Source organism: Parapedobacter tibetensis (assembly GCF_024704835.1).
GTDB classification, from domain to species: domain Bacteria; phylum Bacteroidota; class Bacteroidia; order Sphingobacteriales; family Sphingobacteriaceae; genus Parapedobacter; species Parapedobacter tibetensis.
The window spans coordinates 342928-399025 of the sequence record NZ_JAMXBE010000003.1 but is presented as its reverse complement, the minus strand read 5'-3'; the positions used below and the strand labels follow the sequence as shown (position 1 = coordinate 399025).

The 56098-nt window shown below is 46.5% G+C and carries 63 protein-coding genes (2 of these 63 running past the window's edge); 38 read left to right on the top strand and 25 right to left on the bottom strand.

Annotated features, from left to right (window positions below; genetic code table 11):
- From NF543_RS06785 to NF543_RS06750, 8 genes are all read left to right on the top strand, one after another.
- Positions 1-395, top strand: partial view of an SAM-dependent methyltransferase gene (locus NF543_RS06785; protein ID WP_257667357.1) — the 3' portion only. 313 nt of this gene lie to the left of the window's left edge; 395 of the gene's 708 nt are visible here — the last part of the coding sequence; its start codon lies beyond the left edge, outside the window; its stop codon occupies positions 393-395.
- Positions 396-397: 2 nt separating this feature from the next.
- Entirely contained in the window at positions 398-2014 is a 1617-nt protein-coding gene (locus NF543_RS06780; protein WP_257667356.1) for an FAD-dependent oxidoreductase, read from the top strand.
- A gap of 24 nt (positions 2015-2038) precedes the next feature.
- Positions 2039-2170 (top strand): hypothetical protein, encoded by a 132-nt coding sequence (locus NF543_RS06775; RefSeq protein ID WP_257667355.1) that lies wholly within the window; start codon positions 2039-2041, stop codon positions 2168-2170.
- Positions 2171-2237: 67 nt separating this feature from the next.
- Complete coding sequence (locus NF543_RS06770) at positions 2238-2711, top strand: GNAT family N-acetyltransferase (RefSeq protein ID WP_257667354.1); 474 nt, start codon at positions 2238-2240, stop codon at positions 2709-2711.
- Between the two features lie 155 nt (positions 2712-2866).
- Positions 2867-3328 carry a hypothetical protein gene (locus tag NF543_RS06765; protein WP_257667353.1) on the top strand — a complete coding sequence of 154 codons (462 nt, stop codon included), beginning with the start codon at positions 2867-2869 and terminating at the stop codon, positions 3326-3328.
- Between the two features lie 2 nt (positions 3329-3330).
- On the top strand, positions 3331-4428 hold the full coding sequence (locus NF543_RS06760; RefSeq protein WP_257667352.1) for a Nif3-like dinuclear metal center hexameric protein: 1098 nt from the start codon (positions 3331-3333) through the stop codon (positions 4426-4428).
- The gene (locus NF543_RS06755; RefSeq protein WP_257667351.1) at positions 4429-5181 is read left to right on the top strand and encodes a zinc ribbon domain-containing protein; all 753 of its coding nucleotides are present in this window, start codon (positions 4429-4431) and stop codon (positions 5179-5181) included.
- A gap of 819 nt (positions 5182-6000) precedes the next feature.
- The gene (locus NF543_RS06750) at positions 6001-9282 is read left to right on the top strand and encodes a S41 family peptidase (protein WP_257667350.1); all 3282 of its coding nucleotides are present in this window, start codon (positions 6001-6003) and stop codon (positions 9280-9282) included.
- A 69-nt stretch (positions 9283-9351) separates the two neighbouring features.
- Here NF543_RS06750 and NF543_RS06745 read toward each other — a convergent pair whose 3' ends face one another.
- Positions 9352-10683 (bottom strand): aspartyl protease family protein, encoded by a 1332-nt coding sequence (locus NF543_RS06745; RefSeq protein WP_257667349.1) that lies wholly within the window; start codon positions 10681-10683, stop codon positions 9352-9354.
- A 104-nt stretch (positions 10684-10787) separates the two neighbouring features.
- Here NF543_RS06745 and NF543_RS06740 point away from each other — a divergent pair, with 104 nt between their 5' ends.
- From NF543_RS06740 to NF543_RS06725, 4 genes are read left to right on the top strand one after another with little or no spacing between them, the layout of a single operon-like run.
- Entirely contained in the window at positions 10788-11747 is a 960-nt protein-coding gene (locus NF543_RS06740) for a CPBP family intramembrane glutamic endopeptidase (protein ID WP_257667348.1), read from the top strand.
- Complete coding sequence (locus NF543_RS06735; RefSeq protein WP_257667347.1) at positions 11728-11946, top strand: putative signal transducing protein; 219 nt, start codon at positions 11728-11730, stop codon at positions 11944-11946. Before NF543_RS06740 ends, NF543_RS06735 begins: the two co-directional genes overlap by 20 nt.
- A 6-nt stretch (positions 11947-11952) precedes the next feature.
- A complete protein-coding gene (locus NF543_RS06730) occupies positions 11953-12753 on the top strand; it encodes a phosphatidate cytidylyltransferase (protein ID WP_257667346.1) in 801 nt (266 codons plus the stop codon).
- 59 nt (positions 12754-12812) lie between these two features.
- Positions 12813-13487, top strand: a complete 675-nt coding sequence (locus NF543_RS06725) for a DUF2461 domain-containing protein (protein WP_257667345.1) — start codon at positions 12813-12815, stop codon at positions 13485-13487.
- Positions 13488-13519: 32 nt separating this feature from the next.
- Here the strand turns inward: NF543_RS06725 and NF543_RS06720 are convergent, their stop codons facing one another.
- Positions 13520-14719, bottom strand: a complete 1200-nt coding sequence (locus NF543_RS06720) for an anhydro-N-acetylmuramic acid kinase (protein ID WP_257667344.1) — start codon at positions 14717-14719, stop codon at positions 13520-13522.
- 193 nt (positions 14720-14912) lie between these two features.
- Between NF543_RS06720 and gcvH the strand changes: the two genes are divergently transcribed.
- Together gcvH and NF543_RS06710 are read left to right on the top strand one after the other, a co-directional pair.
- The gene (gene gcvH / locus NF543_RS06715; RefSeq protein ID WP_257667343.1) at positions 14913-15293 is read left to right on the top strand and encodes a glycine cleavage system protein GcvH; all 381 of its coding nucleotides are present in this window, start codon (positions 14913-14915) and stop codon (positions 15291-15293) included.
- Positions 15294-15396: 103 nt separating this feature from the next.
- Positions 15397-15807: a VanZ family protein gene (locus NF543_RS06710; RefSeq protein ID WP_257667342.1), complete on the top strand. Its 411-nt coding sequence runs from the start codon at positions 15397-15399 to the stop codon at positions 15805-15807.
- 147 nt (positions 15808-15954) lie between these two features.
- Here the strand turns inward: NF543_RS06710 and NF543_RS06705 are convergent, their stop codons facing one another.
- Complete coding sequence (locus NF543_RS06705; protein ID WP_257667341.1) at positions 15955-16650, bottom strand: ComF family protein; 696 nt, start codon at positions 16648-16650, stop codon at positions 15955-15957.
- Positions 16651-16656: 6 nt separating this feature from the next.
- Positions 16657-17718 carry a dual-specificity RNA methyltransferase RlmN gene (gene rlmN / locus NF543_RS06700; protein WP_257667463.1) on the bottom strand — a complete coding sequence of 354 codons (1062 nt, stop codon included), beginning with the start codon at positions 17716-17718 and terminating at the stop codon, positions 16657-16659.
- Positions 17719-17975: 257 nt separating this feature from the next.
- On the opposite strand from rlmN, the gene NF543_RS06695 reads away from it, so the two are divergent.
- Complete coding sequence (locus NF543_RS06695) at positions 17976-19151, top strand: amidohydrolase family protein (RefSeq protein ID WP_257667340.1); 1176 nt, start codon at positions 17976-17978, stop codon at positions 19149-19151.
- A gap of 45 nt (positions 19152-19196) precedes the next feature.
- Positions 19197-19610: a (deoxy)nucleoside triphosphate pyrophosphohydrolase gene (locus NF543_RS06690; RefSeq protein ID WP_257667339.1), complete on the top strand. Its 414-nt coding sequence runs from the start codon at positions 19197-19199 to the stop codon at positions 19608-19610.
- Here the strand turns inward: NF543_RS06690 and NF543_RS06685 are convergent.
- On the bottom strand, positions 19602-20063 hold the full coding sequence (locus tag NF543_RS06685) for a phosphatase PAP2 family protein (protein WP_257957448.1): 462 nt from the start codon (positions 20061-20063) through the stop codon (positions 19602-19604). The two genes, NF543_RS06690 and NF543_RS06685, sit on opposite strands and share 9 nt — an antisense overlap.
- A 535-nt stretch (positions 20064-20598) precedes the next feature.
- Here NF543_RS06685 and NF543_RS06680 point away from each other — a divergent pair.
- Both NF543_RS06680 and NF543_RS06675 read left to right on the top strand, forming a co-directional pair.
- Positions 20599-20979 (top strand): SRPBCC domain-containing protein, encoded by a 381-nt coding sequence (locus NF543_RS06680; protein WP_257667337.1) that lies wholly within the window; start codon positions 20599-20601, stop codon positions 20977-20979.
- Between the two features lie 74 nt (positions 20980-21053).
- Positions 21054-21776: an SDR family NAD(P)-dependent oxidoreductase gene (locus tag NF543_RS06675; RefSeq protein ID WP_257667336.1), complete on the top strand. Its 723-nt coding sequence runs from the start codon at positions 21054-21056 to the stop codon at positions 21774-21776.
- Here the strand turns inward: NF543_RS06675 and NF543_RS06670 are convergent.
- Positions 21759-22607, bottom strand: a complete 849-nt coding sequence (locus NF543_RS06670) for an NYN domain-containing protein (protein WP_257667335.1) — start codon at positions 22605-22607, stop codon at positions 21759-21761. The two genes, NF543_RS06675 and NF543_RS06670, sit on opposite strands and share 18 nt — an antisense overlap.
- Before the next feature lie 188 nt (positions 22608-22795).
- On the opposite strand from NF543_RS06670, the gene NF543_RS06665 reads away from it, so the two are divergent.
- From NF543_RS06665 to NF543_RS06645, 5 genes are read left to right on the top strand one after another with little or no spacing between them, the layout of a single operon-like run.
- Positions 22796-23425 carry an RNA polymerase sigma factor gene (locus tag NF543_RS06665; RefSeq protein WP_257667334.1) on the top strand — a complete coding sequence of 210 codons (630 nt, stop codon included), beginning with the start codon at positions 22796-22798 and terminating at the stop codon, positions 23423-23425.
- On the top strand, positions 23418-24200 hold the full coding sequence (locus NF543_RS06660; protein ID WP_257667333.1) for a HEAT repeat domain-containing protein: 783 nt from the start codon (positions 23418-23420) through the stop codon (positions 24198-24200). The genes NF543_RS06665 and NF543_RS06660 overlap by 8 nt, the downstream gene beginning before the upstream one ends.
- 32 nt (positions 24201-24232) lie before the next feature.
- Positions 24233-25162: a DUF4097 family beta strand repeat-containing protein gene (locus tag NF543_RS06655; RefSeq protein ID WP_257667332.1), complete on the top strand. Its 930-nt coding sequence runs from the start codon at positions 24233-24235 to the stop codon at positions 25160-25162.
- Between the two features lie 44 nt (positions 25163-25206).
- Entirely contained in the window at positions 25207-25572 is a 366-nt protein-coding gene (locus NF543_RS06650) for a hypothetical protein (protein ID WP_257667331.1), read from the top strand.
- Complete coding sequence (locus NF543_RS06645; protein WP_257667330.1) at positions 25514-25813, top strand: hypothetical protein; 300 nt, start codon at positions 25514-25516, stop codon at positions 25811-25813. The genes NF543_RS06650 and NF543_RS06645 overlap by 59 nt, the downstream gene beginning before the upstream one ends.
- Before the next feature lie 16 nt (positions 25814-25829).
- On the opposite strand, the gene NF543_RS06640 is transcribed toward NF543_RS06645, so the two are convergent.
- A complete protein-coding gene (locus NF543_RS06640) occupies positions 25830-26285 on the bottom strand; it encodes a YdeI/OmpD-associated family protein (RefSeq protein ID WP_257667329.1) in 456 nt (151 codons plus the stop codon).
- A 244-nt stretch (positions 26286-26529) separates the two neighbouring features.
- On the opposite strand from NF543_RS06640, the gene NF543_RS06635 reads away from it, so the two are divergent.
- Positions 26530-27444: a DMT family transporter gene (locus tag NF543_RS06635; RefSeq protein ID WP_257667328.1), complete on the top strand. Its 915-nt coding sequence runs from the start codon at positions 26530-26532 to the stop codon at positions 27442-27444.
- Between the two features lie 34 nt (positions 27445-27478).
- On the opposite strand, the gene NF543_RS06630 is transcribed toward NF543_RS06635, so the two are convergent.
- The 3 genes from NF543_RS06630 to NF543_RS06620 form a co-directional block, all read right to left on the bottom strand.
- Positions 27479-28183 carry a DUF6624 domain-containing protein gene (locus NF543_RS06630; RefSeq protein ID WP_257667327.1) on the bottom strand — a complete coding sequence of 235 codons (705 nt, stop codon included), beginning with the start codon at positions 28181-28183 and terminating at the stop codon, positions 27479-27481.
- A gap of 207 nt (positions 28184-28390) precedes the next feature.
- Positions 28391-28612, bottom strand: coding sequence for a hypothetical protein (locus NF543_RS06625; protein ID WP_257667326.1), 222 nt, complete (start codon positions 28610-28612; stop codon positions 28391-28393).
- Between the two features lie 119 nt (positions 28613-28731).
- A complete protein-coding gene (locus NF543_RS06620) occupies positions 28732-29166 on the bottom strand; it encodes an RDD family protein (RefSeq protein ID WP_257667325.1) in 435 nt (144 codons plus the stop codon).
- A gap of 386 nt (positions 29167-29552) precedes the next feature.
- Between NF543_RS06620 and NF543_RS06615 the strand changes: the two genes are divergently transcribed.
- From NF543_RS06615 to NF543_RS06570, 10 genes are all read left to right on the top strand, one after another.
- Entirely contained in the window at positions 29553-30173 is a 621-nt protein-coding gene (locus NF543_RS06615) for an RNA polymerase sigma factor (RefSeq protein ID WP_257667324.1), read from the top strand.
- A 136-nt stretch (positions 30174-30309) separates the two neighbouring features.
- Positions 30310-31470 carry a FecR family protein gene (locus tag NF543_RS06610; protein ID WP_257667323.1) on the top strand — a complete coding sequence of 387 codons (1161 nt, stop codon included), beginning with the start codon at positions 30310-30312 and terminating at the stop codon, positions 31468-31470.
- A gap of 83 nt (positions 31471-31553) precedes the next feature.
- On the top strand, positions 31554-34886 hold the full coding sequence (locus tag NF543_RS06605) for a SusC/RagA family TonB-linked outer membrane protein (RefSeq protein WP_257667322.1): 3333 nt from the start codon (positions 31554-31556) through the stop codon (positions 34884-34886).
- A gap of 17 nt (positions 34887-34903) precedes the next feature.
- The gene (locus tag NF543_RS06600; protein WP_257667321.1) at positions 34904-36316 is read left to right on the top strand and encodes a RagB/SusD family nutrient uptake outer membrane protein; all 1413 of its coding nucleotides are present in this window, start codon (positions 34904-34906) and stop codon (positions 36314-36316) included.
- Positions 36317-36327: 11 nt separating this feature from the next.
- Positions 36328-37035: a DUF4843 domain-containing protein gene (locus tag NF543_RS06595; RefSeq protein WP_257667320.1), complete on the top strand. Its 708-nt coding sequence runs from the start codon at positions 36328-36330 to the stop codon at positions 37033-37035.
- 35 nt (positions 37036-37070) lie between these two features.
- Positions 37071-38600 (top strand): PKD-like family lipoprotein, encoded by a 1530-nt coding sequence (locus NF543_RS06590; RefSeq protein WP_257667319.1) that lies wholly within the window; start codon positions 37071-37073, stop codon positions 38598-38600.
- A 44-nt stretch (positions 38601-38644) separates the two neighbouring features.
- On the top strand, positions 38645-39577 hold the full coding sequence (locus NF543_RS06585; RefSeq protein WP_257667318.1) for an ABC transporter ATP-binding protein: 933 nt from the start codon (positions 38645-38647) through the stop codon (positions 39575-39577).
- 8 nt (positions 39578-39585) lie between these two features.
- Entirely contained in the window at positions 39586-41904 is a 2319-nt protein-coding gene (locus NF543_RS06580; RefSeq protein ID WP_257667317.1) for a Gldg family protein, read from the top strand.
- An 8-nt stretch (positions 41905-41912) separates the two neighbouring features.
- The gene (locus tag NF543_RS06575) at positions 41913-43247 is read left to right on the top strand and encodes a MutS-related protein (protein WP_257667316.1); all 1335 of its coding nucleotides are present in this window, start codon (positions 41913-41915) and stop codon (positions 43245-43247) included.
- Positions 43247-44578 carry a MutS-related protein gene (locus NF543_RS06570; protein ID WP_257667315.1) on the top strand — a complete coding sequence of 444 codons (1332 nt, stop codon included), beginning with the start codon at positions 43247-43249 and terminating at the stop codon, positions 44576-44578. Before NF543_RS06575 ends, NF543_RS06570 begins: the two co-directional genes overlap by 1 nt.
- A gap of 58 nt (positions 44579-44636) precedes the next feature.
- Here the strand turns inward: NF543_RS06570 and NF543_RS06565 are convergent, their stop codons facing one another.
- Together NF543_RS06565 and NF543_RS06560 are read right to left on the bottom strand one after the other, a co-directional pair.
- On the bottom strand, positions 44637-45470 hold the full coding sequence (locus NF543_RS06565; protein WP_257667314.1) for a hypothetical protein: 834 nt from the start codon (positions 45468-45470) through the stop codon (positions 44637-44639).
- A 42-nt stretch (positions 45471-45512) separates the two neighbouring features.
- The gene (locus NF543_RS06560) at positions 45513-45722 is read right to left on the bottom strand and encodes a hypothetical protein (protein WP_257667313.1); all 210 of its coding nucleotides are present in this window, start codon (positions 45720-45722) and stop codon (positions 45513-45515) included.
- A gap of 155 nt (positions 45723-45877) precedes the next feature.
- Between NF543_RS06560 and NF543_RS06555 the strand changes: the two genes are divergently transcribed.
- Positions 45878-46240: a hypothetical protein gene (locus NF543_RS06555; protein WP_257667312.1), complete on the top strand. Its 363-nt coding sequence runs from the start codon at positions 45878-45880 to the stop codon at positions 46238-46240.
- A 144-nt stretch (positions 46241-46384) separates the two neighbouring features.
- Here NF543_RS06555 and NF543_RS06550 read toward each other — a convergent pair whose 3' ends face one another.
- The 5 genes from NF543_RS06550 to NF543_RS06535 all read right to left on the bottom strand — a co-directional run bounded on the left by NF543_RS06550 (position 46385) and on the right by NF543_RS06535 (position 49030).
- Positions 46385-46606: a PLDc N-terminal domain-containing protein gene (locus NF543_RS06550; RefSeq protein ID WP_257667311.1), complete on the bottom strand. Its 222-nt coding sequence runs from the start codon at positions 46604-46606 to the stop codon at positions 46385-46387.
- Between the two features lie 66 nt (positions 46607-46672).
- Positions 46673-46900 carry a PLDc N-terminal domain-containing protein gene (locus NF543_RS25485; RefSeq protein ID WP_373274994.1) on the bottom strand — a complete coding sequence of 76 codons (228 nt, stop codon included), beginning with the start codon at positions 46898-46900 and terminating at the stop codon, positions 46673-46675.
- Positions 46901-47019: 119 nt separating this feature from the next.
- Entirely contained in the window at positions 47020-47190 is a 171-nt protein-coding gene (locus NF543_RS06545) for a hypothetical protein (RefSeq protein ID WP_257667310.1), read from the bottom strand.
- Between the two features lie 24 nt (positions 47191-47214).
- Positions 47215-47841: a porin family protein gene (locus NF543_RS06540; protein WP_257667309.1), complete on the bottom strand. Its 627-nt coding sequence runs from the start codon at positions 47839-47841 to the stop codon at positions 47215-47217.
- Between the two features lie 250 nt (positions 47842-48091).
- A complete protein-coding gene (locus NF543_RS06535) occupies positions 48092-49030 on the bottom strand; it encodes an alpha/beta fold hydrolase (protein ID WP_257667308.1) in 939 nt (312 codons plus the stop codon).
- A gap of 107 nt (positions 49031-49137) precedes the next feature.
- Here NF543_RS06535 and NF543_RS06530 point away from each other — a divergent pair, with 107 nt between their 5' ends.
- Entirely contained in the window at positions 49138-49482 is a 345-nt protein-coding gene (locus NF543_RS06530; RefSeq protein ID WP_257667307.1) for a phosphatidate cytidylyltransferase, read from the top strand.
- Here the strand turns inward: NF543_RS06530 and NF543_RS06525 are convergent.
- The 7 genes from NF543_RS06525 to NF543_RS06500 form a co-directional block, all read right to left on the bottom strand.
- Positions 49396-50532, bottom strand: coding sequence for a TlpA family protein disulfide reductase (locus NF543_RS06525; protein ID WP_257667306.1), 1137 nt, complete (start codon positions 50530-50532; stop codon positions 49396-49398). The two genes, NF543_RS06530 and NF543_RS06525, sit on opposite strands and share 87 nt — an antisense overlap.
- A gap of 518 nt (positions 50533-51050) precedes the next feature.
- The gene (locus NF543_RS06520; RefSeq protein WP_257667305.1) at positions 51051-51683 is read right to left on the bottom strand and encodes a hypothetical protein; all 633 of its coding nucleotides are present in this window, start codon (positions 51681-51683) and stop codon (positions 51051-51053) included.
- A gap of 10 nt (positions 51684-51693) precedes the next feature.
- Complete coding sequence (locus NF543_RS06515) at positions 51694-51864, bottom strand: hypothetical protein (protein ID WP_257667304.1); 171 nt, start codon at positions 51862-51864, stop codon at positions 51694-51696.
- Between the two features lie 31 nt (positions 51865-51895).
- Positions 51896-52147: an STAS-like domain-containing protein gene (locus tag NF543_RS06510; RefSeq protein ID WP_257667303.1), complete on the bottom strand. Its 252-nt coding sequence runs from the start codon at positions 52145-52147 to the stop codon at positions 51896-51898.
- Between the two features lie 16 nt (positions 52148-52163).
- Positions 52164-52433, bottom strand: a complete 270-nt coding sequence (locus tag NF543_RS06505; RefSeq protein ID WP_257667302.1) for a hypothetical protein — start codon at positions 52431-52433, stop codon at positions 52164-52166.
- Positions 52430-52654 carry a KilA-N domain-containing protein gene (locus NF543_RS25480; RefSeq protein WP_373274996.1) on the bottom strand — a complete coding sequence of 75 codons (225 nt, stop codon included), beginning with the start codon at positions 52652-52654 and terminating at the stop codon, positions 52430-52432. The genes NF543_RS06505 and NF543_RS25480 overlap by 4 nt, the downstream gene beginning before the upstream one ends.
- Positions 52655-52796: 142 nt before the next feature.
- Positions 52797-53054 (bottom strand): PDDEXK nuclease domain-containing protein, encoded by a 258-nt coding sequence (locus NF543_RS06500; RefSeq protein ID WP_257667301.1) that lies wholly within the window; start codon positions 53052-53054, stop codon positions 52797-52799.
- Between the two features lie 46 nt (positions 53055-53100).
- Here NF543_RS06500 and NF543_RS06495 point away from each other — a divergent pair, with 46 nt between their 5' ends.
- Positions 53101-53550, top strand: a complete 450-nt coding sequence (locus NF543_RS06495) for a very short patch repair endonuclease (RefSeq protein ID WP_257667300.1) — start codon at positions 53101-53103, stop codon at positions 53548-53550.
- 10 nt (positions 53551-53560) lie between these two features.
- Here NF543_RS06495 and NF543_RS06490 read toward each other — a convergent pair whose 3' ends face one another.
- Entirely contained in the window at positions 53561-53842 is a 282-nt protein-coding gene (locus tag NF543_RS06490) for a hypothetical protein (RefSeq protein ID WP_257667299.1), read from the bottom strand.
- 358 nt (positions 53843-54200) lie between these two features.
- Here NF543_RS06490 and NF543_RS06485 point away from each other — a divergent pair, with 358 nt between their 5' ends.
- A protein-coding gene (locus NF543_RS06485) for a DNA cytosine methyltransferase (protein ID WP_257667298.1) crosses the window boundary here: on the top strand, positions 54201-56098 show its 5' portion. 310 nt of this gene lie beyond the right edge of the window; the window shows 1898 of its 2208 coding nt (coding positions 1-1898); its start codon is at positions 54201-54203; its stop codon lies off the right edge, out of view.

Genomic DNA, 56098 nt, shown 5'->3' with positions numbered 1-56098 from the left:
ATATCGTGGCCGAAGCGCACCATAGGGGAATCCGGGTAGCACCATTGGTTGGGCCCAGTTCCATTCTATTGGCTTTGATGGCTTCCGGATTCAATGGACAAAGTTTCGTCTTCCATGGGTACCTGCCCATAGAGAAAGGCGCGCGGGCCAAAAAAATCAAAGATCTGGAACAGGTCGCTCATCGGGAGAAGCAGACTCAGCTCTTCATTGAAACCCCATTCCGCAACAACCAATTGTTAACCGAAATACTGCGCATAGGCAAACCACAGACCAACCTCTGCGTTGCTTGCAACCTAACGGCGGCAGACGAACAGATCATTAGCCAGCCCCTACATATATGGAAAAAGGGAAATTACGACTTCCATAAAAAACCAGCGATTTTCCTTATTTTCTGATCTTGGAAATCCGAAAACATACTGATGTCCTCATTGTAGGTGCCGGCCCATCAGGCTTGATGATGGCTGCCCAAATGCTTCGGTTTGGTATCCAACCGATGATCATTGATGCTAAGCGAGGGCCCGACAGAAAATCGAAAGCTATTGCTGTGCATGCCCGCTCGTTAGAGTTGTTTAGGCAGATCGGTTTGGCAGACAAATTGCTTGCCCGAGGGTTGCACTGTTATGTGGCGCGGGTAAAGGGCCGTAAGTACATGTTGGGCAAAGTGGATTTTTCGCAAATAAAAGCGTCTGGCACAGCGTTCCCTTTTATCCATCTCGTTGGCCAAGACAACACGGAGAAAATATTGATTGACCGATTGACGAAAGAAACCTGCCCGGTGATTTGGGAAACGCGGTTAATATCGCTCAGACAAGATGACAAGAAGGCGATAGTAGAACTGATTCATAATGACACGATTCAAAAATGGATGTGTAAATGGGTTATCGGAGCTGACGGTGCAGACAGCGATGTGCGAAAACTTTTGGGAATACCGTTTGAGGGGAAAAAATATAGGGGACGGTTTTTTTTTGCCGATGTACAGGTTAAGGGAGCGCAGAATCACAATATTCACTTTTTTTTGCCGAAAAAGAGTTTTTTGGGCGTTCTGCCGTTCAGCATAAAAGGGCGTTACAGGCTTGTGGGATTGCTGCCCGATGAATGGTCGGAGAAGCAGGATATCCAATATGCCGACATCAAAGCCACGATTGATAAGGCCTTTGGATTTGAGCTTCCGGTAAGCCAGTGCTCTTGGATAAGCACCTTTATCCTACAAAGACGATTGGCCGAGCAGTTTATGCGTCAACGCAGCTTTTTGATTGGTGATGCCGCGCATGTCCATTCGCCTGTTGGCGGTCAAGGGATGAATACCGGACTGCAGGATGCCGCAAACCTCGCATGGAAATTGGCCGGTGTGGTGAGCGGCCGGATGAAACCGCAAGTATTACAGACCTATCAACAAGAGCGGAAACCTGTGGCAGAGCAAGCGATTCGTCTTTCGGACCGTGTTTTTAGCCTCACAATAGGTATGGGCTCATGGCTATACCCCGTGCGGGATTTCCTGTTGGCAAAGGGGCTTAACTATATGGGCAAAACACCCCAAAGACTTGGCAATATGTTTAGTAAAATGGCACAATTAAGCATTAATTATCGCCAAACGGCGCTTGCTGTGCACCATGCCACCAACCGAAAGATACGGGCCGGGGATCGTGTTCCATTTATGCATGTCTATGATGAAAAGGCAAAGATTGAGACAGACTTACACCGATGGTGTGAAAAAGCGGGGTTTATACTTCTGCTATTGGGCACGATAAGCCCCCATCACCTACGCATCTTTGCGCAATGGGTACGCCAGAAGTACCCAAGGGAAATGCACCTCTATTACCTACCCTATTCGCCAAGAAACCACCAAGTATTTGATGCCTTCGAGGTGAAGCCTCAAGGCACGAAAATTGTGCTCATACGCCCAGATATGTATATTGGTTATATCAACGACATGGTTAATGTGAGCCTTATTGATACCTATATGGAAGAAGTGATGGGGTGGAATTTTTTTCGTCATTTGCCGGAAAAGCCCTAAATATGCATCATTAATAGGTTTCTTATGAATAAGTTCGTGTGCGTATTGTTGATAGGCGGTTCCCTGCTGGCAAACAAGGCTTTCGCTTTTTTCGCCGAACGGGCCAGAGATAACGGCTGGAAAATCATCAACATGCAGGCTGGCCATAACCCATAGATGAGCAAACCCGAGGAGCTGGCACAACTACTGGATATCGAAGGAGAGGAAAACTAGGCAGGACGACATGGATAAGCAAACCTTGGTATGGAACACTAAACCCTTTGAGACGCTTTCGCTCGATGAGCTCTATAAAATCCTGCAATTGCGGGAAGCAGTCTTTGTTTTGGAGCAAGCCTGCGTATACAGCGACTTGGACAATAAGGACCAAAAGTCTTTCCATATGATGGGATGGCATGGAGATTCATTGGCCGCATATACGCGCCTCGTCCCGTGGGGTGTGTCTTATCCGGATGCTATCAGTATCGGGCGAGTGATCATCAGTAAGGATTTTCGTGGAAAAGGATTAGGTGAGGAATTGATGCTGAGGAGCATTAAAGCAGCACATCAGCTATTTGGTAACCATTCGATAAAAATCAGCGCACAAGAACGCCTCAAAGCCTTTTATAACGGATTGGGTTTCAAGCAAACCAGTGAACCGTATATGGATGCCGGAATCATGCATATCGAAATGCGGCTTTCACTAATGGAACGCGGATAATGCAGATTTTGCTAATCTTCGCGGATTTTTTTCTTACCAATTGCCGACTAACTAGCTAAATCAGTGGTCATCCGTGTCATCGGCGTTCAATACAGCTGTTTAATCAATTCCATAAGCGTTGGGTTTTATGGCTGAATCACCGTACTTTAGTGCCGATGAACATCAATTACGAAAATCTCACGCCCGAAATGATGCAGTTGGTAGGCGCAGCACTGCTTATCAGACTACTTATTTGGGTTTTTTATGCCAATACCATTCGTAAAACACTCCTATTGATCGCTCCCGAAAATCGGCTAATGGAACCCAACTTAGCCTGGTTGGTGGTAATCCCATTTTTCAATATCTATTGGAACTTCGTGGTCGCTTCGCGGTTGGCCGATTCCCTTACCAATGAATTTTACGACCGCAAGATTGCCGAGGAAGAAAATCCTGGCCGGGCCTCCGGCATGTTATATGCTTGGCTATTTCTGTTGTCCAATATCCCGCTACCCCCATTTATCCTCATTACGATCGGCTTGCTGAGCATGGTGTATTTCATCGTCTATTGGGTAAAGGTGAATAATTTCAGGAACTTATTGGCCGAACACCAAAACTTCAAGAACAAACAACAAGATTGATTATGCTTCTCCGAGAACTCACTTCATACCTTGAATCGCTGGCTCCGCTGGATTACCAGGAACCCTATGACAACTCAGGATTACTGGTAGGCAGCCCCGATAAGGAAATCAATCAAGTCATGGTATCACTTGATTGTACCGAGGAAGTAATAGACGAGGCCATCCATCAAGGCTGTGACCTGATTATCTCCCATCACCCGATCGTGTTTAAAGGGCTCACGCGCTTTAATGGAACCACCTATGTAGAGCGCGTGGTCATTAAGGCTATCAAGCACGACATCGCGTTGTATGCCATCCATACCAACCTCGACAACATTACCGGCGGGGTAAACGGTAAAATCGCCGAACAGCTGGATCTGCAAAACACTGCAATATTGAGTCCCAAAGGCGACTTGTTTAACAAGCTTGCTGTATTTGTACCAACAAGCCATGCGGAGCAAGTACGGGCGGCGTTGTTTGCGGCGGGGGCAGGCCATATCGGTAATTATGACGAGTGCAGTTTCAATGTATCTGGCTATGGCACGTTTCGGGGAGGGGAAGGCACCACTCCCTTTGTGGGTAGCCAAGGCGAGCAACATCGTGAGGAGGAAGTGCGCATAGAAGTCGTGTTTCCCTCAAATAGAGAGCGGGCGGTGTTGCTTGGCCTTTTTGAAGCACATCCCTATGAGGACGTAGCATATGATGTATACCGCTTGCAAAACAACCACCAACAAGTGGGCAGTGGTCTCATCGGCCAACTGGAGAATCCGTTGTCGGAAGCGGATTTCCTCAAGCTGTTGAAAGAAAGGCTATGCACAAAAATAATCAGACATACCGCGCTGCGAGGCAAACCCATTGCGCGTGTTGCCGTTTGTGGTGGTGCCGGAGGTTTCCTTCTTGGCCATGCCATACGCGCTGGCGCAGATGTGTTTGTGACATCAGATTATAAGTATCACGAGTTTTTTGATGCGGAGGGAAAAACCGTCATCGCAGACGTGGGACATTTTGAAAGCGAACAATTTACACAACAATTATTGTTAGAAATTATTCAAAAAAAATTTCCTACCTTTGCAGTCCGTTTGACGGGAATAGACACAAACCCAATAAAATACTACAGTTAAATGGAACAGACCATAGAACAAAAACTGAAGGCCCTCTGGTTACTTCAAACCATACACACCAAAATCGATAGAATTCGCCAAGTACGGGGTGAATTGCCGATGGAAGTGGGAGATTTGGAAGATGAGATTGCCGGACTGGAAACCCGTATTGAGAAAATCAGGAGCGAGCTGGACGAAATGGAAGACTCCATCGTCAATCGCCGCAATATGATTAAGGATGCGCAGGCAGCCATCAAGAAATATGAAGGTCAACTTAACGAAGTTAAAAACAACCGCGAATATGATGCCATCACCAAGGAAATAGAAATCCAAGGACTTGACATTCAGGTGAGCGAAAAGAAAATCAGGGAGCTTGAGTTTGAAATCCGTAGCAAAACGGAAACCTACGATGCCACAGTGGAATCCTTGGAAACTGCCAGGAAGGATCTTGAAGTAAAAAAGGGCGAACTGGATACCATCACGGGTGAAACCCAGAAGGAAGAGGATGAGCTGTTGGCACAAGCTGAAAATGCTGAAAAAGACATTGAAGAGCGCCTGTCAAGGGTATACCATCGGCTTAGAAACTCCTATAAGAATGGCTTAGCGGTGGTTTCCATTGACCGCGATAGTTGCTCCGGCTGCCACAACAAAATTCCACCTCAAATGCAGCTTGAAATTCGCCAACGTAAGAAAATCATCATATGCGAACACTGTGGACGCGTACTCGTAGATGAAGCATTGGTACAGGAAGTAGAATCTGCATCGGTTGCTTAATTAAAGCAACCCAAAATTAATAAACAGCGCCCAACATTTGCAAATGTTGGGCGCTGTTCTTTTTATTACCCGAGCAAACCAGACCTGATGTAGGGAAGAGGAGTTGTTTAAATTTTTCAAGGGGTAAAATGATTCCCAATAAATCTCCAGTTTTGTGGTGCTGAAACATAAAACACGGAATCAAATTGGGAATCATCGATATAGATTCGATAATGCAATTGATTATACCACATCTGAGCACGGGCAAACGGAGATTTAAACCGCGGATATGTCTTGTTGAGGTTGTCCAAGCCATATTTTACCGTTTGAAGACGGGCTGCCAATGGCGGAATCCACCGGTCGGGCATTTCGTCCGGGGAGGTTCTGGTTGGTAGCAGGTTTTCTACTATTTCAACAAATGGAGCAAGGATGGTTCATGTCAGTCGGTCTAGGGGAGCCTGTACGGCGCAACCACAAACACCTTGGCCTATCCCGGCGCAGCTAGACGGGATCCATACGCTTGACAAGCGTGGCGGAGCGGGCCCATCGCTCCCTGTTATATCACCTAAATTGGGGTAGTATTTCCCGCAAATATGGTGTGAAGAAACGATGAGATTTTTATTTTCCTTTGTTTCGTTAATCACTTCGTTCAATATTTTAATGGCGCGACAAGCTAACAGCGTACTGTTCCTAAGGAGGATTGACAAGAAGAAAAAAGTTTAAACAAGTTCAGAATCAGAAGAACCAACCCAATGCAACTATTTCCACGATAAAGCGTCAAATAAAGATCAAATAGTTTAATATTGCATACAACCCAGTTTTCTGTTTTAACGAAGAAATATGAATAGTTTAAAAACCAGTATTATAGGATTTGCAGTGCTGTTTTGTGGAGTCTTTTACACCCAAGCGCAGGAAACACTGTTGTTGCGGACACCCAGCGTCAGCGAAGGGCATGTGGCCTTCGTCTATGGTGGCGACATTTGGGTGGCGGATAGGAATGGCAGCAATGCCCGTAGACTCACAATAAACCCTGCTGTGGAGCAAAACCCGGTGTTTTCTCCCGACGGGCAGCAAATCGCTTTTACGGGCAACTACGATGGCAATACGGATGTATATGTCGTTTCTATCCATGGTGGCGAGCCAAGGCGACTTACCCACCACCCAGGGGCGGATGTGGTTCGTGGCTGGATAGATAATGCAGCTGTATATTTTACTTCTACACGCGATGTCCAATATGCGCTCAGCCCTCGCCTACATACCATCAGTATCAAAGGAGGTATGGCTACCCCGCTCATGATGCCCGAAGCTTACCAAGGCTCCCCCTCTCCAGATGGACGGTACTGGGCTTACATTAAAAATACGGATCCTACCGAACGCGATCGTGTGGCCTTTAAAAGATATCGGGGCGGAGGTATGCCCACCATTTGGATTTTCGACACCAACACGCAAGACGTCGAAACCATACCCGGAGCCAATAGTAACAATGTAAAACCGGTGTGGCTTGATGATAAAGTCTATTTCCTGTCTGATAGGGAAAAGATTGTAAACATCTATAGTTATGATATTGCTTCGAAACGGGTTGAAAAACTCACCAATTTCAACGACTATGATGTGCGGTCGCTCGCCGGCAAGGGCAATACACTGGTTTTCGAACAGGCAGGTAAAGTACACCTTCTCCAAACCGACAATAAGAAGGCAACACCTTTGACCATCAGTATCCATGCGGATGCGCTATATAAGCGGCCGCATTATGTGGATATGAGTCAAAGTATAAACGATTTTAGCATTTCCCCCACTGGCCAGCGTGCGGTCTTCGAAAGTAGGGGGGAAATTTTCACGGTACCCAAGGAAAAGGGAGATGCCCGCAACATATCCAACTCGCCCGGCACGCATGAGCGCTTCCCGGCTTGGTCGCCCGATGGAAAATGGATTTCGTATATTTCGGATGCAAAGGGCAACTATCAATTGGTATTGCGGGATCAGGCGGCAAAAGACAACCCCATTTATATTCCGTTGGGAAAAACCACGTTTTATTTCCAACCGACTTGGTCGCCGGATAGTAAAAAGCTCTTTTACAACGATAGCCATCTCAACCTTTATTATGTGGATATTGACACCCGCAAAACGGTATTGGTAGACGATGATCGACTAGGTTCGCATACTGGCAGGGTCTACAACCACTTCCAGCCGACGTGGTCGCCGGATTCGAAATGGATTGGCTATGTGAAAACGCTGCCCAATACGGTCCCTGCGGTATTCATGTATAACCTAAGTACGGGCGAAAAACACCAGATCAGCGACGGCATGAGTGCCGTGCGTGGGCCAGTATTCAGCCGGGACGGCAAATATTTGTTTTTCACAGCCAGCACAAACACGGGCCTCACCAATAGCGGCTTGCATATGTCGGCATACGAACGCCCTAGCAACTATAATGTGTATGCCTTTATCCTGTCAAAAGATACCCCCTCCATCTTCGAGCCGGAGAGCGATGAGGAAACCATAAAAGAAGAGAAAGCAGAAAAGGAAATGAAGGCCGACAAGAAGGAGGACGTGGAGAAAAAAGAACCCGATAAAAGCAAGGACAAAAGTACAGACAGTACAGACATTAAAGCAGATTTCGAAAATCTAAGCAACCGCATTATCTCCTTACCGTTGCCAGCCGGATACTATCAGCTGAACGCCAACGTGGAAAACATGCTCTTGTACCAGCGAGGTTCCACACTGGGAGTCTATGATTTCAAAAAACGGGAAAACAACACATTGATTGAAAATATCCGCGGCTTTGATGTAAGTGCCGATGGTAAGAAAATGATTTATTCGGCGCGGGGATCCTACTTCATTGTAGATGCAGGCAAGAAACCAGCAACTCCAGAGACGGGAAAAATTAAACTGGAAAACATCAAACAACTTGTGGACCCTGCTGCAGAATGGAAACAAGTATTCAATGAGGTATGGTCACTCCAAAAGGAATATTTCTATGTGGAAAACATGCATGGTGTAGATTGGCCGGCCATGAAAACGAAGTATGAAAAATTCCTTCCACATGTGAACCACCGCTCGGATCTAGGTTACCTCCTCAATGAGATGATGGGTGAAATGGTGGTGGGCCACAACTATATTTATCCCGGCGATGAACCATCTGCACCCTCGGTAGGTGTGGGAGTACTCGGTGCCGATTATGAAATCGAAAAAGGGCACTATAAGATTAGCAAAGTTTTCACCCGGTTGGATTGGAATCCCGCTTTCAAAGCACCGTTGGCCGAGCCGGGGTTGAACATAAAAGCGGGGGAATACATCCTTGCAGTCAATGGTATTCCGCTTACTGCTGAAACAAGCATATACAGCCTTTTTGACCACACGGTGGGCAAGCAGGTAATCGTCAAAATCAATGACAAACCGATAGCTGATGGTGCAAGGGAAGTAACCGTAGTACCCATCAGTTTCGGAGATGAAATGCAGCTGCGTCGCATGGACTGGGTAGAAAAGAACCGCAAAAAAACGGATGAGCTCAGCAATGGGCAAATCGCTTATGTATATATGCCCAATACCGGGCCGGATGGTTATACCTATTTCAATCGGTATTATTTCTCCCAAATGGACAAAAAGGCTTTGCTCATCGATGAACGCAACAACGGCGGAGGCTGGGTGGCCGATTATGTAATCGATTTGTTGGCCAGGGAACAAGTTAGTTATTGGGGCATACGAGACGGCAAAAGCTTCACCACCCCGGGGAACGGCATCTATGGCCCGAAAGCCATGGTCATCAATGAGAATGCAGGTTCTGGCGGAGATATGATGCCCTATATGTTTAAGTTGAAAGGTTTGGGAAAACTTGTGGGGCGCACGACTATGGGCATTCTCGTGGGTATCAGCGGATACCCGCCCCTGTTGGACGGTGGTAGGATCACTTCACCTAATTTTGGCATTTATGACATGAATGGAAAATGGATTATCGAAAATGAAGGGGTTGCTCCAGATATATTCGTAGAACAAATGCCTAAGGATCTTCTCGAAGGCCGTGATCCGCAGCTGGAACGAACGGTCCAACTCTTATTGGAAGAGATGAAAACCTATCCATACAAAGAAGTGAAAAAACCGGCAGACCCCATACGGGTGAAGTAAAAGCACAATAGAATCCCCTAGGTTTTGCAATAGCATCGGCTTGAAGCATAAACCTAGGGATTCTTATATTCAACGCAAACGCAGCAATTTCAGCCGGATTTCCATCAATTCCGCGTCACGCCGGATGATCAGCTTTATCTGCTTTTTTGCAGTCATCAAAGCCTTTTTATATTGTACAAAATCCTGCCCGGCATTGTTGTCTATGGCAACAACAACATCACCTTCCTTGAAGCCGGCGACATCTGCAGGAGAATCTTTGACAATGGACCCGATAACAATGACTTTGTCGATGTAATACAACTCCATTCCAGAATACGAATATTCAAATGGCTCTCGATACAGCGTGTTTGGCTTTAAGTATATCTCTCGCCTATCATAGTTGAGAATAACATTGAAGCGCTTAAGAATCTGGTTGCCAATAAGTCCACCTAAATACGGGTAGGAAGTTATATTGTATTCATCTTCAAATATCATCGTTGGCACTTTCCGGAAGCGATATGGCCCTAGTCGAAAATCCTTTACCAATGTCATGTCCATCGTCAGCTTTCCACCCACCCCATGGGCTTGCACGGGGAAACGTTTGCGTTTCTTACGGATGAGGGAACTGTCTTGTTCAAATTCTTGAGACAATACCAGAGATAAGCCAGCTCCGATATCAAAAAGAAACCGCGAGGTTACCCGACGGTGATCTCTTATCCGGGCAGATTGCACCGGAAGCGTGCGAATGAATGGCCTTAATAAATGCCCGCCACGCGGATATTTGATGGGGCCTTGGGAACAAATTTCAATTTCACGCACATCATAATCGATTTTTAAAATGTACCGGCTAAATAGCGAATAACCAATCACACCATCTATCTGGGTTCCGTATACATAGGAAAGAAATTCATAATCGTTGATGTGAAAGTTGAGGCTGTCTATAACGAGCTCATTCAGTTTAAGGCTTTGATTGTATAAAAATAGGGCTTTCTTTACCCCCGCAATACCACGGATGTTAATGTCAGATTCCTCCGGAACCAAGTTTAACGAGCTAGCTGTCGTCGAATCCAGCGAGATGCCACTACTCCCTGTATCGAGAATAAAGGTGAGCGTGTCTGCATGACCGATAAGGATACCCCGAACAAGAACAATACTCTCGGCGGCTAGTGAAAAGGGTACCACCGTAAGTGTTTTTGATGGGGGTGAAATATACTCTTCCTGAGCCCAAGCCGTCTTCACTAGAAATAAGCAAGCTATTGAAAACAGGAATACAATCGGTAAGGCTTTCATGGTGGTGCCTTTTAAGTTAGCTATATCAAACTTAGACAAACTTGCGTTCATTTGCAAGCCTATTGATTTCTTCTTTGCACTCGAGAACAGATCCAATAGCGAAAACATACGGTTATTCCATGGATTCATCATCGGCTTGCTATAAAAAATGAAGACCAGCCCCGGAATCTCTGCTTCGTGCATTTCCGAGTGTCGGCGGCAATCCGTATCTTCACCGCCGAAATAATGATAGCCCAATGACCGAACACAACGCTTTTCCCGGAGGTGGCCAGTATCGGGCGGAAAACCATCCGATAACGTCTTTAATTATACTGCTATCCTTGGTTTTTGTAGGAGCCCTCGTGTTCGGAACGCTTTCCGTATTTGTCGCTTTGGCTATCACGGGAATGGATGTTGGAGGCCCCGAAGGCCTCTTGTCGGGCAACGCATCAAACACCGATTTCCTAAAAATCGTCCAAGCCGGATCCAGCATTGGCATGTTTATTTTGCCGGCCATACTTCTGGGGGTTATTGAAAAACGGAAGCATAGCTACTTGGATTTCAAAACAGCAGTAAATCCCATGTTAGGATTTATGATTGTTGGCATTATGTTTTTCTCGGCCCCGATTTTGGAACAAAGTATCAAGCTGAACGAAAGTATGCAGCTCCCTAAGGCTTTTTCGGGTCTTGAAAACTGGATGAAGGCGAAAGAAGCCGAACTTGAAAAACTTACGCAAACATTACTTTCAGACACTACGTATTGGGGCTTGTTTGTCAATCTCATCGTGGTGGCAGTCATACCAGCCATCGGCGAGGAATTTCTCTTCCGGGGCTGTGTACAGAAAATCCTGATTCGTTGGTTTAAAAACTCACATGTTGGCATTTGGCTCGCGGCTATCATTTTCAGCGCCATACACCTTCAGTTTTACGGGTTCTTGCCCCGGATGTTACTTGGAGTCCTCTTTGGATATCTCTTGTTGTGGGGCAAAAACATTTGGTTGCCCGTATTGGCTCACTTCCTCAATAATGCCGCCGCCACCGTATCGGCCTTTTACTTGCAACGGCAGGGTAAATCGCTTGATGAAATGAACTTTGGAGAGCAAATCCCCACTTATTTTTATTTTATTAGTTTTGTGCTTACCGCTATTTTGCTATACCAGTACCACAAGACTTCCACAGCAGGAAATGTTCAATATCATGGAAAAAAATTGGATTAAATTATTTATTACAACCAGTCCTATACAAGCAGAAATCACCAAACAAATGCTTGAGGAACATGGAATATCTTCGGTAGTTATCAATAAACAAGATTCATCCTACCGTTTTGGGCAGTTAGAATTGTATGTACATGAATCTGAGGAAGGGACAGCGCGGGCGTTGATCGCCGAGAACAAACAAAGCGACGAAGAATCGTAAGAGACCATGAAAGTCAGAGCCATTACTGCCCTCTTTTTTGTCATCGTCGTGCTTGCTTCTCTGCTATTGGGAAGGTACACGTTCACATTATTTTTCATCGTGCTTAGTGCCTATTGCCTTAATGAATTTTACCGGATGATAGCAGATGAAACGGCCCTGCCAAACCGATTTGCGGGCCTGTTACTTGGCCTGTTTTCTTTTGGGTTATATGCAGGATACTGTTTGGGTATTTTTCCTGCCAAATTTTTGCTGCTCAGCATCCCGCTGGTGGCTGTAGTATTCATTGCGGCGCTGTATCAAAGGCAAGATAAACCGTTTTTGGGCATCGCATACACCCTTTTGGGCATGGTTTATGTGGTTTTGCCCTTTGTGTCCTTTTTTGCTTTGGGCTTTATGAATGAGGGATATAGTTATCATCTTCCTTTGGGTTTTATGCTTATTCTTTGGGGCAATGATACAGGTGCATATCTTACAGGGAGATTTTTTGGCAAGCACCTTCTTTTTGAGCGTATTTCACCCAAAAAAACATGGGAGGGCCTTGTGGGCGGCGTGTTGTTGGCCTTTGTCACATCGTTGGTGTTGGCATATTACTTCCCCATTTTGGCCATAGGACAATGGGTGGGTGTGGCACTTATCGTTTCCGTTTTCGGCACATTTGGCGACCTGGTAGAGTCTATGCTCAAACGCAGCCAACAGATCAAAGATTCCGGAGCCATTTTACCGGGACACGGTGGCTTGCTCGATCGCTTTGATGGACTATTACTCGCTGCTCCTGCTGTGGTCGTCTTCCTGAAAATTGCGGTATGAATGAAATAGTGCTCGCATCAACCACAGAAGGTTATTTTATAGATTAAATTTACGAAAAGATGGAAACATCCATACATCCCGACACGTTTGGGTTTCTGGCTGCTATCAAGGAGAACAACACGAGAGAATGGTTTCAAGAAAACCGGCCGGTTTATGAACAAGCCTGGCAAAATATGAAAAGCTTCACCGAGTCAGTTATCAAGGGCCTTGCTCAAACAGACCGCTATATTTCCGAAGACATCCCGGTGTCCAAGTGCCTGTTTCGGATTTACCGTGATACCCGTTTCAGCAAGGACAAGACTCCCTATAAAACATGGCTTGGCGCAGGGATATCCACTGCTGGGCGCAAACTAAACGGGCCGGAATATTACCTACATATACAGCCGGGGAATAGCTTTGTGGCAGGTGGCTATTGGCGACCGGAAAAAGATCATTTGACCGCCATTAGGCAAGAGATTGATTATAATGGTACGCGATTATTGGAATTATTGGATGAGCCCCCGTTCAAAAAACATTGTCAACTGGATACACAAGATAAGTTGAAGAGGCCCCCTACCGGCTTTGATGAGAGCAATCCCTATATTGAATTTCTTAAACTCAAGAGCTTCACGGCTTTTGAACAATTGGCAGATGAAAAACTGTCGAGTGCCGATGGATTAGAAGCGGTACTTGAGGGATTCCGCCGGATGTATGGTTTTAAGCTGTTCTTGCATGAAGCGCTCGGGGAGGAATAGTCCAGCGGGTTGCTAACAAAACCAGCGCGACTTTATTCCGGAAAACTAATCTTACCCATGCATACAGCGGGGGAATCCATGATTGCCATCATATTTTCGGCATCGCCAGCCACCGTTTCATTGGCCAGCAACGCAAAAAGGGCCGCTTCCTTGGCGTCAGGCGATAATCCTAGTTCGTCAAAGGAAGACACCCTTACATCTGAAAGGCCATCCGTAATAAGACGCACCAGCAACGGATTATGCAACCCCCCACCACTGACATACACATGAGGGTTTCCATGTTGTGATGCAACCCGTTGAATTGCTTCAACGATGGCCGATGCGGAAAAAGCACAGAGCGTAGCCATCACCGCGCTTTTGGATATCGTTTCTGTTTTCGTTGCTTTTTGAGCATCGGCTAAATACCCGAGGTTAAACAATTCTGGTCCGGTAGTTTTGGGAAAGGACAGGGCAAAAAAGCCATGGTCCAGCAAAGCAAGAAGCAATTCCTCATTGATGGTGCCAGCGGAGGCCATCCGAGCATCTTTATCCATCTCCATGCCCATGGTTGCCTGCATATATTGGTTCATCAAGGTGTTTCCCGGCCCTACATCCGTGGCGAAGCAAGGATCTCCACTATCTTCTCTAGGGGGAAGGAAAGTAAAATTGGCGATACCGCCGATATTGAGTAAAATACGGGCTTTCTGTTCATCAGAAAACAATAGGTAGTCGCCATAAGCGGCCAATGGGGCACCCTCTCCTCCAGCAGCGACGTGCTTTTGCCTAAAATCGGAAAGGGTAATAATGCCTGTCGTTATAGCTACATGGTCACCGTCGCCGATTTGCAGTGTGCTATTCGGGTAATCCTGATTTCCTGTAAGTGATTGCGGGGCATGAAATACCGTTTGCCCATGGCTAGCAATGAGGTCTATTTCACGGTTGCTGATTCCCCACTTGTTCAGCGCATCGTTTATCATGGCACCGTGGGTTTGCCCAATTAAAGCATGGAGCCCACAGAGTGTTTGCTGGTCGATTGTTCGCTCTGCAAAAATTTCCCTGACGCGGTTTCGAAAAGCGCTTGTGTAGCTCCCCGTTTCGAAACGAACGATGTCCAACGAGGTTTTTCTACCGCTGCCTGTGATCCGACAAAGGGCTATATCCAAGCCATCTAGGGATGTGCCTGACATCAAGCCGATGATAAGGCGCTCCTTTTTCTTTGCGACGGAATGAAGTTTTTCAACGTGCTTATTCATGGTGGGATAAAGGTAATGGTATTCGGATGAAGTTGCAATGTCGTCAGTCTCTTGATGTCGGCATTAATTTTTGCGTTTCACCTTATAATAGCTATTTTTGAGGAAATTTTAATCCAAGGAGCGCGCAGACACCATGTTTTGTTGTCAACAGGCAAGCATGGAGCATCAAGTACTAAATAGAAAACATATTCTAATGAATTTTCCTACAGATTTGAAGTACACGAAAGACCATGAATGGATTCGTGTGGAAGGCGAAGAGGCCGTTATCGGTATCACGGATTTTGCACAGCGCGAATTGGGCGATATTGTATTTCTTGATATTAACACGCTCGGTGAGGAAGTGGCACAGGACGATGTCTTTGGCACGGTGGAAGCCGTGAAGACCGTGTCCGATTTGTTTATGCCCGTTGCGGGAACGGTATTAACTGTCAATGACAAAATAGATGCTTCGCCGGAATTGGTCAACCAAGACCCCTATGGCGAAGGTTGGTTGGTGCGGATAAAGCTGAATGATTCCGCGGATGTGGAAGGTTTGCTTTCTGCGGCAGCTTATAAAGCTCAGGTATCTGTATAACGGTTGTTAGGGCATAGAGAGGAATGCGGCATGCCTCCACCAGCAGGTAGATGCCGTTCCTCTTTGGCATTATAATGGCTCCATAGCGAGCAAAAAGAGCAAGATGAAGCATTATACTTGGGCTATACTTTGGGCGGGAATTGTCTTGGTGCTATGCTGTATGCCCTCGGAAAGCACGCAAAGCGTCCCCAAATTTCCGGGGATAGACAAAGTCGCGCATACCGGATTCTTCTTTGTATTCACGGTGCTGCTTTATTATGGCGCAATCAGGAGGCTGAGCACCACAAGACCATCGATAGCAATAACCCTCCGGGTGATTGTTTTTTCCTTTTTATTTGCGTTATTTACGGAATATCTCCAATGGAAGATATTCACGTATCGTTCCGCCGAGGCTTGGGATTTATTCGCCGATGCCGTAGGTACGGGAATGGGCGTGTTTGCCTATCTATTGTTGCATAATACCTATGGCGTTAAGACATCCATAGGAAATGGTGAGATGAACATAAAAACATGAAAGGTATTATACACACACGGCTTATCTACCTGTTTTTGGGGCTAACCGTAATACTTTCCCTATCAGCATGCGGCCTTTTCCGCAAAGGATGTAAGTGCCCACCTGTACATCGTCACCAATCGATGGATTCTCCTAATAAGCCTAGGATTACAGAGCCTTGGCAATAGTGGCCACGCTCACGGCTTGAGCGCCACTGGTCAATAAAGCAGTGGCACAGGCTTCCAAGGTAGCTCCCGTTGTCAACACATCATCCACCAACAAGAGGTGCTTACCAGCAATAAGGCTAGGGTTGGGCACGGCAAAGGTGCCTAGTAGGTTTTCATAACGCTCATATCGATTTTTCTTCGTTTGGCTTTCCGAAGCTTTGTTCCGTATTACACTGTCCTCCAAAACACGCTTTTGCATAGAAAGAGAAATCCCCTTGGCAAAAAAAGTGCTTTGGTTGTAGCCCCGTTTGCGAAGTTTGGCTGGGTGCAACGGTACGGGTATGATGGCGTCTACCTGATCAAAAGGCTCAACAGCCCGAAGGATTTCGCCATAAGTAGAACCCAAGAGGGTGCCTATTTCAGGCCGATTACGGTATTTGAAGTGGTGTAGGATATTTTGCACGCGGGAGGAATCAAGGAAATACAGGTAAGAAGCTACGGCTTCCAGTTGAACACGGCCCCAAAGCTGTCTTGCGCCCTCATTATGGGGGTCTTTATGTGCATGGGTATAAGGTAGGTGGTACCAGCAATCTGTGCAGATGATCTGCTCCCGATAAGCGAGAGGCTTGTCACAACCCACGCAAGTCTGTGGAAAAAAGAGGGAGGTCAGGTCTTTGAGATAGCGCTTGATAAGCATGGACAATCAAATTCCGGGGTTGGCCGTTTCCTTGATGGCCAATTGCCCACAGGCTGCATCGATATCTTTCCCCCTACTTCTACGGATGTTGGTGATAACCCCTTTATTCCGGAGAAAATCAGCAAAGCGATCTATTTTATCTTCTGATGCATTTTCAAACTCAGCAAAGGCAATGGGGTTATATTCGATGATGTTCACTTTGCAGGGCAAATGCTTGCAGAAAGAAGCCAGTTCTTGTGCATCAGATAAGTCATCATTGAACCCATTGAAAACGATGTATTCGTAGGTTACCGGGTTTTTGGTTTTTGCATAGTAATATTTCAGTGCTTCAGCCAGTGCTTGCAGAGAGTTCTGCTCGTTAATGGGCATAATCTCATTGCGTTTTTTGTCATTAGCGGCATGGAGTGACAGGGCCAAATTAAAACGCACTTGATCGTCGCCCAGTTTCTTAATCATTTTGGCGATGCCGGCGGTGGATATCGTGATGCGTTTTGCCGCCATATTTAGCCCATCGGGCGCCGAGATGCGTTGCACAGATGCCAGTACATTGGCGTAGTTGAGCAAGGGTTCTCCCATGCCCATATAAACAATATTGGTCAAGGGTTGACCATAATTTTCCATCGCCTGTTTGCCAATGAGCACCACTTGGTCATATATTTCGTCTGCATGAAGATTGCGCTTACGGTCCATATAGCCCGTGGCGCAAAACTTGCAAGTAAGACTACATCCTACTTGTGAACTCACACAGGCCGTCATGCGGTCGGGAGTTGGGATCAACACACCCTCGATGATGTTTCCATCGTGGAGAACAAAGCTGCTTTTTATGGTGCTATCGGCGCTTTGTTGGGCTTGCCGTACATTTACCGCATTGATGGTAAAGGCCTGCTTGAGCGTGTCGCGCAGTGGCTTACTCAGGTTGCTCATCTCATCAAAATCCGTACACGATTTCTGCCAAAGCCACTCATAAATTTGTTTGGCCCGAAACGCTTGCTCCTCCATGGACACCAGTTGCCCGCGGAGCTGGTCAAGCGTCAGTTTTCGGATATCGATTTTCGACTTTGAATCAATCACGAGGCAAAGGTACGGCTTTTTTATACGTATTTTCCCCTCAGTATTTGGTTAAACACAAAAAAAAACACATCTTTGTAGCAGTATTCTTCAAGTTAAGCCTAACCTGAATGATTCTAAATTTATTTGGCTATATAGACCTATTGTCCATGGGCAGGAAGGTTCGAAAGGGACAGAGGTTTGTGTTCTGAAGAAAGGCAAAACCAAAAGAATCCTTTTATGGTTGATAACCAACCTAATATAAAACTATTGATGCTATGAACACGTTTTTTTCAGGGGATTATGTTTTACCTGTCACTGGCGGAGCCGTCAAGAACGGTGTTGTTGAATTAACAGACGGCGGTGTAATTGTCGACGTATATGCGCCAGGTGATCCCGCGCTTATTGGGAAAGAAATCACAACATATTCTGGAATTATTACACCGGGGTTTGTCAATGCACATTGCCATCTTGAATTATCACATATGGCAGGCATTGTGCCCAAACATACCGGGCTCGTGCCGTTCTTACAGCAGGTCATATCATCGAGGACAATAAAAGACAGTCGGATTGAGCGTGCGATGCAGGAGGCAGACAAACAAATGTACGACAACGGTATCGTGGCTGTAGGAGATCATGCCAACACCGATGTTTCAGTTGGAGTAAAAACAAGCAGTAAAATCCATTACCATACTTTTGTGGAAGCCATCGGATTTGAACCCGAACTGGCCGCCCAAAAATTTGCGGAAATTATGGCCATAGCCAGTCGGTTTGATAACAATACCACATCCTTAACCGCCCACGCCCCTTATTCCGTGTCAAAAGAATTGTTTAAGTTGCTCAATAAAGAAGCTATTAAACAAAAAATGCCACTAAGTATGCATAACCAAGAAAGCGAAGAGGAAAACAAATTGTTCCGATACAAGAGTGGTCAGTTTTTGGCGTTCTATGATGCACTGGGTAAGGATATCACCGGGTTTAAAGCGCAAGCGAGGAACTCTTTACAAACTGTCATGTCCTATTTATCCACCGATAATCCCGTCTTGTTGGTACACAATACCTACACATCCTCCAAAGACGTGTTTTTCATAGAACGTCAAGGAAGGAATGTTACCTGGTGTTTTTGCCCGAATGCCAACCTATACATCGAAGGAATCTTGCCGAAAGTAGAGAATTTTATCCATTATAATCACAGGATTGCATTGGGCACAGATAGCCTTGCCTCCAATGACCGGTTATGCATCCTGTCAGAGCTTAAAACCATCCATCACCACTTTCCAAACTTGCCCCTTACCGATACCATCAAATGGGCCACGATCAATGGCGCCCAATTCCTTGGCATTGCTGGGGACTATGGTTCTTTGGAAGGGGGCAAAACCCCAGGCCTCAACCTCCTAAAGAACACAAAAGGATTGGCCATCACACCCCATACGGAGGTAGAGCGCCTGGTTTAGTCGTCAAAAAAGACAACAAATCGGAAAAAGTTGTTACTTTAGGCCATGACCCTACCTCACTACAACGTTGTTGCCGCCATCATCCAGCATAAAGGCAAAATCCTGTGCATGCAAAAGGGGGCCAGCAAGCATGACTACCTAAGTTATAAATATGAGTTTCCTGGGGGCAAGGTAGAGCCTGGGGAATCATTCCAAGCGGCGCTACGCCGTGAGATAGAAGAAGAGATCCGCTTGGAAATCAAGGTGGGCGACAAATACCATACGGTAGCCTACGAATATCCCCATTTTAGCATTACCTTAGAAGCCTACCTTTGTACATTAGGCCATATTGATGCCTTGCAACTTACCGAACATATCTACTACCAATGGCTGAATGCTACTGACCTGCCTCAGCTTGATTGGGCTCCGGCAGACCTACCCGTCGTGGCTAAATTGGCAGACATAGCCCCATCATACTAATACCAAAAACACACCACCAAAAATGGCGCCCAAAATTATCCCGACTATAATTTCTTTCAAGACATGACGCTTGAGGTATAATCTCGACCAAGCCAAAAAAGGAGAAAAAAAGAGGAAAAGTATTCCAGAAGCCCAGCTAAAATGAAAAATCAATAAGCCAAGAAAAGTATGGAAAGCCAGGTGCATAGAAGCCTTTACGGCAATATTCACTACTTGGGCAACCAGCAAGAGTATCAAGGCACATGTAACGGCCAATCGCAATGTTCTATCCTGATCCGTTACCCATATGATTATGGTAACGCCCAATAGCAAAACCGTGGTAGCGATAAACCATTTTTGCCGTTGAGTCTGGTCCGATACATCAAGATTGGTATAGATTCCGTTTCGAACGCCATGAATGGTCTTTAAACCAATGGGAACAAACACCCCGCCCACAATCAATAAGGAAAGCATAGTCGCTTTCATTATGGGCTCATGACTAAAAAGTAAAAAAAGAACAAATACCGGAACGGTCAAAAAAGGATGACCAAGTGTAGAGATTAATTTTGCAGCCGTTGTCTTCAAGCTTTTACCATTGGATGAGCGATAAGGGCTTATCAATAGCCCCATCCCTTTGTTTTTTACAAAGCGAAGGTAACCAAACTTTTGGGAGCTGGCAAAGTATCTTTAGGGAGAAATTAAACCAAGAGGGAGGGGAGGCATGCACCCCTTGGTTTCAAAGCTTATGCTGGTTTTTCGGTATGATTAAACATCCATTGTACGCCAAATTTGTCTTTACAGCTTCCATAATAGGAACCCCAAAACATGTCCTGAAGGTCTTGAGGAATGGACGAACGCGACAAAGATGGGGGGATGAGGCAAAAGCAGGGTTAAAGGGTCAGCACGATTGAAATAATTAATGGCAATTAACGGTAAGGGACAGAAATCCTTCCTATATTTATCCGCTATAAGCGGGAAATAAGCTACGTATCCAGCGGGAATAATCATCATGAAAGATTTTAAGTCATATTTTATCATCCCTGCACCCCCAGAGCAGGTATACATGGCCCTCACCACGGAAATCACTATCAACTTGTGGACGGGCGAAGAAGCCACCATGTCGGCAGTTCCGGGCACGGAATTCTCCATGTGGAGCGGATCCATCGTTGGCAAGAACCTATCATTTGAAAAGGACAGGAAAATCGAACAGCAATGGTATTTTGCTGATGAGGCAGAAGAATCTATTGTTACCATCAAACTCCATGATCATAAAAAAGGCACCTCCATGGAGATACGGCACACCAATATCCCCGATGAGGTATATGAAGAAATCGTGGAGGGGTGGCATGATACCTATGTGGCCTCGCTTCAGGATTTTTACGAAGATTAACCGGTTGATGTAATTACACCTCTTCCGCAGTCATGTAAAAAGAGCTAGGAAGTGTTACCTTTACGCCATACGCTATGCGCAATAAAAAAATCATCATTATAGGTGCGAGCTCCGGAATAGGCCGCGCACTGGCCGAAATATTGGTTTCGGAGGGGAATATTGTCGGAATTACCGGCCGGCGTACCGAGCTCCTGCAGGATTTGGAGGCCGCCCAGCCGGACCGCTATTATGTGCGTGCCTTTGATGTCACGGATACTGATGGATGCGCCGATCACTTGGATGCGTTGGTTTCGACTATGGGCGGCGTGGATATTCTCGTCATCAGTGCCGGAGGTGGTGATGTCAATGAAGCGCTGGATTTTGCCGTTGAGCAAAAGATAATCGCGCTAAATGTTAGCGGATTTACCTGTGTAGCCGACTGGGCCTTTAATCATTTCAAGGCTAAAGGTCATGGGCACCTGGCCGCAATCAGTTCCATTGCCGGTATTCGGGGTAGTCGCCAAGCACCGGCATACAGCGCCACCAAGGCTTACCAAACCAATTACCTGCAAGGTCTTCGGCAGAAGGCCCATAAAGAACAAGCAGCCATCACGATTACCGATATCCGGCCGGGATTTGTAGACACCCCCATGGCCAAATCTCCGGTAAAATTCTGGGTCGCGCCAATCGATAAGGCGGCCAGACAGATCTATCAGGCCCTTCGCAAGCGAAAAAAAGTGGTACACATTACTAAACGATGGCAACTCATCGCTTGGATCTACAAATGGCTTCCGGGCCGCTTACACGAGCGGATATGAGGGCGGTTTTCTGGTGCTTTTAGCTTTCCTTCCCACCGTCTTTGGCTTTTCCTTGATTTTGATGTATACATGTTTGATTTTGGTTTTCTCCGTGCTCTTCTCTTCCACCTCAAAATACTGGTCCAATGATTTAAACAAGGGGGTTAGTTTTGAGAAGCCATAGTTGCGGGGGTCAAAATCAGGCTTTCTTTTATTCAGCAATCCACCGATGGCCGCCAAGGGGGCCCATCCGCCTTCATCCGCTACATCGTTTACCGAGGCTTTGAGTAAAGCTATTATTTCTTGGCCTATGGGTTCGTGTTCCTGTATACTCGCGTCCGTCGGTTTGGATATCTTACCGGCCGCACTGGGAATTTCAGCAAATGTCTTTTCTTTAGGTAGGGGTTTGGAGGTGGTTTCTTTATCCAAAATCTCGATGTATATAAACTTGTCGCAAGCCGCGATAAAAGGTGTGGGTGTTTTCTTTTCGCCCACGCCAATCACCATTTTTCCAGACTCCCGGAGCCTCACGGCTAACCGGGTAAAATCACTGTCGCTTGATACAATCGTAAACCCATCCACTTGTTGGGTGTGGAGAATATCCATCGCATCGATGATGAGTGCAGAATCGGACGAATTTTTGCCAGTCGTATAGCCATATTGCTGTATCGGGGTGATGGCATGTGTCAGCAAGGGTTCTTTCCAGCCCGCAACATGAGATTTGGTCCAATCTGCATAGATCCGTTTGATTGACGGGATGCCATATCGTTTCACTTCATTCAAAATACTCGCTATTTTTGAGCTTGATACATTGTCTGCATCAATCAGCACAGCTATTTTTAAATCATCCATCTCTTGGGTTATCTTCTGTTATCGGTGTATTGGGTTGAGCTATCTCTGTAATAATATGCTAAGGTAGGAAATTTTGCTGGTAATCGCCTGTATTGCCTATCTCTGCCCATATTCTAAATCCCCCATCGTGGTTCTAACATAAGGCGCATCCCGGCCATATAGGTCGAAGCGTAAAAATTTCTAAACTATTGCAAGTCATCTATGCAACATTATCACGCATTTGGCGACTAAAAGATGAATCACAGAACAGAAAACGCTTGCAGCCTAAAGAACAGATAGACGAACAGCACTTGATTACCCTATGTCGGGCAGGCAATGATATGGGTTATACGGAATTGTATAACAAATACGCCAAATATGTATACAATTCCATCCGCCGCATCATTTCGCATACAGCCGAGGCTGAAGATATCCTACAGGAGGCGTTTTGCTTAGCCTTTGCGGATATTGATCGTTTGCAAAATACGGCAAGTTTTGGGGCGTGGGTAAAGAGAATTGCTCTAAACCGCTCCATTTCGTGCCTGAGGAAAAGGAAAATCCTTTTTTCAGAAGCAGGAGAAATCGATGTTGCCGATGAAAATGACTATGACGAGGATGCAAACAAGCTGTTTGATTGCAAGGTAGAGGATGTAAGAAAAGCCATCGATGAATTGCCGCATGGCTATAAGACTATATTGAGCTTATACTTGTTTGAAAATATTTCTCAGGAAGAAATCAGCAAAATGCTGGATATCTCCTATAATACGGTACGTACACAGTACCACCGTGCTAAAAAGAAGATTATACAATCATTAAAAGACAAGACATATTATGAGTGACCCCATAAAGAGATTTGTGCAAGAAAACCGGGAGGCTTTTGATCATCTCGAACCCTCGGCAGCGGTCTTGCAGCGCATAAAAGACCAACTTGAGCACAAGACTGTTGTCAAGAAAGGCTTTTTCAAAAGGCACGAAAAAGCTAAGTGGCTGGTCGCTGCGTCCATCCTATTGGGATTGGTTTTCACCTATACGCTATACGATGAAGGCAAGCCAACGGATGCCGATGAACCCCTCCATTTGGTGCAAAAAGCGGCCCCAAAAGCTGCCGACCCTGAACCATCCCTAGCAAAAACAACGGAACCTCCATTGGCCACGCAGGATGAAGCACCTAAGAGGAAGAAGCGTCGCGCAGTTCCAGTTTACAAAGCTCCCGAACCTTTGCCGCAAGCATTACATGCCCAATTGGTAGACAGTAGTTCCGCAAGCATTAGGCTGGCAGCCATATTGGAAATCGAGCGGTCGGGGCACATGAATGATGAAATCCTAACGGCGCTTTCCAAAACCATTGATCAGGACGGCAATAGCAATGTCCGTGTAGCAGCATTGGATGTTTTGGGCAAATATGCCCATGAACCTCACATTGCAGATCTGCTCATTAAATCATTGGGTACCCAAGATGACCCGTTGATGCAGTTGAGTCTGATCAATCTTTTGGGCGGGGTAGACAACAAGGAAGTTGATGAAACGCTATTCGCCCTTACCAATGATCCGCGCACCTTTTTGGCCGTAAAAGATGAAGCCTATACTGTATTATTGAACCAAAATAAGCTATAAAACAACAAATTACTCCATTAACAACAAACGAAATGAAAAAGCAAATAATCACATTGACACTACTTCTTTCCCTGTGTTTTTCAGCATGGGCGCAGAAAGAATACAAAGTTGCCAAAAGTACGGGCAAGCTCCATCTCAATCTCAACGGGGCAGTGATAGAGGGTTATGATGGCAACGAAATCATCTTTTCCAGCCAAAAGACCCAAGAAGAGGAAGATGAACGGGCAAAAGGACTACAAGCAATCAGCGGCACGGGTTATAAAGACAATACAGGCATGGGCATTAATGTAACCGAAAACGGGCAGGATATCCATGTGAATATGGTGGGCAATCGTATTGACAAAGACCTGTTGAAGATACATGTACCCAAGCAGTTTTCCATCACCTTCACTTACCATAAAACGCTGCAAGCTGAGCTCATCGTGATAAATAATATAAAAGGCGAGATTGAGCTATCCACTTCATATAATAAGGTAAAATTGGAAAACAACAGCGGCCCCATGAACATAAAGGCCATTTATGGCAGCGTAGATGTAGCTTTTGAAAACGACATCAAGGGCCCGGTTTCCATCATTTCCGTATATGATTACGTAGATGTCGCATTGCCGGCCTCCACCAAAGCTAACATTGAGCTGGGTACCTCCTATGGCAAGCTCTATGCTGCCGATGATTTTAACATCACGGTTACCGAAAGAAATGTTGAAAAAGAAGAGGGCGCTAGGGGTCACGGAGCAACAGCCATATCAGGCACAGCCACGAGAACTGCAGACACACCCAGAGGTACAATAAATGGGGCTCCTACGCCCCCCATAGCGCCCGTGGCACCCGTAGTAGAGGATCGCACGCTGGGATTCGTGTACCGGGGTAGTGAACGGGAAAATATCAAAGGTACCATCAATGGTGGAGGGGTTGATCTGATTTTTAAATCAAACTACAAAAATGTCTATCTGCGCACCAGATAACATGGCCAGGGTCATATTGTAAAACAGTTATAATTAATTAGATCATGAAACATTTGGTGATTTGGTTGTTTATGCCAATACTGGCGTGCCCAGCCCTAGCGCAGACTAAGATCAGCAAGACCTATCCCATCAAGAGCGGAGAGAAATTAGAACTGCATTTTGATTATCCCAAATTGATCCGCGTAAGCACTTGGGATAAAGATACAGTAGCGGTAGATGCTAGCGTTGACATAAACAGTGGACAACTCAATGACGTCTTTAGCCTTGAGGAAGAGCATGTAGCGGGTGTGCTCCGCATCCGCAATGACATTAATATGGGAGCTATTCCTGAAGTGTATTATGTAGAAGAAAATGGAGAAAAGAAACGGTTTGACCTCGGTATATGGCATGGTGGAGCTCGTCAATTTTGATGCCCCCATCAGCGTGGAAGCAAAATATGGAGGCATAGATGCTAGTCTGGATGAACGCAGAATAGGGGAAATCAAATTGACCAACCGCTTTGGGAAAATCTATACTGATTTACCATTAACGCTTACCGAGAAGGAAGATCGTGATTTCTATACATCCATTACGGCGACACCAGGCAAGGGCCCCAGCTATGTCATTAGCGCATCCTATGGCAATATCTACCTTAGGAAAGCCTTGCCCTAGCTCATTATCGGCTTTGCTATTTCTTGCCTGCCACTAAGTCAGTTATCGCCTTTTCAATCCTGAGTTGCCGCGTTTCTTCCGTCTTCGCCTGTGTGATGGGAAGCACGTACCTTAATTTGGCGCTATAAGACAGCCCTTCGAAGAAAGTAAGGGCTTTTTTATTCTTATTCAACGCCGCTTTAAAGTCGTTAGGAAGTTCCACCTCCCGCGGTTCGGTGTCGAGTGCCAAGGTAATATCCAGTTGGTCCCCACCTTTTACATTCGCTTTTGTCCTACGTTCGGCACTGAGCGGGATGAGAAACCTGCCGCCCATGACAGCGATGGTACTGCGGTAGGTAAAGCCGTTCAAGGTCACCTTCACCGGAGGGCGTTTCCCCGCAGCCAATTTTTCTACGGCATCTTCAGGAACTTGGATGCCTGTGTTGTTGCCTTCTTGCAAAATCGTGGTGTTAAATACTACTTCATTAGCCATAATCATTCGGATTAATTTGTTGAACCAAAATTACTGAGAAATTTAGCCGTCAGTGCGGGGCAGATGCGACAATGTGGGTGGTTGATTATGACACCGGTGTGAATAAGTTGCGTGTTCATCCGGTTGGTGTGCCATTGATTATGCGTAAGACGGCTTATTGAGCGAGATATAGCCAAAGGCAATGTTTATAATTCGTCGAACTGAAGCCTATTTAATTTCCAACTACGGTTAAAAAACCAGACATTTGAGCAAAATTCTATCCTTGTATCCAGCATATCAAAAATGGCTATTGTTGGGGGTGCTTACCCTCACATGGGGCAGTTCCTTTATCTTGATTAAGCAGAGCATCGCTGTATACACACCCATGCAGGTTGGTGCATTACGATTATGTGCTGCGGGGTTGGTATTGGTTATTTTCGGCGTCCAAAATTTCAAGCATATTCCTAAAAAACTGATGCCTTGGGTTATTATTGGAGGTGCGATGGGAAATTTCATTCCAATGTTTTTGTTTCCGCTCGCGCAAGAAAAAGTGAGCAGCTCCATGGCCGGCATTTTAGATTCTTTAGTGCCTCTATTCATCCTGTTGTTTGGCTATTTATTTTTTGGCATCAGAAGCAGGGTGGTGCAGATCATCGGGGCAGTCATCGGGTTCATCGGGGCAGCCATTCTCATGGGTGATGATGGCAATGGGGGAAAGAGCGATGTGTTCCACTCATCCCTCATTGTGTTGGCCACGGCCTTTTATGGGTTAAATGGGCTGATCATCAGCAAGTACTTGTCTGGCATACCTTCCTTTAAGCTTTCATCCGTGGTGTTTACCATGTGGTTTGGTCCGGCATTGCTTATTTTGGGATTCACCGGTTTTTTTACCACGTTTGAAGGTACAGCAGCACAATGGAGCGGCTTGGGATACGTAGCCATCCTCGGGCTGGTGGGTACAGCGTTGGCTATGATATTGTTCTATAAGTTGTTGCAAAGCACTTCGGCCATATTTGCCTCCATGGTTACCTACCTGATGCCCTTGGTGGCTGTGATGTGGGGGGTGTTGGATGGCGAGCGGTTGGTATGGGCACACGCGGCAGGCGGGGCGCTTATACTGCTGGGGGTATATTTAATCCAAAAGAAACCAAAAGAGCGCGTATCGCCGGAGTTACGTTGATGAATGTCTTTTTTCCAGTCCGTTCGGCTCACCGTTAGTTATCAGATTTAGTTGAGGCTGTAGGATACAGTACAGGTTGCGTAATCCCTTGCTTTTCATAATTGGCCCTGTTCATTTCAAAATGCATTTCCGACATCATGTTGAGGTAGTTTTCCAATGGTTCGAGCCCTACGTCCGCACGCCTTTCATTCACATGGATACTATCCATCAGTGGCGATTTAGGTATGACTTGGCAGATTTCTACATTATAGGTTACTTGTGTACCATACACCTGAGGCTTCCCTGTATTCAGACTTACACGGTCTACTAACATCGCATAGTCACTGGGGCTTGCGTTCGCCTTGTCTACCTGTACCTTCATCGCATCTAATACCGTTTCCTGAAATGCAGGATCAAAATCCGAATGTTGCACCATCAGCCAGAAATTCCTGGATCCTTCCTCACCTATCGCATCATACCCCGGAAATCCCCGCTGGCTGAAAATCTCCGCCAAGCGCTTTTGATGTGTGGTAAACACACTGTCCTGGAAGCGCTGCCATCCCTCGTTGCTATACGCTTTATATTTTCCCTTTGGCACCATGGCTGCTATCTGATCAATCTCTACCATTCTAGCAAGTTCAACCATCAATGCCGTATCCAATAAACTGCTTTGCTCACTTGAAGTGGTATTTCGTGTACCCTTTGCGTTGCAGGCCATGAGTAAGGTCAAAAAAATAAAGAAAGAGAATCGTTGTTTCATGTCTGTCTAATTTTCTAAAACCGTCCTTTATCACGTCACCGTTCTCCCAAATACGCCAAGCCTAACAACATATTACAGGGCGCTATAAATTGAAGGTTTCAAATTTGATGCTTTTATGCAAAGTTATACAATTGCGGAGGCTTTGCAAATTCCTGAAAACAAGGGCTTTTCCGCTTGATGCCACAAATATCCAGTTTTCGTTTATCATCAGATCAGATGGAGACTCCGTGCATCCCATACCATCTCCAACTCTTCGGCAAAGCTCGTATAGCGCGGAGCAAAATGCAACCCTGTACTCAATGTTTGTATTTCTACCCTTGGTTTAGGCATGTCATAAAAAGCATTCAACACGATGTATTGTATTCCCACTTCATCCGGATACGGGGTGTGGTAGCGAACAATGTCTCCTCTTTTCAGTTGTTTTTCCATGGCTAAATAGATTACGATTACAGCCACAAAAATACTAAAAAACGTAGTAAACCAAAACAACTTTTGATGTTTTTGCCTTATATATTTATCAGTTTCAGCATCTGGTAGTTATCTTATGTTTAATTATTGCTTGTTTGTAATGCAATGGTGTTAGTTGTCAAATTCACCATGATACTTCCCGCCGCCATATCGTGTACAGCTCTTTTTTCAGCATTGGAATGGATGGTTAGAAAAGAAACCCATCCTAGCAGCGCCTTTACGATATACCTTATCAGCGCAGAAGAGAAGTTAATGCGTTTGTTATGGTCTTCATTTTGTCTTACCCGTATTTTCATGAAATAGTTTCCTACCGTGCAGCCGAAGGCGGTACATAGGGGATCATACAATAGAAACACGGCCACAAAACAGACGGCTCTCATCCATCCAGCAGCGTCCGGCAATCCATCCAATGCATGTGAACAAATAAACATCGCTACGATTATTACAACCGTATCGATAAACGTTGACTTTATCCGGTCAACAAGTGATGGGTACTCTTCTACGCTATTGTTCATGATTTTCTTTATCGGTTAGTTTTCAATTTCAATGATAATATTTCAATAATCTGCTCTTTCTTAATTAACTATGCACGCAATAAATCGTACGGTGCTATCCCAAATTATATTGGTTTTATAAAGATAGCAATTAAGGTTTAGTATTTCCAAACTTGTTTCAAAAGGGTGGATTCTGTTCACTAAGGGAACTTCCCAAATTTAAGATTCGAGCTTTTGGAGCATGTTTTTTTGTCAAGAAAAACCTTCAGATCGACGGCGGTTTTTGATCAATACGATCTTAAACATGGAGTTACACACTGGTTTTCCGTAACTTATGCCAAATTATTAATCGAAATCAGGTCGCTAAGTTATTGGCAATCTCCTATAAAATGCATTAATTTGTGGACATGACGGTTCCTTACCCTCAGCTTACAGATGAACAGTTGCTCGAAGTCATGCGAGACGGTAACCAAAAGGCCTTCAACGAGCTATACCGCCGCTACCAAGCATTGCTGTATGCCTATGCCTTCAAATTAACCGCTGATGACATGCAGACCCAAGACATCGTACAGGAAACCTTCATGACCTTGTGGGATAGCAGGGAACGGATTTCGATTACTCATTCAGTATCGGCTTACCTTTATTCGGCTGTACGCTATCGCTTTTACCGACTGGCAGCCACGGATAGGCTTCGCCATGACCTAGCTGAAGCGCTGCTTCAAGCGGTCAATACCGTGAGCCCCACTACCGATGCGGCTATGTTCCATCGTGAACTTCTTGTATTGGTGGCCCGTATTGCCGAACAACTGCCCGGCAACATGGGTCAGATTTTCATCATGAGCCGCCTAGAAAAGCTATCTAATCAGGAAATTGCCGATGCGTTGGAGCTATCTGAAAAAACAGTGCGCAACCAGCTGAGCCAAGCAGGAAAAAAAATGCGCGAAAAACTGAAGCCGTTGCGCAACAACGACAAACTGCTGACCACAGTGCCTCTGGTTTCGGTTTGGCTGGATCGTTTTTTTGATTAAACGGCGTATTTGTGGTTGCTTTTTGCATTCTAGAGGAGCATTTTTCGCACTAACGAAGCCTTTTATTATTTTTTTCATTTTTTTCGGGACATTTTTCCGCTAGCCTGCTCTTATAGACAGACAGCACAGATTGAAAATGGACAAGAAGGAAGCTCAAGCCCTATATCAGAAATACGTCAACGGCACCTGCTCGCCAGAAGAAATCGCGCTGCTCGAAATCGCCTTTTTGCACTACCTGCGTGGTAGGAAAGACATGCCGAGTGAACGACAGATACAAGATGCCGGAAGGCAGATGAAACAGGTGATATACAATCATGTGGCGCAAAGCGATGGTGGAAGAAAAAGGCATTGGTACCGGTGGGCAGCGGCCGCGGTATTGGTGCTTGCGCTTGGTGTAGGCTATGGCTTATGGAAAATCGAGGAGCGGCGGCAAGCGGGCAACATGATCGCACAAAGCAGCGCTGAGCCGGATATCTCACCAGGCGGCAAAAGAGCAACACTTACTCTTGAAGATGGCCAAACGATCGAACTAAGCGCAGACCAAACCGGTATCGTGATTGATGACGGTATTACGTACACTGATGGGTCTGACGTGGTCAATGCAGGCAACACGGATGTTGACAGTGCTAAACAGGGATTCCATTTCCAGGGCGCCATGGCAAGTCACCTAGTCTTGCAAACACCAAAGGGCGGTGAATACCATGTGATCCTCCAGGATGGCACCGAGATTTGGCTCAATGCCGAATCGACGTTGCGGTACCCGTTGGAATTTGATAGAAAAGATCGGGTAGTACAACTGAGTGGCGAGGCTTATTTCGAAGTAGATCATGATGAACGACCTTTTGCTGTGGTAACCGACCTTGGCGAGGTAAATGTTTATGGAACCGCATTTAATGTCAAAGCTTATCCTGATGAGTATCTAGTACAAACCACCTTGGTGACCGGAAAAGTTGCATTTGCAACCATGCGTATGACCGTGATGATGAACCCCGGCGAGTTGGCCGTGGCCGATGCTTCTGGCCATGTGGAGAAACGAAAAACGGACCCGAATAGACAGATCGGATGGCGTAATGGACGCTATGTGTTTCGCGAACGCCGTCTGGAAGATATCATGCGCGAGCTCGCTCGGTGGTACGACGTGGAGGTCTACTATCAAGATGAACACGTAAAAGATATTGCCTTTACAGGCGATCTGCTTCGATACGATTCCATCACGGCGTTTCTGAGGCTGCTGCAGCGTACCGGGGAAGTCAGCTACCGGATTGAAGGAATGCAGCTAATCTTGTTTAGCAAGTAGGAAGCGCCTAAAGGGAAGCTGTCAAAGACTGATCAACTTAAACGGATCAACTTAAGTTTAAACGACTATAAACTAGTGAATTTATGAAAATACCGCTACTTTCCACCATGTGGGTATGGGCCACACTGTTGATGCTGACCTGTTGCCCAATCAGGGCATCGGCCCAGCAGTATCAGGTGACACTGACCCTGCAAGACGTCCCGTTGGAACAGGTGATCGATGCCATTAAGCGGCAGACCAACGTGAGCTTCCTCTACAATGCTGCCCTACTCCGCAATGTTGGCCGGGTGTCTGTCTCGGCAGTGAACGAACCGATGGAACAGGTATTGCGGAGTGTACTGATCAATACGGGACTCACATTTGATTTCCAAGATAATGCGGTCGTGATCAAACGGACGCAAAGGGATTCAGGGCAACCGAGTGTGCGAGTGAGTGGCGTCATCTATGACGAAAAAGGAGCTCCCATACCTGGCGTCACCGTGGCGTTGAAAAATGCACTGCAAGGAGTGTCCAGCGATGCCCAAGGGCGTTTTACCTTGCAAGTACAACAGCAACCTCCATTTACCTTAGTGGCATCTATACTCGGTTACAAACGCGAAGAGGTGGAGATTCAGTCGCCTGCCACACCACTCGATATCCACATGACGGTGGATGTGCAATCGCTTGATGACATCATCGTCACCGGATACAACTATATCGATAAAAGCAATTTTACCGGATCGGCGGTCACCATTACCCGCGAGGAATTGCTGAAGGTATCACCCACCAACATCCTTCGCAGCCTCCAGATCTTCGATCCTTCGTTTAAGATGCTCGACAACAATGAGCTCGGATCCGACCCCAACAACATCAACTCCGTGTACATCAGGGGGCGCTCTGGCATCAGTGATGTAGCGCTGCCCGATGATGAGGCCGCATTGTCTGAAACGCAGTTGCGTAACGACCCAAACCTGCCTACATTTATCATCGATGGCTATGAGGTGCCGGTGCAGCGAGTATTCGACTTGGATCCTACCCGAGTGGAATCCATATCCATCTTGAAGGATGCGGCATCTACCGCCATATACGGTTCAAGGGCAGCAAACGGCGTGGTGGTGATCGAAACCGTGAAACCTGTAGACGGGAGGTTGCGTATTCATTATTCGCTCAACGGAAGTGTGTCGGCCCCGGATCTTTCCGGTTACCATTTGTTAAACGCAAGAGACAAGCTTGAGCTTGAACGCATCGCGGGCCTGTTTGTCCCGCGCGCCAACGAAAACCCGAACTTGGCCCTCGATCGCGAACAGAGCTACTACGATAAGCTGGCCGAAATCAACCGCGGCGTGGAAACGGACTGGCTATCTCAGCCGCTGCAAACGGCTTTGAACCACCGGCACAATATCTTGCTGGAAGGGGGTTCCAAGGAGTTTATCTTCGGCACAGACCTCAATTTTGCACGCACCGATGGCGTGATGAAAGGCTCTGCCAGGAATACCAATGCAATCGGCTTCTCCCTGTCATATCGGAAAAATAGGCTGATGTTTAGAAACTACATCCAATGGAATAACACGCAGTCCAACGAATCGCCCTTCGGCGCCTTCGCTACCTACGCCGAGAAAAATCCTTATGATACATTTTTGGATGAGGAGGGCAATTATCGGAAGACGATGACCCAATGGTTTGACCATCGCGGAATAAACGGAAATCCGCTGTATGATGCCCACCTCAAAAGTTATAACCAAACAAACCAAAATGAGTTTATCAACAACTTCAACCTTAGGTGGACCATACTGGATAACCTCAGACTCGATACGCGGTTTGCCCTCGCTCAACGGAAAAGCCAGCTCCAGGATTTCAAAGATCCAGCTTCTTCCACGTTTGACCAGCTAGACTTCGACCAAAAGGGAACCAAACGCATCTTAGACGACCAACTGAATACCTGGGATTTCAATACACTATTGCTCTACGGCCAATCTTTGGGCAAACATCATGTGAATATGACCTTGGGTGCCAACGCTACCGAAAAGGACCAAAACCGATCTGGATATACGGTAAGGGGATTTCTCTCCGGAAACACAGATGATGTCAACTTCGCGGCTGATATCCTCAACAAGCCCACCGGCGATAGCGAGAAATCAAGGCTGCTGGGATTCTTGGCATCGGCCAACTATACCTTCAACAACATCTACCTGCTCGATTTTTCCGGCCGTTATGACGGAGCTTCTCAATTCGGTTCCAATGTGCGGTTTGCCCCCTTTTGGTCTGTCGGTGCTGGGGTCAACGTGCATAATTACAAGGGAATGCGAGATCGTTTCCCTTGGCTGACCAATTTCAAGCTGCGCACTAACTATGGCCAAGTGGGTAAGGCTGGTTTCTCCCAAAGTGTCTCCAAAAGCACATACCGCTACAACTTTGATCAATGGTACGTGTCTGGCATCGGAGCTAGCATCATCTCCCTCGCTAACCCAAACCTGGAATGGGAAAAAACCAAGATGTTTGACGCGGGGTTTGATCTGGCGGTATTCAACAAGCTGAATTTCACAGCCAACTATTACCACAAGAAAACAATAGACCTGATCGGAGACATCACACTGCCACTTTCAACAGGATTTTCGGCATTCAAAAGCAACTTGGGAGAAATCCTGAATGAGGGATTCGAAGTAAGCACACAATATCAGGCGTTGGCTACCCGCAGCCTCAGCCTGAATGTCTATGCCACACTGGCGCACAATACCAATAGGTTCCTAAAAATAGATAATGCCCTACAAGAATATAACCTGCGGGTGGAAGAATATTACCGGAGCCACAGCGTAGTGAATAAACCGCTTAATAAATACTACGAAGGGGCATCTCAAACGGCCATATACGCAATGAACTCACTGGGTATCAATCCTGCCGACGGTAAGGAGGTATTCCTCATGCGCGATGGTGTACCTACCTATGAATGGCACCAAACTGAACACATAGTCGTAGGCGACACTGAACCAGATTTCAGAGGGTCTTTTGGTTTGAACTTCAGCTATAAATCATTCTTTATTTTTGCCGGCTTCATCTATGAATATGGTGGTGAAATGTACAATGCCACCCTAGTGAATAAGGTAGAGAATGCTAGTATTTTCAAAAACGTGGATCATCGCGTGTTTACCGATCGATGGAGGCAGCCTGGGGACATCACCCACCTGAAAGACGTGAGCGAGTGGAATGAGGTAACCCAAGTTTCTTCTCGGTTTGTGCAGAAAAACAATTATGTGGATTTTAATTCCGTGACCCTAGGGTATTCCCTGCCCCAACAGTTGGTTCACAAATGGAGGTTGTCTATGTGTAAGGTGCAGCTCACGGCCAACGACCTCGGGCGTATCTCAACCATCGATACCGAACGTGGTACCACTTACCCCTACGCACGGACCGTAAACATGACCCTAAACGTAAGTTTTTAGTGAAAAATAACGATACTATGGCACGAAAAATCTATTACTACCTCCTTGTTGGTGCAATGGCCATGCCACTTGGTTGCTCAGATTGGCTCGAATTGGAACCCAAATCTGAAGTGGCCGCAGATGTGTTGTTTGAAACACCCGAAGGGTTCAGCATCGCCCTCAATGGAATCTACACCAATGTTTCCTCGCCCACACTCTATGGGAGCGACTGGAAGTTTGCCTTTGTGGATGTGTTGGCGCGATGTTATGACTTGAAAAAGACGTTGTATGACGGATTGAAAAACTATGATTATGTAAGCGACGGTATGGACCAGAAGATCAGCGAAATGTGGGGTCTAGCCTACAATACCATCGCAAACTGCAATGCGCTGCTTGGTCAGTTGGAAAAAAAGGGAAGCACTTTCTTTGCTCAGCATGAACGCAACATGCTGGAAGGCGAAACACGTAGTATCCGCGCCATGCTCTACTTTGACCTGCTTCGACTCTTTGCACCCGCACCGGCTGTGGCAGACGAGGCCGCCATACCCTACTATGGGGAACTTTCCAATACGCCCATGCCCTATCGCAGCACCAGTGAAATCTTGCAGTTCATCATCGCAGATCTCAAACGCAGCAAGGAAATCCAGCGAGGGTTCGACACGTCCACCGAAGCCAAACAGCGCTTTCAGGCCGCGAGGTTTACCTTTGACCCAGGCTTCTATGGCATCGGGCGCAGGGGGTTTCGTGCAGGCTACTATGCCACCACGGCATTGTTGGCCCGAGTAGCCAGCTATGCCCAAGACAACCAACTGGCGCTTGACAATGCCATGGAACTCATCAACAGCCGCACAGCCGACGATGAGCCCACCGTGGAACTGACATCGGCAACAGTAGTGGATGTTGACGAATACGATCGGCTACTGTCTGACGACATCATCTTCGCAGTATACAGACGCGATTATGAAAAACAGTTCAACAAGGTGACTTTCCTCTTACCCAATACTGTGCAGATATTCGGCGCTGATCTCAACTCGGACTATCGGAAGAAATGTTACATGACCGCCGATGGCCGCCAGCTCCTAAAGTTTGACGTTAGCCTAGATCGAGAGGGCGACATCACATCAGCTATTGCTATGATACGCCTCAGCGAAATGTACTACATCGCTGCCGAAACTACGTATGATATCGATACAGATGCGGCCCTCGGCCTGCTCAACACTTTGCGGGCAAAACGCGGATGCACCATCCCCTTGCCAGCCGTGGCGACCAAAGATGGGTTGCTGGATGCCATCATTAATGATGCCCGGAGGGAATACGTTGGCGAAGGCCAGCTATTTTTCCTCTATAAACGGCTAAATAAAACAATACTGGATGAAACGGGGGGAAACCAAACGTTGACTGATAAGTTTGTGCTTCCTATACCCGAACGAGAAATTTCATTGGATAACTAACCTTTTTAACCATGAAACATGTATTTACCTTGGGATTGGCGCTACTCTGCTTAGCGAGATGCACCAAAGATGAAATTGACCTTTATGGCAACACCGACTATCTCTGTTTTGCAGATAGCACCCCCGATGTCATTGGCAGCACCGATATCATTGAATATTCCTTCGCCTTCAATCCGGGGGCGGTGCACGATACCATCCCCGTGTTCGTGAAGTTGGTGGGTAACCAAAGCCCCGTCAATCGGCCCATTGCGCTAACCGTAGATGCCGAAAACACCACCGCACTCGAAGGCGATTTTGAGCTGCCACATCCGCTCGTGTTCCGGGCGGGATTGGCTGTCGATACGCTTGCGCTGGTGCTGCATCATTCTGAAGGTTTGCAACAGGAAAAGCGCACATTGAGACTCACTATCCATGAAAATGAGCACTTCAAGCTAGGTCCGCTGACAAATCGATACATCGATATCCACTTTTCAGATATGATTGCTCGGCCCGCTTGGTGGAACAACACCGTAACTACCAACTTCCTAGGGGCGTATTCCGACACCAAATACAGGCTATTTATCGAAGCTACCGGCATTGCAGACATGGGCGATCTCTCTGAAAACGAACAACGCGCTTATGCCGTCATCTTCCGCGACTTCCTCGCGCGGGGACGCGAACAGGGCGAGATATATGAAGATGAGCATGGCCTCATCAATGTATCGCCAAATTTGACATAATGCTTAAGCACTAACCATTAAACGGAAAACCAACAATGAAACAGTTTATATTTCTTCACATGATTTTCGGTCTGGCACTCATGGCGTGCGCCTGCCATCAGGATAAGGGCCTCTATGATTATGCAGACGTCAATAAAGTGGTAATCGACTTGGGCAACAATGGTTTCCTTGGGCCCAAAACGAGTGATACCCTCCATATTAATCCGCTATTGATTTACCGTGGAGACACGACGCTGGCGACCCATGTTAGTGAAACCTTTACCTTTATTTGGTACTGCAATGGTGAGGAGATCAGCCGCAATCCCCAACTGGTTTATGCGGTACGCGAGCTGACAGGGAAACGTCCTTACGTCAAACTGAAAGTCATCAACAAAGCCGACGAATCGACCTTCCTTGCCGGATTCTATGTGGATGCCGTGCCCGAATACCAAACGGGGTGGGTGGTTCTCACCAAAAAGGAAAACCGAGGCATCATCTCCTTTATCGACCCGGACACATACGTGGTTACGGCCGACTTCTACACCACCATCGCGCAGGAGGAACTTGGCCCAAACGCCATAGCGGTTAAAGAACATTGGATGGCTGGCGGCGGACTGACCAATACCGGTAATATCCTGATTGTCCGTAATGACCCTGCGGGAAATATCGAGCTAGACGGCACCAACCTTGGCCCCATTTATAATACCAATAATTTTTTCCTCGGCAATGTGCTGCCGGATGATTTTCGACCCCGGGGCGAATTTTACATGTGGGATTATAGTTTCATGCTCGATGACAATGGCAACGTGTATACACGGAAGCACGAAAATAACGCCTACGCCCAATCAGGTGTTTATCCCAATAAACCCATGTTCATTCCAAGCGGGGTCAAATTCCACAAAGGATGGAGTGGCACCCACCTCAGCGGGCAGACTATCTTTTACGACCAAACGAACGGCAGCCTTTACCTCGGTACCGATCATGGATTCGTACTGCCAATCAACTACATGTCCGGACCGCCCATCCCGCCGGGTACTACGCTTATCCATGCCATGGATAAAGAATTAGCCTATGTGGGTAAATTGCAGCAAGGCCGGTTTACCTCCTCCTACTTCCTGTTCTTTCGCGATGATACTGGGCAACATTACGTGCAGAAAATTCAGGTGATGGATCAATATTATACCTGCGCCGCGCTATTCTTTTCCGAAAAGCCTTTCGGTGTTGGTACCGCTACACCGCAAAGCATCTTCTGCCAGCTACAGCGGATAGAAAACTACCTGTTTTACTCCGGCGGGACAAACAACAATACACTTTACCTCTATGAACACAGCCAAGCACAGAGCTCCGCCTATTTCACTTTTGACGCGCCCATCAAAACCATTGCCGCAAGGCAAAACTCGGTGATGGGTGTTACTACACACGACCAATTGCTTGTGGGTTTGGAAAATGGCGATACATACGTGCTCGGCATTCTTTCCGAACAGATGGCCAACCCTGCTGCACGCTTGATCAAGCGCATTGAACTGGATCAGGGGGTACCAGTGAGTAGCATGTATAAGGTCGGTTTCGGCTATACGCAATTGTAAAACGACAAACAAAAAATGCAAATAATAAGGAACAAAAACAACATATGCCAATTGTAAACGTAAAACAGCTATCGCACCGCTATGCCGTGCATTGGGCCATCCGAGATATTGATTTCGAAATCCCACAACAGGGAATCTACGGGCTCCTGGGAGCCAATGGGTCCGGAAAATCTACCTTGATGAATATCCTTTGTGGGGTGCTGAAACCCACCATGGGCGATGTATACATCAAGGGCATCAATACCAAGGACGATCCAGTGATGGCAAAACGACTGATGGGCTTCCTCCCCCAACGTCCGCCGTTACATATCGACTTGACCATCGAGGAGTACCTGCGCCATTGTGCCGGCCTGCGGCTCATTCCCCGCGGTAGTCAACGGAAGGCTGTAGATGAAGTACTCGAAAAATGTGGGATTGTCCATTTCCGTAAACGGCTGATACGCAATCTTTCTGGGGGATACCAGCAGCGCGTAGGCATTGCTCAAGCCATCATACACAACCCCGAATTGGTGGTGCTTGATGAACCGACAAACGGTCTGGATCCCAACCAAATTTTGGAAATCCGGAACCTGATCAAAACCATAGCCCAAGATCGTACGGTGATCCTCTCTACGCACATACTTTCCGAAGTGCAGGCGGCATGCAATCACATCCTGATGCTTGCTGAAGGCCGTGTGGTCTTTTCCGGAGGTGTGGATGAGTTTGACAGCTATCTGGTGCCAAACACCATTGTGGTGTCTGTGCTGGAACCTCATGCTGCCGAAGGGCTATCACACTTGCAGGGGATCTTGGAGGTAGAACCTCTGGGAGGCACGCGCTACCGTGTGAAAGTGACCGACGTAGACGAGATGCTGGAAGCGATTGTACAACACAGTGTTCGGCAGGGTTGGCGCCTCCGGGGAATTACCGCGGAAACGAACAGCATGGAAACCATCTTTGCCGAACTCTCAAAAAAAAATGCACCAACAACTGATTAACTAGAAAAATGAGACAGATTACGAGAATAGCACGCACCGAATTACAATTGCTATTTTATTCACCGATTGCTTGGCTTATCCTTATTGTTTTTACGATTCAGGCCAGCATCGTCTTTACCGATGCACTGGGCAACTTCGTCAATTCGAAGGAGCTTGGCTTTGAACTGAACGGTGTCACCCTTAACTTATATACTGACCCATGGCGCGGGTTCTTTTCCAAATTGCTGGGATACCTGTATTTCTATACCCCATTGCTGACCATGGGAATGATGAGCCGTGAATTGAGCAGCGGCTCCATCAATTTGCTGTATGCGTCGCCTATCAGCGATGCCCAGATTATTTTCGGCAAATTTTTAGCCATTGTCTGTTATGCACTGATGATGACAGGGGTCGTGTTTGCCTTTGACCTCTACGGTGTGTTCGTCATCGAGAACTTCGACTTCCTGGCCACCCTTCCCGGCATATTGGGTATATTTTTGCTGATATGCGGCTATGGCGCCGTAGGCCTCTTCATGTCGAGCATGACATCTTATCAAGTGGTGGCGGCTATGGGCACCTTTGCCGTATTTGCCGTGCTGAACTACGTAAGCCAGCTCTGGCAAGATGTAGACTTTGTGCGCGATATCATGTTTTGGCTGTCTATTGGTGGTCGGACAAATGAATTCATCGGCGGCATCATCAGTAGTGAAGATGTGATTTACTTCATCACGGTGATCGGCCTTTTCTTGAGCCTATCAATCCTGCGGTTTAAAGCAGTACGGCAAAAAATACGCTTTACCGTATCCTTGGGGCGCTATCTGCTGGCCGTGGGCTTAGCCGTGTTGATTGGCTACGTGAGCTCGCGCCCCGCCATGATGTATTTTTATGATGCCACACGTACGAAACTGCGTACACTGACACCGGCCAGTCAAGAGATTGTAGACCAGGTGAAAGGCGGACTCACCATCACCACCTATGCCAATGCCCTTGATCAAGACCGCCTACTCTGGATGGGGATGCCTAGGGCAGAGTTGGAAGACATGAAACGGCTCAAAGAGTACCTGCGGTTTAAGCCTGAGATCAAGATGAAATACGTGCGCTACTACGCCAAGGGCAATAACGAGGAATCGTTGAACCATCGTTACCCCACATTGAATGATGAGCAACGCATGGGGAAGGTCGCCCGCAGCTATGGCGTAGACTCGACCGTCTTTATGCCGGCAAACCAGCTCGGAGCCATTCAGCAGACACTTGCCGGCGAAAATTACCGTTACACGAAGGTATTGGAACGCGACAGTGGACAACAGACCGTGCTGCGTGTCTTTGACGACCCCATGCTCCTCCCCTCAGAGGGCGAAATCAGCGTTGCTTTCAAACGATTGGTAGACACGTTGCCCAAAGTTGGATTCGTGGAAGGACATGGCGAACGCGACTGTATCAAAACGGGTGATCGAGATTACAATCGCTTTGCGCAAGAAAAGACATTTCGATACTCGCTCATTAACCAAGGATTTGACTTCCAGCAGCTGACGCTCGATAAGGAGGTGCCAAATAATATCAATATCCTCGTTATTGCCGATATGAAAACCGCCATGCCGGAGAGCCAGATGGAGCACTTGAGAAAATACATTGATCGTGGAGGCAACCTGCTGATTGCTGCCGAACCCGGAAGACAGGAAAGCATGGGCCCCGTGACTGCGCTTTTTGGCGTGCACCTGATGGAAGGAAGACTCGTTAAACCAAGTGAAAATTACCAAGCCGATATGATTTTCGCCATACCTTCAAAGGCATCGGGTCAGCTGGCCCGGCATTTCTCACGGGTACGTGAGCGTAAGCAGGTGGTCGTGATGCCTGCCGTAGCCGGGATCGATTTCTCTGGCGCACGCGAACTGGGATATACCGCCATACCGCTATTAGAGGCCGACTCTTCAGGGGTGTGGAACGAGTTAGAAACTCAAGATTTCGTTGATGATCATGTGACGATAAATCCCGCCGCGGGCGAGGTAGAAACCGCAGCTTTGCCCACCGCGGTGGCACTGCAGCGTAGCATCGGTGGAAAAACACAGAAAATCATCGTCCTCGGCGATGCCGATTGTATCAGCAATGGCGAGCTTAATCGGAGTCGTAAAGATATCCCAGCAGCAAACCATACCGTAATCGTGGGGTCGTTTTATTGGATGTCCGATGATGAAGTGCCGCTGGATATCGCTCGCCCCCCCTTTACTGACAATGACATCTGGATTGCAAAGTGGGGATTTAAGGCTACAAAATGGATAGCCACCGGAGTGATCCCGTTGCTGGCAGCACTCGGCTATTTGTTGGTTTGGTTTAGACGCCGGGCAAAATAAGCATATCTATGGCTTTTCTTATTGACAAACAGACCTTGGCAGATCTACAGGTGTTCGGAACCGGGCGGCCACAATCGGTCTTCGACCGATTTAATCGAACCCATACACGGGGCGGAACGGAGGTGTTGGAAGCGATGTTCAAGCAACCCTTTTCCGACTTGGCCAGCATCAGTAGGCGGAGCGGCATAATCCGCTACTTCCAGCAACGGGATATGCCGTTTCCCTTTCAATCAGAGTGGTTTGATGCCATTGAGCATTTTCTGGCAAATCGCGATGCTCGCACCCAGCTATCCGCTATGGACAGCACCATGCTGCAGAAGCTGAAAAGCTATACCGCTGCAGATACGGACTATCAGCAGATTGCCCACGGTATACGGGCTTGCATCGCCCTGCTGGATGCACTCTATAATTTCGTAGATGCGGTAGCGGAGGACGCCGAACCCGCATATTGGAATGACTTACAGCGCATCCAACAGCTCCTGGAGAAGTTCAATAGGTCGTCAATTGTCGAAGATAACAGGAAGCGGAAGCTGGTTCACGAGCGGAACGTACACTACGACCGCCTTTTTCGCTTTCAACTCCATGAACAGCTCCAACAACTGTTGGCGATGATCTACCATCTCGATGTTTACATTACCGTGGCGAAGGTGGGCAAAACCCAGCGGTTTGCATTTGCCACCGCTTTAGATGGCGGGAATACATTATCCATTATCGATATGTTCCATCCGGCAGTCGACGCTGCGGTACCCAATACTGTGACGATGGATGCTTCGCACAATGTACTCTTACTCACCGGTGCCAATATGGCTGGCAAATCCACGCTGATGAAAACCCTAGGGATAACTGTCTTCCTCGCCCATATGGGTTTTCCCGTGCCCGCTTCTGATATGACTTTTTCTGTGCTGGACGGGATGTTTACAACCATCAACCTCGCAGATGACATCAGCATGGGGTATAGTCATTTCTACGCTGAGGTGCTACGCATCAAGACTGTGGCTCAATATCTAGGGAAGGGCAAGCGCCTGCTGGTCGTCGTAGACGAACTGTTTAGGGGCACCAACGTGAAGGATGCATATGATGGCACCATTGCCGTCACGGAAGCCTTTGCCTCCACAAATACCGGTTTTTTTGTGGTTTCCACACACATTATCGAAGCAGGCGCCGTGTTAGGGGAGCGGTGTCAGAATATCGTGTTCAAATACTTACCCACAGAAATGCATGGAGAGCGGCCACACTACACCTACCGATTAAAGGAAGGGATTACCGCAGATAGACACGGGATGATGATCGTCAAAAACGAAGGCATCATCGCCATTTTGGAATCAGGAAAACATGAAGGATAATGGCGTTTGAGGCAGACAAACAAACACTTGATGATCTAAACTTGCTAGGCAAGTTTAAACACCAGAGCATCTTTTCACTTCTCAATCAAACCCGGACCCGGGGCGGTGAACGTCTCCTGGAATCGATGTTCAGAAAGCCGTTGACAACGGTGGAGGAGATCAACAATCGATCGGCTGTCATCGCGTTCTTTAGCAAGGAGGAGGTAACCTTGCCGATAAGTTCTGAGCAGCATGATCAGGTAACGGATTACCTGCACCGCGCTACGAAGCACAATCTCTTAACGTCGTTTCTCTATGTGGCCGGAAAAAAAATAGGGCAATCACTAGGCACGGGCCTGGGTTATGAAGCCTTGCAAGCGGATGTTGAGGCGACCCTCAGGTACCTCCATGTGTTGAGCAGCTTTATATCCGCGCTCCTGAAACGCGATGTCCCACAGGATTTTTGGCAACAACTTAAGGAAGCTGATACGGTACTCCAGAGCGAGGCATTGAAAATAGGATACAAGAAGGCCCATGCACGGCGGCTGGGATTCGCCGAAATAGTTCGATTTGATCGACTGCTCCAGTTGATATACGGCAATCAGCTGGCCAAGCTAATCGATCTCGTCTTGCAGCTGGATGTCTATTGTGCGGTGGGGAATATTGCCGCACAGCGAGGTTTTGCCTTTGCTTCGGCATCGACAGATATCGCAAACCTCGATGTAGACGGTTTTTATCATCCATGGATAACCGACGCCATCGCCAACGCTGTATCATTGGATAGGGAAAGCAATGTGCTTTTCCTCACAGGAGCGAATATGGCCGGCAAATCCACCTTGATGAAGGCGTTTGGCGTTGTCGTTTATTTGGCGCATATGGGGTTTCCGGTGCCGGCGGCGCGAATGAGATTTACTCCTTTTGACGGTATGTATACGTCCATCAATGTTTCAGACAACCTTAATCTGGGGTATAGCCATTTCTATGCTGAAGTGCTACGGGTGAAGCATGTCGCTCAGGAAGTGGCAGCAGGGAAAAGACTGCTGGTGGTGTTCGACGAGCTGTTTAAAGGGACTAATGTAAAAGACGCCTATGACGCCACGGTGGCTGTGACGCGCGCCTTTTCACGTTATCGCAGGTGTTGTTTCATCATATCTACCCATATTACCGAAGCTGGCCAGGTTCTCCAGCAAAGCGAGGCAGGTTTTCGTTTCGCGTATATGCCTACTTATATGGAGGATGGGAAACCGAAATATACCTACTTATTGCAACGGGGTATCAGCGATGATCGTCACGGTATGATAATCATCAACAATGAGAAAATCGTGGAGATCATCCAAGGGATGCTTATTTAAGAATATGTTTTATTTCTTAAACCGTATAGCGTGCTCTTGGTAGGCTATCATCACTACCTCAATCGATTATCTCCTCCGGAGTTTTCTTTGTCAAGCCGTAATAAAACCTCTGGCCAGGGTTATATTTTTCCCGCAGCTCAAAATTTTCGAATGATGGACCTCCCGGAATTCGCATATAGTGCGACACATCCCCGCTCCCTCCACTCCAATACCGGGCCCTACCGTTTACCCGCACCACCAACGAAGGATCGGCTTCCCTTTTTTCCTTTTTCCAGTACTGGGTAAGTTTGAATGGCGGCCGATACTTCCAGTTCAACTTCGTTTTGGCCAGTGAATCATCCGGCCAAGTCAGGAGCTGTTCTATGGATTCGTTGCCCGTGGCGAATACCCACAGGTTTCCCTCCTGGTCTTCCAGCATGTCCTGGCTGGGGTAGCTTTCCTTTTCAATAAAGTTAATTCCGTCGAATCCTGCATATAGCTGTTCAGACTGAACAACACGGTTTTTCAAGTAAAGCCGTCTTAGCCGGGGGTAGTTACCCATGGTGGCAGTGATTGCGCAGCGCTCCATGGGTGCACTATTATCATGATTAAACACCTGTACGCATAATTCTTCCGGCCTGTCGCTACGGATGGAGAGCCTTAGGTAGGGAGCGGCACCGTTGGCAAAGCGCTCCATAAAAACAAAGACAGCAAGCTCCTTGGCCGCTAGGTCACCCTCACCGATGTGGCTAACAACCCCCCGGGTTTTCGCTGAAGGGTGATAGAATCCCGGGGTCGGTCCGTCACCAGCCCATAAGAGCTTTCCCCATAAGCCATCTACTGCGGAAGGAGAAATCTCGCTGAACTCTATCTTTCCATCTACAACCGGCTCTATTGCCAGGAAGTTTATCATATAAATAGCACCTTCACTTTCATACCCTACGCGGATCAGCCCTCACGGCCCGCCTCCATATCGATGTTCCTTATTTTCCAGGCCATAGGGCCATAGGCTAAATACGATGCCATTTTTTATGCCCCAAACGGCATCCGCACTAGCGTGATCTGGACGAATCCAATCGGGGCTTACCGATTCCTGCGCACTAACAACCCGCCCAAAAAGAACACCTAACGCTATAAATATGATTACTTTCCTTCCTACCATCATGTTATGTCCAGTGCTAAAAATACAAAAGAATTTGCAAATACCCCATTATACTTCATATATCACGTGCATAGCCTTCTTAATGATGAAGCGAGTATGCGAAGAATGTGTAGCATTTGTGCGGCATTAAACGTTATCCATACCAAAGCCGACTGATTATGAAAAGAAAATTACTATTTGCTATCATATCCATACTATTCGTTGGATTGCAGTCTTGTGAGAAAAGTGACAATTTCGAAGAAGATGTTTTCCGGGTTACTTTTTTACGTAAGGGGGACGGTTGTCCAGCAGGGCCTTTGGTCCAATTCGAGAAAAAAGACATCCACCGTTTGACGCGTTTTCTCCCAGATGGGTATAGCGGCAATGGGTTGATATCAGCGGTCAATTTGGAAGATACATACAGCCCCGAACAAATCATTGTAATAAAGATCCGACGGCGCACAGATGATGAAATTCATTTTTGTACAGCAGATATAGCATGGTACGCAGGTATTCATGTTTTGGAAGCGCATGCAGAATAGGCGATATTTTACCATGGGCCGCAAATGCGAGATCGTACCAATCAATAGCAGGGCCAATATGAACAAACACCACTTCATCCCTACGCCATTTCGGGTTTCTAATTAGTTACCTGTTGATAAGGAGGTTTTTTATGTCCCTTTTACCTACGTCACTCCTTCCCGACTGCCTTTCCTCCCCACAATCAGGTAAATGAGGCTGCCAATAAACGGAGCCACAAGTATGATGATCAGCCAAAGCAGCTTGCTGTTGCCCTGTAGCTTATTGTTCGTTATGCAATGGACGATGCAATAGAGGTACAACACTGCGGTGAGCAAGATTGGCCCTAATAGGATAATTTCCTGTGTGCCTAGAAATAGTGTTATCATAGTCTTTTTTGTTGCAGCCCAAAAAGCGAGCAGCGTCATTTCCTCATAACGCTCAGCTCTCAGAACCTAAGCTACTACTTTCGTTGCTTTCCTCCCAATCATCCAGTAGGCAATACTCCCCAGAAGAGGTAGGCTCAGTATGACGAAAAACCAAAGCAAGCGATGCCATCCCGGTATATTTCTATTGATAGCTGCGTGAAATAAACAGTAAAAATACACGACTAGGGTGGGGAGTATAAAAAAAAGCAATAAGACAATCTCTTGCAATCCAATGTTTGAAAATAGTGGTATCATATAATTTGGTTTAATGTTAATAGGGTTCTCTTTGATTTTGATATGCGCCTATAAAGATTAAAAGTAAGGTATATTCTTGACAAACACAACATAAAAATCGATACTGGTGGTAGATATTCCTATACCATATATGTAGGTACCACATAGCTGTCTTCCGCCCGTTGGAAGCCGCTGGTTTTCCTTCCCGCCATTTTTGTGACATATCCCCATTTTACTGTGATACTTTGGCCAAATCCGGTGATGCTTTTACCACTTGCTGTAGTTTCCCGCCTCCATGTGGTCTTATTCATTTACCATCACACCACATCCTGCGCTTACCGCCACAGCGCGCTCACCGCATAGCTTAGCCCGAAAGAACAGAACCTGTCCTTATCCCTGCCGACCTCTTCCTTGGTTATATTGGACAAGCCTTCGGTATAGCGAGCAAAGACACCGATCCCCACATTAGGAATTTGGTAGCTGATGCCTCCAGCCACACCGATATTAAATATGCGCATGGATTCAATGACATTAGGTCCTCCCTCCACGATCTCTGGCGAATAAATTGGAAAGCCAACCTGGGGGCCTGCCTCTAATTTCAACCCCGAAGCAGCCTCATACTGTATGAGTACAGGTATATTCAAATAATCCACCTTGGCTTCGCGGAGGGATCGCCAGTTGTCGCCGCTTTTCTCGATGATGTTATAGTGCTGCGAATACAGTAATTCGGGCTGTATGTAAAATTTGCCAGTCATATTAAAACTTGCGTATACCCCGCCTATAAATCGGGCGACCGTTCCCTCGCCAAACGTAGTGGAACGCTGACTAAACGAATCATAACTCTCATAGGTCTCATTGAAGTTTAGATTAACACCCGCTTTTATGCCAAATTGATTTTGTGCATATAATGTATAAACACTACCTAGCAGCGCCATTACGACTAAAAACAGCCTTTGTTTCATATTGTTCGTATAAGATTATCCGGCCTATAGCGCCTTTGAAGTAGACGGTCTAGGAGCAGGTCAATTTAGTAGTTTTTCTGGATTTTAAAAGCGTTCCCATAGGACTATTTTTCACTTATATATTCCCACCACCCCCTATATTATTTTCCCAATTTTCAATCATCTTGGTGACGAATCCCGCTTTACTGTGATACTTTGGCCAAATCCTGTCTACCGCCATTTTGTATTCTAGGAGCCTTGAGTAGCGTTTCTAAAATGTAGGAGGCGCCATATTGAGGTCAGAATCCAAGAAATCAGTGATCATGGGTATCAGCCAATCCGTCCGCTGGATCATGCCTATATGGGTTGTGCCCGGTATAATGGCCAGGCGAGATTTTGGCAGCCCGTGTATATCCCCCATTTTTCCACCGCCTTTGGCGCGAAACAGCTCCAGTGCATGCTCATATCGTACGCCGTCGGCATCGCCAATGGCCATGAATATCGGAGCCTTTATGTTTTTTACCTCCTCGGACCAATCATAAGGCTTCAGGTCTATACTGATAACCTTCTTCACAAATTCCGGGAAATGGTCCGGATCGTTTCCAAGACTGTCGTATTGTTTTTCTATAGGTGTGCCTTTGAACATATCTGCGGTGAACGTAGCATAACTGGCCTCCACATCGGGCCACCACCCGTCATGCGTATAGGTACCTGCCACCACCACGAGCCTGCGTACCTGTTCAGGATGGCGCACGGCTACCTGAAAGGCTACCCCGCCTCCCATGCTATACCCTAAAATGTCTGCACTATCTATTTCGAGGTGCTTGAGCAAGCCGGACACATCGTCTGCCATACCTTCGTAACTCAATTCGCGGGATATATCCCTTGTGCGGCCGTGGCCTTGCATTTCCGTTACGATTACTTTCCGGTCTTTGGCCAATAAGGGTATGATATGCGACCAATTCATGGGTATATTCATATAGGAACCATGCAGAAGTACGATGGGTTTACCTTTTCCGTAAATCTCATAATACATTTCTAGTCCGTTTACGTCTGCATAGCCACTTTCAGCGGGCTTTATGTCCTGGCTGGCAACCGTTTCTTTTGGTTCAACTGAACCATTTTGTCCATCCTTCGAATGCGGTTGGCAGGATGCCAATACAGCCACAATACTAGCAACCGAGAGACTGATTATCATATGCTTATTCATATCGTGCGGTTTTGTTACAATACAAATCTCGGCAATAATACCATGCCACTTGCAATATATATGCGACAATCATAGGGGTTAAATGCGACAGTACCAATGGGGGACATATGTACAACCCGTTGTGCGGTTTCCATGAATTGTCCATTGTTCAGGTAATGCAGGTAGTTGACATTGTGCTGATCTGTACGGGGGCATTTATGGGCGATGCGTTGGCCTCATGGTATAAACGCAGGTGTGGCCTGAAGGATTACAGCAACCTGATTCCGGGCTATGGAGGCATATTAGACCGGTATGATAGCTATATTTTACAGGGGCGGTATTTTGGCTGTTCTATTTGTAGGGGAAAACTAAAGCGTCAGTATGAGTTAATTTTGCGCGAATATATTCTCCAGTTTTTTCATCAACGCAACACCTTTCACATTCTTGGCAATGATGACCCCATTGGGATCTAATAGGAAATTCTCCGGTATGGCATGGATAAAGAATTTTTTAGCCACTTCATTGTCAAAACCTTTCAGATCAGACAAGTGCGTCCAAGTAAGGCCATCGTTTCCAATGGCTTTCAACCACTGTGCTTTGGATTCATCTAGCGAAATCCCCAAAATATCAAACCCTTTTGAGCTATAGGCCTTATATGCTTTAACGAGATTTGGGTTTTCAGCCCGGCATGGCCCGCACCAGCTCGCCCAGAAGTCTACCAAAACATATTTTCCACGGAAATCCGATAAGTTAAACAGGTTACCCGCTGTATCGCGCTGGCTAAAATCAGGCATCACGCGGCCTATTCCAGTTAGCTTGTCTACGAGTATGCGTTGTTCCAGCTCTTTAGCCAAGTAAGTGCTTTTCAGTTGTGTTGTAAACGCATCCATCAATTCCTCCGCAAGCGTATAATTCGGATTCGAGCCTCTTAGTTGTCCGTACAGCAAGTTTAGCGAAAAGTAATTATCCGGATTCCGTTTGATGAAATCAAACCGCAAACTGTCGGCAAGCTGCGCGCCTTCCGTTTTTGTCAAGGAGCGTCCGGCAGCTTCCTCCCGTTTCTGCCGTGCCACCCGCCGACTTTCCGAATATCTGCTAGCGGTAATTTCCATATCCGAATTTTCAAGGATAAAATTACCCGAACGAGGCACTGGGCCATACACCCCCTCAAAGAGCCAATTTGCCTTTCCTTCAAAAAATAAAGACTTGCCCGGCTCAACCCAAAACGAATACAAGTATAAATTGCCAGCTAAATTCGGATTTATGTCATTTTTTACCGTCAGGCTAAATCTGGTTGGCTCTCCAATAATTCCCACATATTCAAACCGCCTATCCGCATTCAACGAAATTGTGTCGTTGACCCAGTTGCCTCGTTGTTGATAAGTCACAAAATAGGTGGCGTGGGGCACCGTATCAATTACCCCTTTGATGATAAACGTACTGTCCGATTGGGCCCGGCAATCCAACTTTAAAAACAGTAAAAACGAGGCAGTCAATAAAACGGAGGTGACGTTTCTTTTCATCTTGTTATAAGGTTATAATAAGGCAAGTCTTTTAAAACTATTCATTTAGTTTATAACGTTACAATGCTTGCGTTTAGTATGGCAAACTACACTGATAATTGATGAGCATTTTAATGAGGGTATGGTCACCAATAGTATCAAAGCAAGCATTTTGGTTGATGAGGTAGGTTTTGTTGTCATTAATTGTCGTCAGTTGCGTTTGCGCTAAGATATAAGTAAAATGGGTTTGTTGTACAAGCCGTTTGTGAAGAACGGTTCCCTTTTGTGATGAAAGCCTCGTTTTCTGTGATGAAGTGCGGAATCCTTGGATGAACAACACGTATTTATGATGAACGACACCTTCCCGGAATAAACACGGATGCAGAGGAATAAAACACCCTTCTCGGGGAATGAAAAGTTCGAAGCGCGTGATCGATGGGTGTGACGAACGACACGTATAGGTGATGAACGACGTGTATTTGTGTTGAACGGTTAAATTCGCATCCTCAAGCAAGAGCCCAAGTTCGGCCGGTCGGGGATTATTTAAAATCGATTTCTTTTCTTGGCAGGAAAAACCCTTTAATACAATTCACATTGCGGACGCAAACCTGTATATGGCTTTTCTCAAATATGCCGGCCCCACTAAATGCTGGGCCGCCCTCTGTAAATACACCTCGGGTAGAATCGAACTTTCTATAATCAGAAAATCCTTTCGTCTGCATGTCACGTTGTATGGTTTGGTCTATACGTGCATGCATATATTCAATTGCAGCACAATCTAGTTCACGCAATATGCGGTCTTTATGTTCGTCATTTGGTAGATCTCTATTTTTAGGGAGTGGCAAGTCGGAAAGGCGATAGCTTTCTTCCATGGAAGCATAATAATCCTGTAAGATTTTGATGTATTTACTATCCAGGAAATCACAGCAAAGCCCCAACTGTAAAACGGCGCCAACAACGGCTGGTTCTTTAATCCGCCCACGCTTGTGTTTGTCTTTCGCCCACTGTAGAGCACGTTCGTAATTATTCTCCCAGAAATAAATGCCATGCCCTAACCAATCAAAAGGCTCTTTGTTCAGTTTGACTTTATCTGGTTTATTGATTAATTCATGACATACAGCGGCGTCGCAACCGTGGAATCCGATGAGTAGGTTTGGTCTTATATCATACATTTACATAGGCCTATTTTCTGATTACAATGCGTTCCAGATTTTTATAAGGGGGCATGAATTTCTTATCCTTGTTGATAATACCTGCGTCAACCAAAGACTGGATGGCCTCTTCCTTCGTCATCTTACGACTACGTTCCTTTTTTGCCAATGCCTCTAAATTTTTAAAATCTTTAGAACTCATGATCATGGATTTGATTGTAAAGGTATACAATCTATGATAAATTATGACAGGCCATCTCACTATTCGCCCGCGAAAAGCGCTCAATTGAATCCTTATCACGGAGATAAAGCTCTTTGTAAAACTGATCTGCAAACGAGTGCGACATGAATTCTATGCCTGAAAAATCTAATTCAATTTGCTTGTCGCCAGTATATTCCTTCACCATATTGGCAAGCCGAGTAGCCGCCTCACGAGAGTCCAGTGTAGCGGGCAATAGGTTGATAAGTTTCAATTCAGGCATCATCGCATAACTTCTTTAATTATTTAGCAGCAACCAGCTTTTCCAATTCGGCGTAAGGTTTCGTGAATTTTCCTTTTTTCGTCAGGATGCCTGCACTATTAAGCGATTGGATAGCCTCTTTTTTAAACATAACCTTAGCTTCTTCCAGTTTTCCCACCGATTTGCTATGCACCACCAATGAACGCAATTGCATGATCGCCATTCGGTTCAGCTGGACTAATCGCTCAGATTGGGCCAGTCCTTGGTGAATAAGCAGTGCGTGGTGCTTGCTTTTGTCTTTTCTACTCACTCTTTTACGCTTATTTTATAACCGTTCAATCCTGCTTGATTTTTAATTACGGCGAATTCGCCATAATTAAAATCGGGATTATTAACAGACTCCCATATTCCCAAGAACTCGACAGTATTTCTATTCCTCAGCCAATCCGAGATAAAGAAGTCACCGTCTTTCGCATTCAACATGTCCGTGAGTGAGATAAAATCGTCCGCTTCTGCTGAAATAATAGTAATCTCCGTTCCCTTTACCTCTAATTTCTTGTTTTTGCCATGGGCAGGTTATTTGGCTATATGGCAAAGGTATGTTTTGCAAAGCAAAAAGCAAATATTTTTAGCAAAATAGACTCGCGGAGTTCTAATGCTACCAATCAACTATTCAGCATGGTGCTGATGAGTTGTTTGTATATTCCTCTTTACCATACACCACCGCCTGTTCCCTAAACACCTGCTTCTCCCTTTCAATTTCTGCCACCAACTCCTCTTCCGTAGGAAGATAGGGCAAGTACTTGCTGGCAAATAATTGCTTACTCTCGTTCAATATCGAGTACTTAGCAATGGTTCGATCCGTTTCTGTACACAGTAGGATACCGATCGTGGGGTTGTCACCTTCTTTCCGTTCCAAGTCGTCAACCAAAATCCGTTGATAGTTTACTTCCTCTCACATTCCCTATCTTTGCATCATGCCACGCGTTCCCCCATCGCCGCAGCGGAGTTATATCATGAGCCGCATCCGGAGCAAGGATACTAAGCCCGAGCTGCTCCTGCGCAAGGCGCTATGGGCACAGGGTATCCGTTACCGCACGCATAGCAAAGATTTGCCCGGCAGGCCCGATGTCGTTATCAAGAAATACAGGTTGGCCATCTTTATAGATGGAGAATTTTGGCACGGCCACCAGTGGGAGAAAACCAAAGGACGCATTCGCAGCAACAAGGACTTCTGGGTGGCCAAGATCGAACGTAATATGGCACGCGATAAGGAAAATAACGAGGCCCTCATCGCTATGGGCTATACCGTTTTCAGGTTTTGGGGTGAGGATATACGAAAGAACCTTAGGCAATGTGTCAATCAGATCCAACTTTACATCGAAGCAGCCGGAGAGGGAAGAGTGCCCTATCCGGCAGATTATTAGCGCCGATAATTCAATAAATCAGCTTACCGTCCATCCTGCCATCCCAGCCCTCCCGCTCAGACATGATCTGCCGAAACATGATTTCCTCCCCTTCTTCCTTTGTCATGACGTTACCGAATTCCGCCATTGAATCTACATCCTTGTATATACCGTTCCTGTCGTTCCAGCTTAGCCAGTCAATCAATTGCTCTCGGCTCATCGCCCGTACTTCGGTTAGCAGTTCATCTTCCGGCAAGGCCATTACCTTGTAATGAACGTCGCTATTCCGCTTCGTTTCTATTAGGAGATCCATAAGTAGTATTGTTAACATGATAGACCAAAATTACTAAAAAATATAGTATAAGTCAAAATATAATTTTCAAATACCTGTTTTGCCAATGCACAATACCCAAGTTAAATTTGAAGCAATAAAAATCACCTATGACACCGTTCTATCGCGCATAAAACCGCGTACTCCATCAAAAAGACCTTGCGGCCCCACCTTTAAAGGATATGGGCTTGGTGGTAATCAGCCGCTCTCCGATTGATATTGATTCAGTACCGACACGTCATTATGCCAACAATTGTGGATAACTTTTTTGCTATAAATTTTATCACCGTAGCGTTTCTGTCCGTAGATTTGTCCGTGTCCGTAAATTTGTCCGTAAACAATGGCTACCATCAATTACTACTTAGATAAAGCAGATAAAAAGGGTTACTGCCCTATACACCTTCGAATCAATTGCAGCGGCCGCCAGATAAAGGTCGCGACAGGTGAAAAAATCAAGGCGGATGATTTTGACAAGGAAAAGCAGGTCGTACTGCCTTCAGGCGAAAGCCATACCGCTATCAACCACTACCTTCATCACTTGAAAGAGCGAGCAGAGGAATTGCTCAACAATTCGCCAAAAAAGTCATTTACTGATAAAGAAATCAAAGAAAAACTCAATGACATAGCGGAGGCCTATAAAGCCGAAAGCCAAGTAAATATATATAGAGACCAACTATACCTATACGGGCGTTCATATACGTTCGTAGATCTTTTTGCCGGTGCGGGAGGGTTCAGCGAGGGATTCCTGCAAGCCCAAGTAGATGACAAATTCTTCGATTTTCTATTGGCCAGTGATATCAATGAAAATTGTGAGCTTACGCATGTGGTACGATATAATCACCAGCTCAACCTTGATACAGCTTTCCTAAGGCAAGATATAACCGAACCAGATTTTTTAGACAACCTGCTCCAGCGGCTCAATGGCAAGCCGGTAGACGTGATCTGTGGGGGGCCACCCTGCCAAAGCTTCAGCCTTGCCGGCAAACGACGCAAGTTTGACAAGAAAGATGATCTTTTCTCCCACTATTTAGAAGTCATCAAGGTGTTGCAGCCTAAGTACTTTGTGATGGAAAATGTAAAAGGCATACTCACAAAGGAGGGCGGCAAGGTTAGGCAACTCATACTCGATGAGATCAACTCCATTGTAGACCTCAACGAAGTGCCCAAGCTGCTCCAATTCATCAAAGAATTGCGCAAAACTGCACAAGACGACTCCTTTATCCTCGATTGCCTCACCAAGCGCATTGCCATGGAGCAGGTACACGATAGCAAAATCGCCGAACAACGAGAAACCTATCTCAAGGCCGTGGAAGCTAAGTTTAAACAATTTACCACCAAACAGGGCAATTATAAAGAAAGCAAGACAGACACGAGGATAAGCACCATCCGACACGGCTTGCGGATGCTACTACGGGCCAAGGAAATCGAAACCCTACGTAGGACCATCATCAAGGAAAAAGACCAATGCAACGTAGACAACGATTACTTTGTAGATGGGTTCAATACATTCATCACCCAGTTGGACGCGGAGGAAACCATTGCCAAGGTGCGGCAAGCTTTTGAAGACCTATCCGTGTCAGACACGTATCAACGCGATTGCCATGACATCCTGCAGGCGCTCACCATATACACCTATTCGCTTGAAGACTGCGTAAGGCTCATCGGTCAATTTTGCGCCCCGAAGCAGAAAGAGCAACTCGCGTACATCATGCAGAGCATACGGCTCTATCGCATCGAGGCCCCATTCGTAGCCAACGCATCAGACTATGGCGTACCCCAAAACCGTGAGCGCGTATTGTTTATCGGATGCCGAAAAGACCAAGCATTCATCTCCACCATACCACCCACCGTATCCGCGGCGGAAAAAGTCAGCGTATTCGAGGCACTGTATGACCTGGATTTTGTAGACAATGATACCGAAGCCTTCCATTATGAGCCGGTGGATATCAAGAAGCAATACAATGGCACTTCAGATTACATGCAGTCGCTATTAAGGGGGCGACATGTGGATGGGAAAGTTTCTGCGGAGCACCGCACCTATGCCCAATGGAGCAAAGAAGGGCGGTTGAACGGTCGCTTTCACTATTCCCCCCCATTCTATGTGCGTGATGTGCACGCTCTTGATCGGGGTGAGAAAAAATTCGATGCCCTGCACAATCATAAGACCAGCAAGCAGAATGTGGATGTCATCAAGCGCCTGAAGATTATCCTTAGAGAAGGCGATTACAAATTGGCGCA

What these genes read in the sequence shown, in the direction of transcription:
- NF543_RS06775 (WP_257667355.1), top strand. Translation starts at nt 2,039, where the DNA reads ATGAATAAGTTCGTGTGCGTATTGTTGATAGGCGGTTCCCTGCTGGCA.
- NF543_RS06770 (WP_257667354.1), top strand. Translation starts at nt 2,238, where the DNA reads ATGGATAAGCAAACCTTGGTATGGAACACTAAACCCTTTGAGACGCTT.
- NF543_RS06765 (WP_257667353.1), top strand. Translation starts at nt 2,867, where the DNA reads ATGAACATCAATTACGAAAATCTCACGCCCGAAATGATGCAGTTGGTA.
- NF543_RS06760 (WP_257667352.1), top strand. Translation starts at nt 3,331, where the DNA reads ATGCTTCTCCGAGAACTCACTTCATACCTTGAATCGCTGGCTCCGCTG.
- NF543_RS06755 (WP_257667351.1), top strand. Translation starts at nt 4,429, where the DNA reads ATGGAACAGACCATAGAACAAAAACTGAAGGCCCTCTGGTTACTTCAA.
- NF543_RS06750 (WP_257667350.1), top strand. Translation starts at nt 6,001, where the DNA reads ATGAATAGTTTAAAAACCAGTATTATAGGATTTGCAGTGCTGTTTTGT.
- NF543_RS06745 (WP_257667349.1), bottom strand. Translation starts at nt 10,683, where the DNA reads ATGATGAATCCATGGAATAACCGTATGTTTTCGCTATTGGATCTGTTC.
- NF543_RS06740 (WP_257667348.1), top strand. Translation starts at nt 10,788, where the DNA reads ATGACCGAACACAACGCTTTTCCCGGAGGTGGCCAGTATCGGGCGGAA.
- NF543_RS06735 (WP_257667347.1), top strand. Translation starts at nt 11,728, where the DNA reads ATGGAAAAAAATTGGATTAAATTATTTATTACAACCAGTCCTATACAA.
- NF543_RS06730 (WP_257667346.1), top strand. Translation starts at nt 11,953, where the DNA reads ATGAAAGTCAGAGCCATTACTGCCCTCTTTTTTGTCATCGTCGTGCTT.
- NF543_RS06725 (WP_257667345.1), top strand. Translation starts at nt 12,813, where the DNA reads ATGGAAACATCCATACATCCCGACACGTTTGGGTTTCTGGCTGCTATC.
- NF543_RS06720 (WP_257667344.1), bottom strand. Translation starts at nt 14,719, where the DNA reads ATGAATAAGCACGTTGAAAAACTTCATTCCGTCGCAAAGAAAAAGGAG.
- gcvH (WP_257667343.1), top strand. Translation starts at nt 14,913, where the DNA reads ATGAATTTTCCTACAGATTTGAAGTACACGAAAGACCATGAATGGATT.
- NF543_RS06710 (WP_257667342.1), top strand. Translation starts at nt 15,397, where the DNA reads ATGAAGCATTATACTTGGGCTATACTTTGGGCGGGAATTGTCTTGGTG.
- NF543_RS06705 (WP_257667341.1), bottom strand. Translation starts at nt 16,650, where the DNA reads ATGCTTATCAAGCGCTATCTCAAAGACCTGACCTCCCTCTTTTTTCCA.
- NF543_RS06695 (WP_257667340.1), top strand. Translation starts at nt 17,976, where the DNA reads ATGAACACGTTTTTTTCAGGGGATTATGTTTTACCTGTCACTGGCGGA.
- NF543_RS06690 (WP_257667339.1), top strand. Translation starts at nt 19,197, where the DNA reads ATGACCCTACCTCACTACAACGTTGTTGCCGCCATCATCCAGCATAAA.
- NF543_RS06685 (WP_257957448.1), bottom strand. Translation starts at nt 20,063, where the DNA reads ATGCTTTCCTTATTGATTGTGGGCGGGGTGTTTGTTCCCATTGGTTTA.
- NF543_RS06680 (WP_257667337.1), top strand. Translation starts at nt 20,599, where the DNA reads ATGAAAGATTTTAAGTCATATTTTATCATCCCTGCACCCCCAGAGCAG.
- NF543_RS06675 (WP_257667336.1), top strand. Translation starts at nt 21,054, where the DNA reads ATGCGCAATAAAAAAATCATCATTATAGGTGCGAGCTCCGGAATAGGC.
- NF543_RS06670 (WP_257667335.1), bottom strand. Translation starts at nt 22,607, where the DNA reads ATGGATGATTTAAAAATAGCTGTGCTGATTGATGCAGACAATGTATCA.
- NF543_RS06660 (WP_257667333.1), top strand. Translation starts at nt 23,418, where the DNA reads ATGAGTGACCCCATAAAGAGATTTGTGCAAGAAAACCGGGAGGCTTTT.
- NF543_RS06655 (WP_257667332.1), top strand. Translation starts at nt 24,233, where the DNA reads ATGAAAAAGCAAATAATCACATTGACACTACTTCTTTCCCTGTGTTTT.
- NF543_RS06650 (WP_257667331.1), top strand. Translation starts at nt 25,207, where the DNA reads ATGAAACATTTGGTGATTTGGTTGTTTATGCCAATACTGGCGTGCCCA.
- NF543_RS06645 (WP_257667330.1), top strand. Translation starts at nt 25,514, where the DNA reads ATGGAGAAAAGAAACGGTTTGACCTCGGTATATGGCATGGTGGAGCTC.
- NF543_RS06640 (WP_257667329.1), bottom strand. Translation starts at nt 26,285, where the DNA reads ATGGCTAATGAAGTAGTATTTAACACCACGATTTTGCAAGAAGGCAAC.
- NF543_RS06630 (WP_257667327.1), bottom strand. Translation starts at nt 28,183, where the DNA reads ATGAAACAACGATTCTCTTTCTTTATTTTTTTGACCTTACTCATGGCC.
- NF543_RS06625 (WP_257667326.1), bottom strand. Translation starts at nt 28,612, where the DNA reads ATGGAAAAACAACTGAAAAGAGGAGACATTGTTCGCTACCACACCCCG.
- NF543_RS06620 (WP_257667325.1), bottom strand. Translation starts at nt 29,166, where the DNA reads ATGAACAATAGCGTAGAAGAGTACCCATCACTTGTTGACCGGATAAAG.
- NF543_RS06615 (WP_257667324.1), top strand. Translation starts at nt 29,553, where the DNA reads ATGACGGTTCCTTACCCTCAGCTTACAGATGAACAGTTGCTCGAAGTC.
- NF543_RS06610 (WP_257667323.1), top strand. Translation starts at nt 30,310, where the DNA reads ATGGACAAGAAGGAAGCTCAAGCCCTATATCAGAAATACGTCAACGGC.
- NF543_RS06605 (WP_257667322.1), top strand. Translation starts at nt 31,554, where the DNA reads ATGAAAATACCGCTACTTTCCACCATGTGGGTATGGGCCACACTGTTG.
- NF543_RS06600 (WP_257667321.1), top strand. Translation starts at nt 34,904, where the DNA reads ATGGCACGAAAAATCTATTACTACCTCCTTGTTGGTGCAATGGCCATG.
- NF543_RS06595 (WP_257667320.1), top strand. Translation starts at nt 36,328, where the DNA reads ATGAAACATGTATTTACCTTGGGATTGGCGCTACTCTGCTTAGCGAGA.
- NF543_RS06590 (WP_257667319.1), top strand. Translation starts at nt 37,071, where the DNA reads ATGAAACAGTTTATATTTCTTCACATGATTTTCGGTCTGGCACTCATG.
- NF543_RS06585 (WP_257667318.1), top strand. Translation starts at nt 38,645, where the DNA reads ATGCCAATTGTAAACGTAAAACAGCTATCGCACCGCTATGCCGTGCAT.
- NF543_RS06580 (WP_257667317.1), top strand. Translation starts at nt 39,586, where the DNA reads ATGAGACAGATTACGAGAATAGCACGCACCGAATTACAATTGCTATTT.
- NF543_RS06575 (WP_257667316.1), top strand. Translation starts at nt 41,913, where the DNA reads ATGGCTTTTCTTATTGACAAACAGACCTTGGCAGATCTACAGGTGTTC.
- NF543_RS06570 (WP_257667315.1), top strand. Translation starts at nt 43,247, where the DNA reads ATGGCGTTTGAGGCAGACAAACAAACACTTGATGATCTAAACTTGCTA.
- NF543_RS06565 (WP_257667314.1), bottom strand. Translation starts at nt 45,470, where the DNA reads ATGATAAACTTCCTGGCAATAGAGCCGGTTGTAGATGGAAAGATAGAG.
- NF543_RS06560 (WP_257667313.1), bottom strand. Translation starts at nt 45,722, where the DNA reads ATGATGGTAGGAAGGAAAGTAATCATATTTATAGCGTTAGGTGTTCTT.
- NF543_RS06555 (WP_257667312.1), top strand. Translation starts at nt 45,878, where the DNA reads ATGAAAAGAAAATTACTATTTGCTATCATATCCATACTATTCGTTGGA.
- NF543_RS06550 (WP_257667311.1), bottom strand. Translation starts at nt 46,606, where the DNA reads ATGATAACACTATTTCTAGGCACACAGGAAATTATCCTATTAGGGCCA.
- NF543_RS25485 (WP_373274994.1), bottom strand. Translation starts at nt 46,900, where the DNA reads ATGATACCACTATTTTCAAACATTGGATTGCAAGAGATTGTCTTATTG.
- NF543_RS06545 (WP_257667310.1), bottom strand. Translation starts at nt 47,190, where the DNA reads ATGAATAAGACCACATGGAGGCGGGAAACTACAGCAAGTGGTAAAAGC.
- NF543_RS06540 (WP_257667309.1), bottom strand. Translation starts at nt 47,841, where the DNA reads ATGAAACAAAGGCTGTTTTTAGTCGTAATGGCGCTGCTAGGTAGTGTT.
- NF543_RS06535 (WP_257667308.1), bottom strand. Translation starts at nt 49,030, where the DNA reads ATGAATAAGCATATGATAATCAGTCTCTCGGTTGCTAGTATTGTGGCT.
- NF543_RS06530 (WP_257667307.1), top strand. Translation starts at nt 49,138, where the DNA reads ATGTACAACCCGTTGTGCGGTTTCCATGAATTGTCCATTGTTCAGGTA.
- NF543_RS06525 (WP_257667306.1), bottom strand. Translation starts at nt 50,532, where the DNA reads ATGAAAAGAAACGTCACCTCCGTTTTATTGACTGCCTCGTTTTTACTG.
- NF543_RS06520 (WP_257667305.1), bottom strand. Translation starts at nt 51,683, where the DNA reads ATGTATGATATAAGACCAAACCTACTCATCGGATTCCACGGTTGCGAC.
- NF543_RS06515 (WP_257667304.1), bottom strand. Translation starts at nt 51,864, where the DNA reads ATGAGTTCTAAAGATTTTAAAAATTTAGAGGCATTGGCAAAAAAGGAA.
- NF543_RS06510 (WP_257667303.1), bottom strand. Translation starts at nt 52,147, where the DNA reads ATGATGCCTGAATTGAAACTTATCAACCTATTGCCCGCTACACTGGAC.
- NF543_RS06495 (WP_257667300.1), top strand. Translation starts at nt 53,101, where the DNA reads ATGCCACGCGTTCCCCCATCGCCGCAGCGGAGTTATATCATGAGCCGC.
- NF543_RS06490 (WP_257667299.1), bottom strand. Translation starts at nt 53,842, where the DNA reads ATGGATCTCCTAATAGAAACGAAGCGGAATAGCGACGTTCATTACAAG.